The organism is Flavobacterium bizetiae (assembly GCF_902804475.1).
Classification (GTDB): domain Bacteria; phylum Bacteroidota; class Bacteroidia; order Flavobacteriales; family Flavobacteriaceae; genus Flavobacterium; species Flavobacterium bizetiae.
Genome location: NZ_CADCSU010000036.1, coordinates 1 through 45,670, shown reverse-complemented (window position 1 = coordinate 45,670; position 45,670 = coordinate 1). Strand labels below are relative to the sequence as shown.

Sequence of the window (45,670 nt, the reverse complement as noted above, 5' to 3'; positions counted from 1 at the left end):
TTCTTAAAATTTATAAAAAAAATAACGATAATCAGGAATAAGATAAAATTCAATATTTTTCCAAAAACGTACCAGTGAATTGAATTTATCTTATTACAAGACTATCGTTTCAGGTAATTACGTAAAAATGGAAATTTTAGTTTTGAAATATAAGGCAAAAAATTAAAAAATTCCGCACCAATTCCATGTTTTTTCAGATAACGATTTGAAATACTATTGATTATGATAAAGTTGTAAGAAAATTTTAACTCGTTTTTCTTTTTAAAATTGATTCAAAAATGAAAGGACCTTTCTGATTTTTTAGAAACGTTTAGAAAATTCAATAAAAAAAAGCTGTATTTTTCTCGTTCAGGAAAACACAGCTTTTTCTATTTTATAAAGGTTTTTATTTTACAACAGTAGCTTCCAGTTCGACTTTTAAAGTTTCAAAAAGACTTTTCACTTCGAGTAGAGTAGTAGCTTGTTGAACATTATGTTTGGTTACCCAATCCTGAATAAGATTAAAATGAGGCCAAAGTTCATCCGTAGCCGTAGTGTAGATATTCAACCGAACAATTCCTTTGCATTCATAACCGGCCTCAGTAATGACTTGTTCCAGATTTTTTAAAGCCAGTTTTATTTGTGATTCCATGTTTTCGTTACTCGAAATTCCGTCAGCGCTTATAGCCGTTTGTCCCGAAACATATAATGTTCCTTCCGGATTTTTTACTTCAACCGCTTGTGCGTAACTGCGCTGATTTTGCCATTCCCACGGATTAATAATTCTTTTTTCCATTTGTTTTCCTTTTTTAGTTTGCGCCCATAAAGGCATTGCAGTGAATAATAGTAATACTAAAAGGTTTGCTGTTTTTTTCATTATTACAGTTTAAAATTGATACTGCAAAATTGTAGATAACAGCCGGAATAAAGAGGTGACATTTTTAACGATTTTACTGTGAGAAATGTCACAGCGGGAAGCAAATCACGAAACAAATCAGGACGATAATCTGCTTAACGTTTCGCGCGAAACACCTAAATACGAAGCAATAAGACTTTTAGGAACACGCTGCATCAGCGAAGGATATTGTTTTAATAATTGATCGTAACGCTCCTTTGAGTTAGAAGTTTGCCAGGAAATAATACGGCGTTGCGATCCCAGAAAACCAAAAGTAGCTTTCTCCAGAAAAAAGCGTTCCATTTTCTGTAAACCGCTACATAGTTTTTTATAATCTTCAAGAGTACAGCAAAGTACCTCAGTATCTTCAAGACATTCTAATGACATTGTAGCTTTAGTTTCAGTAAAAAAAGCATAATAATCACTTTCCCACCAATCCTCCATAGCAAAAGAAACCACATGCTGTTTTTCTTTATTATCCGTATATACCAATTTTAAAAGTCCTGAAATTACAAAATACGAATACTTTACAGGATCGCCTTCCTGAATAAGAAATTGGTGTTTTTTAAACTTTTTGGTGGTAAAATGGCCGTATACAAAAGCAAATTCCTCATCGGTAAGAGGAGTTATTTTTTCGATATGTGCTCTAAGTTGGGTTTGCATAGTAGCGGCCAAAGTTATAGAAAATTTAATAATAGATTGAAGTTTTAAGTAGTAACATCAATTTTGCGATGTCTCGTAGAAGATAGGAAATTAAAATTTAAATAGTAATTAACGATTTGATAAAATTAATAACAATTTATTAAACTTTTGTTTATTAGTGTGTTGATAAATAATGTTTTATAAGGCTGTTTTAGGAACATTATTAACGAATTAATATTTATATTTGAGAATGAGTTTGAGTATAATAATTTAAAATATTTACAAATGGATAAAGCTATAAAACTAAAAGTTCGTAAGGAGTTAGATAGTCAACAGCAGTTGAATATTATTAAATTAAAGGGAAGTTTAATTTCGAAAGGATACACAGAAATTATACATATCCTGGATCAGGATGATGAGTTTCATATTAATTCTTTTGCCACTCCTTCAGAAACTACTAATGAAGTTCAGGAATTTATCAAAGCATTTATCTACAAAGAAAATCTGGCCGATACCATAACCATTTTTAGATAATTTGAAAATTTTGCAGGGTAAAATAATCCCCATATTTTACCTCGCTACCTTCAGTTATATTTCAAACCAATTTCTTGATTTCATCATTTGATGCAAATTGTGATAATGTCTGTCGATAAAGCATTCTCATAATTTATTTTTCTGCAATACTTGATTCTTAGTAGTATATTGGCCGCATTTCTCCAAAATAAAATTCTTCAAAACCTTGTTTTTTAGCTGTTTATATTATTGATGACGTTTTTGTTAATTCGTTGTTAAAAATGTAATTTTGTTGCATTATACTTCTTTTTATAAAGATAATCATATCTTTACGTCAGATTTTGGTCTGTTTTCTTTCGAAAAATCAAAGAAAATAGTTAAAAGGGAATCAGGTGCAAATCCTGAGCAGACCCGCTACTGTAAGTTCTATATACGTCTTTAAACATTACTAATGCCATTGTTCGCTGTCGCGGATGAGAAGGCTGTTTTAAAGATAGAACAAGTCAGGAGACCTGCCACAATCACATAGTTTAAGACTTTCGTGGAATAAAGTTGAACAACAAGAATTGACCTGTTATTGTATAGCGGGATTCTCTTTTTTTGCTTTTTGATTGCTACATCTGCGAAGTTTATTTAATTAAATCAGTGATGTACAATACAAAAAAAATACTCTTTTTTCTTTTCTTATTTATTGCCCCTTATTGGCTTCATTCGCAGGTTTCTAATGACAGTTTGCGCGTTTTAAAAGAAGTCATTTTAAAAGGCAAACCTTATCAGGAAGTAATTCCGGTACAAAGTCTTTCAGGCAAATTACTGGAGAATTTAGCGAGCCATAATGTGGCGGATGCCCTGAGATATTTTGCAGGAATTCAAATTAAGGATTACGGTGGTCTCGGCGGACTTAAAACGGTCGATGTACGTAATATGGGTACGCATCATGTTGGTGTTTTTTATGATGGTATTCAATTAGGAAACGCACAAAACGGTGTGACAGATCTGGGGAAATATTCCTTAGACGATATGGAATCCCTAACCTTATATAATGGTCAAAAAAGCGAAATTTTTCAATCGGCAAAAGACTTTTCTGCCGCATCGACCATTTATTTAAGAACGAAACGTCCTGTTTTTGTGGGTGATAAAAAGACAAATTTACTGGTTCGGTTTAAAACCATGTCAATCAATTATTTTGATCCTTCTTTTAGATGGGAACAAAAGCTGAGCGATAAAGTGAGCATGAACGTAAGCTCTGAATATATAAAGTCTAACGGCCAGTATAAATTTAGATACAAAAGAAATAATCTTGACGGAACCGTTGCCTACGATACCACTGCCACGAGACACAATAGCGATATCGAAGCATTACGATTTGAAACCGGTCTTTACGGAAAACTCCACAATGGTTCATGGGATGCTAAAGTGTATTATTATGATTCTGATAGGGGAGCGCCGGGAGCGATTGTAGAGAATAAATTTTCAGACGGTTTCAGACAATACGACAAGAATTTTTTTGCTCAAGGAACTTTAATTAAAGATTTTACGAAAAGATATAAGTTTCAGGCCAAAGCAAAATACGCGTATGATTATACACATTACGTAGCCAGAGATACGACCAATATATTAGGCGAAACAGTAACCGAAGGCGCACAATCTGACGATAGTTATTACCAACAGGAATATTATTTTTCAGCCGTAAACATGTACAGTATATTATCAAACTGGGATGTTTCGTTGTCTACAGATTTTCAATACAATAGATTAAACGCAACCCGAAAAGGAATACAAACCCAGTTTTCTTTTCCGGAACGTTATACAGCACTATTTTCTTTGGCAAGTTCCTACAGACTTGGCCGATTTAAAGCCTTAGGAAGCGTTGTCGGTACTTATGTTCAGGAAGAAGTGCGTTACAATGCAAAAGCTCCGGATAAAAAAGAATTTACTCCGGCATTATTTCTGGGTTACACACCCTTTGCAGCATACGATTTTAATATAAGAGCATTTGCAAAACGTATTTTTAGAATGCCCACTTTTAATGATTTGTATTATACTATGGTTGGTTCCAGTACTTTGAGACCCGAATATATGAATCAGTACGATGTTGGTTTTACGTATAATTTGCCTGTAAATAAAGGGTTTTTCGATAAGATATCTTTTCAGGTTGATGGATATTATACCAATACTAAAGACAAAATTGTAGCAGCGCCAACAGGAAACTTATTTCGCTGGATGATGACGAACATGGGGCAGGTAAAAGGTAAAGGAATAGAATCTGTTGTAAATCTGGGAATGCATATTGGCAAGGTAAATTTAAGTACGAATCTAACCTATACTTTTTCTGAAAGCAGGGATTTTACCAAATTTAATGGTCTTGAATTATCTTCTTATGGAGACCAAATACCTTATACACCGTGGCACAGCGGATCCGGAATACTAAATGCCGAATACGAAACCTGGAATTTCAACTACAGTTTTGTATATGTAGGAAAACGATACAACGGGAATGTCAATAATATAAAAGTCAACGAAGTTCAGCCTTGGTATACGCACGATTTGGCGGTACAAAAATCATTTGCATTTCAGCATTATAAAATGAAAGGCGCAATAGAACTTAATAATGTTTTCGATCAGCAATACGAGGTAATTTATAATTATCCGATGCCGGGTCGCACAATGAAATTTATAATAAGTATCGAGCTATGAAAAAGATCACAACAAAGTTAGTCCTCGGTTTATTGATAAGCCTCGCTTTTGTCTCTTGTAGAGAAGACGAAACCATTTTTCCCTCTTCTTCTAAAAGTGTTGCCGCACCAAGAAGCGACGGAAATATTGAAGGTTTTTATCTTCTTAATGAAGGTAATATGGGAATGAATAGAGCGAGTATAGACATATTCAGTTATCGAACAGGAAATTATACCACCGATATTTATTCAGAACGAAATCCTACAGTAGTAAAGGAACTGGGAGACGTTGGAAATGATATTCAAATTTACGGCAACAAGGTTTATGCCGTTATTAATGTTTCCAATAAGGTAGAAGTAATTGATAAATGGACGGCAAAACGCATCAAAAAAATAGACATTCCCAATTGTCGTTATGTTGCTTTTTATAAAGACAAAGCTTATGTGAGCTCTTATGCAGGCCCCGTTGCGATTGACCCCAATGCCGAAATAGGTTTTGTTGCAGAAATTGATACAACATCATTAGAAATAAAACGAAAAGTAAACGTAGGATACCAACCCGAACAAATGGTCGTGCATAACGGGAAATTATACGTAGCCAATTCAGGAGGTTACAGAGTGCCTAATTATGACAGAACCGTGTCTGTAATTGATCTTGAAACGTTTACCGAAATAAAAAAGATAGACGTAGGCATCAATCTGTACAGTATAGAAATAGACAGCAGAGGAGATATTTATGTGAGTTCAAGAGGAGATTATTACAATACGCCCTCAAATCTTTTTGTAATTGATACCAAAACCGATGAGAAAAAAATGCAGCTCAATATGCCGGTTTTAGGAATGTGTCTCGTTGATGATTTACTCTATTACTACAGTGTATCATGGAGTTATCTCACAAATAGTAACAAAGTGACCTACGGAATAATGGACACCAGAACGAAGAAAGTAATCAGTGACAAGATTATTACAGACGGCACAGACAAACAAATAATGATTCCGTACGGACTTCAGGTAAATCCTGAAACCAAGGAAATCTATATTACGGATGCCCAGAATTACGTGGTAACAGGCTACATCTATTGCTTTACGCCGGAAGGCAAATTAAAATGGAAAACTACAGGCGGAAATATTCCCGCACATATTGCTTTTATAACTAAAAATTAAAATGAAAAAAATGTATCACAACTTTTTAAAACATTTTCGATTCGCGGTGCTTTTATTAGTAGCACTAACACTTACCAATTGTTCTGATAGTGGTTCGAATGACGATGATAACGGAGAAACTATTGTAGAAAACGAATACACAATACAACGTTCTAAAATAATAGCCGTTACAGCAAAGAATGGCTTGAGTGCAGATGCGAAATTTACATGGAGCGTAACAAAAGGACCATCTGAAAATTATGCGTTTTCGGATGTTACAGCCAAAGAAACTTTATTTGCCGCTACAGATGTTGGTGTTTATGAACTTACACTTCTAATCAACGACCAGGGAATTGTACAAACGCAAAAAGTAAAAGTAAATGTAACCAAAGAAACAAAGGAATACAAAACTTTTATAGACAAAGTATTTGAATTTAGACCTGCACCGGGACAATTTATAAATGATTTACCCGCAGCCAATGACGGAGAAACTGCCGAAAGAATTTTGGCCAGAGCCAATACATACCTTGCCAAGAAAAACGGAGATCTTATTTCGCTTGGTGCGTTTGGCGGTTATATCGTTTTTGGATTTGATCATACCGTGGTGAATATAAAAGGGAAACGGGATTTTAGAGTTTTAGGTAATGCTTTCTGGGCAGATGCCAACCCAAATCCAGATGCTACCATGCGCGGCGGAAGCAGTGAGGCAGGAGTTATCATGGTTTCTTACGACAAAAATAAAAACGGACTTCCGGATGATGAATGGTACGAAATAGAAGGCGCCGGACACAAAATGGAAAAAACGATTCATAATTACGAAATTACCTATTACAGACCTGATCCTAATAAAGCACCCGTTCCCGGAGGAGGTACAGGAGGTGTTCTTTTTACAGACATAGAATACATCTACTGGAAAGACAATCAGGGCAAAGACGGTTATTTGGTACAAAATAATGCCTATAATCACTCCTTAGATTATTGGCCGAAATGGCTTAAAGATCAGCCAAGCCTGACTTTTAAAGGAACAAGATTACCGGACAATGCCGTTGACGAAAGCGGAACCGGAAGTTATTATGTTCAGTATGCATTTTTGTACGGATATGCAGATAACGCACCCAACAACGACGACGATTCGGCTATAGATATTGACTGGGCAATTGATAAAAACGGAAACAAAATTCACCTTCCGGGAGTAGATTTTGTAAAAGTATACAATGGTCTAAGTCAGCAGGCAGGATGGCTGGGCGAAACTTCTACCGAAATAATGGGAGCAACAGATCTGCATCTTTTGAGAGAAAATATTCCGACCAGGAAGTAGAATTATAGAATGTTAAATTAAATATTAATACCAAAACCATGAAAAAAAAACTTACCCATTTATTATTAATTGCCATTGCAGCCGTCTTTACAGGATGCAGCAGCAACAATGATGATGATAAACCTGAACAAAAAGCAATTGCAATTACACTTCAGGAAAAATATGAAGCAGCAACATTTAGTGTTTTAAACATACCGGCTTCTGCCGAAATTGCAAGCCCTGTTTACGAATGGGTTTTATCAAAAAATCCTGTTAACCAGACTAAAGATTCTATCGTAGGAAATACAAAAGACTTACGTTTTGTTGCCATTTATCCTGGTGCTTATGAACTTACCTTAAATGTTTCATCGGGAGACAAAAAAGGCAGCAAAAAAACAATCGTAAACGTAACAAACGAAACTAAAAATTACAATCCGTACATCACGAGTATTTTCGATTTTGATCCTGCTCCTGGTATGTTTGCCAATGATCTATACAAAGACGGCTTTAAAAAAGAAGATATGTTACGCACTGCTTTGGGCAGAATCAATGAAACCAACGTAGGTTACCAATTAGATTTGGGAGGTTTTGGAGGTTCTATTATTGTAGGTTTCGATCATACCGTTGTAAATGTTGCAGGACAAAGTGATTTTAGAATTTACGGAGGAGATTTAACAGACAAAGCGAATCCGCCGGCACCCGGAATTGTATATGTTGCTTATGATAAAAATGGCAACGGAAAACCAGACGAAGACGAATGGTACGAAATTGCAGGAAGCCAGCATACGAAAGCAAACACAACAAAGAATTTTAAAATTACTTACCATAAAAAAGCTGCCGGAGCTCCTGTTGTAGTAGGCGGACCAAATGATATGTTTTCTGATCGTGAGCACGTCTTATGCGAAAATAACTCACCTGAGTCATACTACTTGCCAAGATCTAAAAGCAAAAAAGAATATTATCCTTTATGGGCTACTCAAACCGCAGTTACGTACGAAGGAACAAGACTTAATGTAGATTTTGTTACGGCGCGTCCGGGGCAAACTACACTATGGAATTTTACAGCGCCACAATGGGGATATGCAAATGCAGTGAATCCGGATATTGATATTGACTGGGCAGTAGATAAAAACGGAAACAAAGCCAATCTTCCGGGAATTAATTTTATAAAAGTAGTGAACTGTGTTAGCGAACCAATGGGACTTTGCCATCAGCAATCTTCTATGGCTACCAAATTTGCAGGAGCAGGAGATCTTCATTTATTAAAAAAATACAATCTAAAAAAAGTAAAATAATAAGAATATGAAAAAGTATTTAAAACATAGTTTGTTTCTGGTAGCTATTGGCGCTTTTTATTGCTGTAGTAATGACGATTCAAAACAAGATAATCCAGAAACGCAACCTGTTAAAGAAGCTTCTCTTTCATTAAAATTAGCTTCAGATTTTACCGTGAGCCGATACAATGCAGTAACCGTAGAACCACAAGTATTAATCGAAAACGCCGATGCTGAACTTGCAAAATACAAATGGACAGTAAAAGTAACCGGAACTGGCGGAGCTGTAAAAGATTCTGTTATTGGAGATACCAAAAACTTACAGTTTATAACAGCAAAAGCAGCTAATTATACAGTAGATCTTACGGTAACATTGGGCAAATTGGTAAAACAAGCTTCTACAAAAGTTACAGTTTCAGAAACGGGAAAAACCTATACTTCAAAAGCATTATCGCTAATCGATTACATACCTGCTCCAAGTTATAATCTGGATAATTATGGTTTTACTACCAAAGCTGAAGTTTTGGAACAAGTTAAATCAGATCTTATCGAAGGAAATGCAGTTCCGTTAGGGACTTTCGGCGGATCTATTACCACAGCATTTGACCATACAGTAATAAATGCTTATGGAAAACGTGATTTTAAGATTCAAATGAATGAAGACAGCGGTAACTCAAAAGTTTCTCCTGTAAGTGTTTATGTTGCTTACGATGCAAACAAAAACGGTATTGCAGACGATAACGAATGGTATGAAATTGCTGGTAGTGAATATAATAAATCGACTACTGTAAAGAATTATGAAATTACATACAACAAACCAAATGCTGGCAAAGCTGCTGTAACAGGTACAAAAGACTGGCAGTTTGATAAAGAATATCTTAAATGGACCGACAATAAAACGGCAGCAGGTTTTATCACAAGAACAAAAAAATGGAGACGCTATAATTATTACCCACAATGGATGGGAGAATCTTACACATTAAAAGGAACAAAAATCTATCTGCCTGTAAAAGATGTAAGCGATGGAGAAGGAACAACCTATAACGTAGGAACTTTTGAGTGGGGTTACGGAGGTATCAAAGACCCATCAATAGACATTAGCTGGGCTGTAGACAGCAACGGAAAAAAAGTTCATTTACCTGGAATCGATTTTGTAAAAGTATACGTTTCGACATATGCAGAAGCCGGCGCAACAGACTTGGTAACGAATTTCTTTACACATGTAGAAGATTTGAATTTCCCAAAAGCAATCAAGTAAAAACCACATTTTCCTGAAAGTTATTAAAGACGAATATTAACCCTAAATTTTATAAATTATGAAAAAAGTACTTTATTTTTTGACAGTTGGTCTTTTCTTAGGACTTTCATCCTGTAACAATGATGACGCCCCTTTAAGCAACGAAAGCGCAAGTGCAGTAGCAAAGAACGTCAGTGGTACCACAAAAAAAACAGTTACCGATCCGGCAATCGGAACCACATCAACGCTTAATTTAACCAGTTCATTATTAACCAGCGGAATCACTACAACTGGTGGTAAATACTGGGAAAACACGTATGTAGCTAACACGAATTTAAATGTTGATATTTTTACGTTTTCGCATACAGGAACCTCTTCAGGTTATAATTATTGGGATGGTTTTATCGTTTCTAATGTAAATGACATTACAAATTATGGTTCAGGTTCAGCTCCTGGAGGTTCTGACGGATGGGTGCCTCATCAATGGGGAACTATGGCCGGAAGCGGTTTTGGTTCTTCGTCTACAATTGCGGCAGGAACTCCGGGAACAACGGGTGATCCTTATATCGTAGCTTATTGGTCAAGTTATTTAGATCCTAAAAATCCACAAGGAACTACTTTTAGCGAAAGCGGTTTTTCTAACTGGATTAAAATTGGAAACACAGGATTATACAAAGTGGAAGGTTTAAAAATAAACATGCATCCATGGCCATATTACGGTTGTTTGTACGGAGATGGATTTGCAAGAGCTTTTGCTTCAGGAGATTCTTTTAAATTATTAATTTATGGAGTTGCTGAAGACGGAACCGTTACGAATCCTATTGTACATACATTAGCCAACCATAACGGGTCTTCATTAGTGATGCCTACAGGATGGGTAAACGTAAATACAAGTAATCTTCAGAGTTTAGGAGAAGTAAAATACCTTGTTTTCCAAATGACTTCGACAGATTCAGATTTAGTTTACGGAATGAACACAGCAGCTTATTTTTGCTTAGACAAACTTTCTGTAAAACGTGTAGATTAAGTATACTAATCTCATTATATATAAAAGCTGCAAGGTTTCTTGCAGCTTTTTTTTATGAATATTTTTTTCCCAATAAATATTCTTCTTATAAAGCTTCCAGAAAAGCAATATACTCTTTCGCGTTTTCTTCTATACTTTCGGTCGAAGGATTATTTTCGGCATTATAAAAAGCAAATAAAGGACGATAATTGGCTTTTACGTAATTAAACGTAACCTCAAACGGAGTTGCAAGTTGTTCGAGAGTATATTTATATCTTCCCGCTTCGCTATAATCTTCTTTAGTAATACCCGCAGAAATCGCAAGCGCAATTTTTTTATTGGCTACTTTATAACCGCTTGTACTGCCATAAGCCCATCCGTAAGTAAAAACTTCATCAAGCCATTTCTTTAACAATGGCGGACAATTGAACCAGTAAAACGGAAACTGAAATACAATCCTATCATGCGCTTCTATGAGTTGTTGTTCCTTTTCTACATCAATCTTTTCGTCAGGATACAAACTGTATAAATTGTGCAAAGTATATTGATTGGGATATTTTTTTAATTCTTCGATCCATCTTTTATTAATTAAAGAATTTTCAAGCGTCGGATGAATTATAATGACCAGAGTTTTCATTGTATAAATATTAAAAATTACAACTGCAAAGATCAAACTCCTTCAGCGATACAACAATAAGGGACGAATTAATCATATAGTGATTAATTAATCACCATGAAATTTTGATACAAAAACGGCATTTCTCAGTACTTTTGTATTTCTAAAAGAAATGAGTATGTATCAGCGAAAAATACCAATAGATTATAATTGCGGACTTAATGTAGCGATGGAAGTAGTAGGTTCTAAATGGAAATTTTGTTTACTGGATGAAATTTCGAAAGGAGCAAAACGACCTAAAGATCTGGTAAATGTTGTAACAGGAATTACCAAACGAGTATTGCAAAATCAATTGAAAGAACTGGAATTTCACGGACTTTTAGGTAAAACAATCTATAATGAAATCCCTCTAAAAGTAGAATATTTTCTTACTGAATCAGGAGAATCTCTCATGCCTTTAATCGTTGCTCTTGATAAATGGGGATTAGCATTTGCGCCTCAGTTACAAAATATATTAGAAAATCAAATTCTGGAAACAGAAGAATTATAATGCGCAAAGCAAAACTTTAGAATTTATGTAATCCTGAAAATTCTTATATTTAATCTTTGAAAAAATAAAGATGTTTTCTAATCTTATAAAACAATAATTTTGAGTACAACAGAATTCTTCACCCGATTGGTAATAGCCTTATTCGCAGGATTAATTATAGGTTTTGAACGCCAATGGCATCATAAAGAAACGGGACTAAAAACCAATATGCTGGTAGCAACAGGAGCAGCTGCTTTTGTCCTATTATCGATAAAAGTGGCAGCAACCGCACCCAATATCGATGTTACCCGTATTACCGCTCAGGTCGTTATGGGAGTGGGGTTTCTGGGAGCCGGAGTTATTTTTAGAGAAGGCGCAAATGTACACGGATTAAATTCTGCCGCTACAATCTGGTGCAGCGCCGCCATTGGTTGTATTGCCGCCTCAGGATATTTTGCCGAAGCCTTGATTTGTACTTTTCTGGTAACGATTGTAAATACAGTTTTAGAGCCGATAGAAAAGTGGATGAGGAATAGGAAGTAGGAGGAGAGAAGATAGAATATAGAGAATAGAATATAGAGGAAAGAGGAAAGAACCAAGAATAAATAGCGCTCAGCTTTAGCTGAATGTAATTAATTTAAGGACATCTTAAATATTGTATTGAATAAATCTTTCGCAAAAGGGCAAAGATTTGTCATTTCGACGCAGGAGAAATCTCCGTAAGGAACTCCGCAACGCAAATCCAATCTTTGTCGAGCTTCTCGCGGAGATTTCTCCTGCGTCGAAATGACAATATTGAGTTTAAACTTTGCGTCTTAGCGCCTTTGCGAGATTAATTTTATCTTTTAAAAAGCCTCGCCAATTCTAAAATAAAGTCCCCAATCGCCTTTACCCACAGCAGCATCCAATCCTATATTAAATTTTTCAGACTTAAAAGCTCGGTATCGATACCCAACACCAGCTCCTGGATATAATCCCCAATCGAAACTTTTGGTATCAGAACCATAAATAGTAGCCACTCCCGCAAAACCCACTAATCCCATTCTTTTATTAAAATTGTATCGGTATTCACCCTGAAGAGCCATAAGTCCGTCGCCACGGTATTTGCCTTCAGAATATCCTCTAATGTCTTCATTACCAATCGTAACTTGCTGTTCGAAAGCAATATTTCCTAAACCGAACTTTCCTGCAAATCGGGCTGCTAATACATCGGTTCCGTTTTGCATTGGGAAATAAGTATTGTATTCAGAAAGAATTTTATTCGCAGTAACATCATTTCCAAACCATTCCGGATAGTTAAGCCAACGTAATTTTATTTTACTTCCTTTCGTCGGATAATAAACAGCGTCACGCGTATCGTACATCATATTCAATTGTAAGCCATTAGTGTGCGTAACAGATGTTGGCTCAACATTATCCTGATAATTTGTATTGTAATGCGCGTAAGCATAACCAATACCAGCGTATAAGTATTGTATCACTTTACGCTGAAGACTAAAATTGACCATAGTCGTTTTGGTACTGTAATCATAAAAACCCGGTACATCAATATCATCCGCATAAAACTGCGCATTCTGATCGCCCGTTGCAAAAAATAATTGCCCGCGCCAGGTATCTTCTTTAAAATACCATTTGTTAAATGACGCTATAAAATACGATTTATTAGTACTGTAAACAGCAGAAATTCCAGATAAAGACTTGGGCGAAATAGTATCAGCCTTGTTTACCTTGTACATCATCATAGGGATTGCACCAAACATAAATTCAAGAGTCCGATTATAATTGAGATAAGGCATCACATTAAAATCAACATTTTTATCAGCCTTAGATTTTGCGATACTATCCTTAGATTTTATTTGGCTACAAATGCCTGAAGACCACAAGAAAATGATGATGAAAGGTAGAATTTTCTGCATTTTAAATTTACTTTTAAATTAGTTCTTATAAACCGTTTATGTATTCTAAAGCGCATGAAATGAAATGGTTATAAAATGCCTGAGAACATTTTTTTGCCTTCATATAAAACTTAAAGATAAAAATTTTTTTCTAAAGTTTTAAGAAAGAGGACTTTATGGACTAAAAAACAGAAAACAATTAGATTCTCTACCGCCTAATTTAAAATATTTTTAAAAATAAATCAAAACTCTACTAATTACATAGAATTTATATTATATATTTGCAGAGTAGAAAAAATCTACATGAACTTATCCAGAAAGACTGAGGGAGTAGGCCCGGTGATGTCTTAGCAACCTGTTGCCAAATAAGGTGCTAAATCCTTCCGTCAAGGCGGACAGATAAGAAGATTTCATTAGTAAATCTGCATAAGATCATTAAGTATTAAATCATTTATTTTTTAGAATGAAAACTGAACAAATATTATCCGACTGTCCAGAACAATGTAGCTTATTTTCAAAAAGAGAAAATCCTTTTTCGATTTTCCGAATGCAATACAAGTAACTTTTCTCAAAAATCCCTTTCCCTTTTTATCCATAAACGACAGATCATTTTTATAATGGTCTCGGAATTTCTATGTCCAATTTTTTAAAAACAAACCCAATGAAAAAAATAGTAGTATTTCTAGCCCTGTGTCTTGCCGCAACAACAACTCAGGCACAAGAGGCAAATGTGCAGTTAAAAGGAACAGTTGTCGATACTGTTGCGCAATATGTATACCTGCAAAAGTTTCATAACAAGATGTTTACCACTATAGATTCTGTAAAAGTTACAGATGGTAAATTTAGTTTTAAAACAAAAGTAAAATTGCCGGAACTCTACGGATTAAGCGTAAATACAGCAAATTCGCCATTGTATATATTCCTTGAAAAATCTCCTATTACTGTAAAATTAAGCCCTGTTAAGTATTACAGCACATCAGTTGTAGAAGGTTCTGCATCTCAGGATTTGTTTAATCTTTATAGAAAATCGAACGATATTGATATAAGTAAATTTATAACAGAGCATCCTGGTTCTCTGGTTTCTGCATACGTATTGTATAGAAATTGGTCGTATAGATTAAGCCCGGAACAAATAACACAAAACATTGCCCTTTTAGATAAGAGTCAGCAAAATTCCACTTACGTGAAAGAACTACAGGAACTTGTAAAAGTACTTAACGGATTACAGGTAGGGAAAAAAGCACCAGATTTCGTGTCTACAGATCCCGAAGGAAAATCGGTTCGTTTTTCAGAAAATTTAAAAGGATACACTTTAGTTGATTTTTGGGCGTCATGGTGTGGACCTTGTAGAAAAGAAAATCCAAATATCGTAGCCGCTTACAAAGAATATCACGATAAAGGATTTAATATTATTGGTATTTCTTTAGATAAAAAGAAAGAAAACTGGATAAAAGGAATTCAGGACGATCACTTAGACTGGTTACACGTTTCTGATTTATTATTCTGGAATAGCGCTATAGCAAAATTATACGGAGTGAGAGCAATTCCGGGCAATTATCTGGTAGACTCTAAAGGTATTATTGTCGCAAAAAATCTTCACGGCGAAGAACTGCAGGCTACACTTAAATCAGTTATAAAATAAAGAACTACAGGGCTTTCGAGCTTTTAAAATCAAGACTGTAAAGAACTTTTTGGAAAGTTCAATTTTCAAGTTGATCTGCGCATTTTTGTCATTTCGACGAAGGAGAAATCTTCGCGAGAAGCTCGACAAAGATTGTCGATTATGATCGCGGAGTTACTTGCGGAGATTTCTCCTTCGTCGAAATGACATTGATTGTGGCTATTTTAAGTAAAACCAAAGTTCTTCACAGTCTAGGTTTTAAAACTTTGCAGGTTTTATTATTATTAAAAAACGTCTAAGCCCCTTGGAAATGTAGTTTTATTGAAATTTTATTAGAACATTTCTATCCGTTTTAGCATTAAACATTACCAGCAGAATAACGATTAAAAACGCTATAAAACAGCGAAATAAAAGTTTATTCTCAACAATAAAATTATGATATTAAAAAAATCAATAGAAAGATTAGTCTCAGAAAATGAGCAAAATGAAGGAGCAGGATTAAAACGTTCGTTAGGGCCACTAAACCTTGTTGCATTAGGAATTGGCGCCATTGTAGGGGCAGGAATATTTTCGCTTACAGGAATTGTGGCTGCCGAAAATGCAGGACCAGCCGTTATTTTATCTTTTATTCTGGCAGCCGTAGCCTGTGCTTTTTGCGCATTATGCTACGCCGAATATGCCTCGATGATTCCCGTTGCAGGTTCCGCTTATACCTATACGTACGCAACAATGGGCGAATTCATGGCCTGGATTATTGGTTGGGATCTGGTTCTTGAATATGCATTGGCCTCTGCAACCGTGGCGGTAAGCTGGTCGAGTTATGCGACAAAATTGTTAGCGCAGCTTCATATCAATCTGCCTCCGGAATTAACCAGTTCACCATTCGATCCAATAAAACTAGCCGACGGATCGACTTTAAGTGGCGGAATCGTCAATCTTCCTGCCATTGTAATTGTGGCACTGCTTTCGTTGGTTTTGGCAAAAGGAACTAAAGAATCAGCAACGATGAACAATTTACTGGTATTGCTAAAACTAAGTGTAATTGTGTTGTTTATTGTTTTAGGTTGGTCTTTTATTCAACAAGAAAATTATCATCCTTTTATACCTGAAAATACAGGAGAATTTGGTCATTTTGGCTGGTCAGGAATTGTGAGAGGTGCCGCTGTGGTATTCTTTGGTTTTATTGGTTTTGATGCCGTTTCTACAGCCGCGCAGGAATCCAAAAATCCACAAAAAGATATGCCAATCGGTATTATAGGTTCGCTTTTGGTGGCGACTGTTTTGTACGTTGCGTTTTCTTATGTTATGACAGGAATGGTTTCGTATAAAACCTTTATTGGCGATGCAAGTCCGGCGGCAACTGCTTTTGCAGTTACAGGATTTCATTTCTTAAACAGCGCTTTAATCATTGCAATTTTAGCCGGTTATACCTCTGTGATTCTCGTAATGCTTATGGGACAATCAAGAGTTTTTTACAGCATGTCTAAAGACGGACTTTTACCATCTTTCTTTAGCGATATACACAGCAAATTCAAAACACCCTGGAAAAGCAACCTTTTCTTCATGGTATTTGTGAGCCTGTTGGCCGGATTTGTACCCATTTCAGATTTAGGACATATGGTAAGCATAGGAACCCTATTTGCCTTTTCATTAGTATCATTAGGTATTATCATTCTAAGAAAAATAAGTCCCGATGCAAAACGAGGATTCAGAGTTCCGCTTGTACCTTTTGTACCCATTTTAGGTATCGGCGTATGTGTTTTCCTGATGACAGGACTTCCTCTCGAAAGTTGGGAACGCTTATTTATCTGGATGGCAATTGGGATTGTTTTTTATTTTTTATACGGAAAACGACACAGTAAATTGAGAAAAGAGCAGGAACATTTAGATCAGTAATCTAAAAGTTCAACAAGAAATCAAAGTTTCAAAAAAGAAGTTAATTTTAAAAATGATATGGAAATGAGTGTTATTGAGAAGAAAACGAAACCAAGTCAATTAGAACATTATTTTTCTAAATTTAGAGGAAATACAATAGGAGTCAATCATACTTTCGAATCGGCTTATGGCCAGCAAAAACTGCTCTATGCAGATTGGGTAGCCAGCGGAAGATTATATTTGCCAATTGAAGATATCATGCTCAATAAAATCGGGCCAATGATTGCCAATACACATTCCTTTTCGAGCGAAACAGGTAAAACGTCAACTTACGCGTACAATCATGCCAGACAATTGATTAAGAAACATGTAAACGCCAATGAATCCGATGTTTTGGTGACAACCGGAACCGGAATGACAGCCGCTTTATCAAAATTACAGCGTTTTATAGGTTTGCGTAATGCACATAACAGACTAAATACAGAGCCGGACAATGCTGACAAACCTGTCGTTTTTATCACCCACATGGAGCATCATTCGAATCAGGTTTCCTGGTACGAAACCAATGCCGATGTTGTGGTGGTACCTCCGGATGAAAATAATCTGACCGACCCAAAAATATTGGATCAATTGCTTCAAAAGTACGCCAACAGAACTTTAAAAATTGGTTCGTTTACTGCCGCCTCAAATGTTACGGGAATCATTACACCTTATCACGAACTCGCTAAAATAATGCATCAGCACAACGGATTCTGTTTTGTCGATTTTGCCGCTGCGGCGCCTTATGTACACATCGATATGCACCCAAGAGATCCCGAAGAACAATTAGATGCAATCTTCTTTTCTCCTCATAAATTCCTGGGCGGACCAGGAACCTGCGGTGTTTTGGTTTTTAATGAAAAGCTGTATAAAAGCGATGTTCCTGATAATCCCGGCGGAGGAAATGTAAAAATTACCAATCCGTGGGGAGTTTACCATTATAGTGATTCAATCGAAGTCAAAGAAGATGGCGGAACTCCCGGTTTTCTGCAAGTCATGAGAGCCGCTTTAGCATTAAAACTAAAAGATCAAATGGCCATCGAAAACATAAAAAAGAGAGAAAAAGAACTGCTTGATCTCTGTTACGCCGAGTTTGAAAAAATTCCCGGTTTATCTATTCTTGGCGATAAAAAAACAGACCGAATAGGCTGTGTTTCTTTTTTAATAGAAGACATTCATTATAATTTAATTGTCCGACTTTTAAACGATCGTTTTGGCGTTCAGGTTCGTGGCGGATGGTCTTGCGCAAGCACATACGCCCATTATTTATTTGATATCAATGAAGCACAATCCAACAAGATAACCGAAGATCTTCTTCAGAGAAACCAAACCAATAAACCGGGTTGGGTGCGTTTGTCTTTGCATCCCATAATGACCAACAACGAGGTTTTATTTATTTCTGATGCCATCCAGCAAATTGTTTTGCACCATAAAGAATGGCAAAAAGACTATCAGCACAATAGCGCTACCAACGAATATGAAAGCCTTGTAAAAGAAGAAAGCATAGAAAACGATGTAAAAGAATGGTTCTGGTTAGAATAAAAAGGTTTTTGGAGCAGATAATTTTTTAGGAGCTAATCCCGCTATTCGTTCCAATCTTTTGTGGCGAACCCCGCCACAAAAGGATTTCCTCTTCTATCGGGGCTAGGAGACTCTTTTCCATAATAATGTTTTCGTCTAGTTTGTCATCCTGAGAAACGAAGGATCAGACTAGAAGATCGATAATCACACTGAGTTCAGTTTGCACGCGGATGACACGGATTCGCTTCGCGAAAACACGGATATTCGCGGATTTTTTTTACTCATTGCAGCTATCCGCAATCTTGTCATCCTGAGGAACGAAGGATCACACTCGTAACTCGACAAAGATTGGTTACAAGTCATTTCTAGCGCGATAGCAAACAGACGAGACAAAATAAAATAAATTCATTTTTACTAATAAAAGCTCCAGGGGAGCGTAATATTTATAGCTAAGCAGAAAGTAGTTTTCAATAGCTCCAGCGGAGCGACACATAATAACAATGTATCTTAAAATACGTTGCGATAAAATTGTAAACAATTAATCCAAAACAATTTTTAAATCAGATATATACATCAAAAAACAATCAAAATGAATAACATAACAGGATTTCATCATTTTGCTATCAAAGCACAGGATTTTGAAAGAACCGTGCAATTTTATAAAACTCTTAATTTTGAGGAAGTTCACGATTGGAGTCTGCCCGAATTTAATCTGGAAAAGTGCGTAATGCTCAAAAACAAAGCATTTGATTCTTATATAGAAATATGCGACAATAATGCCGATTTTCCTACTCAGGGACGCAAAAGAAAACAAGGCGATCCATATGTCGAAAATTCGCTTTTGCACATTTGTTTTACCGTTATTGATGCCCAAAAAGCGTATGATGAAGCCATTAAAAATGGCGCAAAACCATTATCAGCAAAAGAAACTTTAGAACTTAAAAATAAAAGAAAATCCGTAACTGTAAGTAATAGTCTGGTATATAGTCCGAACGGAGAAGTAATTGAATTTCTGGAAGCTGTGGTATTTTAAAACACGAATTTCACGAATTAGCACAGATTGCTTTGCGGAATAATTTCACAAATAATGTTAGGTATTCTTGTGTTTAAATATAAAAGAGAACACGAATTTCACGAATTAACACAGATTGCTTTGTGTGATGATTTTACAAGCATTAAGATTAGTGTCAATTCGTGAAATCCGTGTTCAATTATAAAAACTTACTGTTTGATAAATTTAAAGTTCTGAACCTTATTTCCAGAAGTCGAAACTTTCACTACATAAACTCCTTTTGCAAGATGTTGTACAGGTATTTCTGAACTGATCATATCTTCGGCAACGGTAGTCGTTTTCCAAATTTCTTTCCCCACTAAATCGTAAACTGAAATAGCAACAGGACCATTAATCGAGTGATCAAACTTTATCTGGAAAGTATTCGTTGCTGGATTAGGAAAAACATAGTTTGTCGAAGCATTTCCCCAGTTGTAATTTGGCGTACTTAAAACCGGCCCCTGATAAATTGCATACAAAGCGGCATCGGCTTGAGGAAGCTGAACGCTTAATGTGCCTTGCGTTGAACTTATCGTACCAGAATACAATTCTTTTACACTATAACTTCCGGAACCTAAACCAAGTCGGCTTAAACTAACATTGTTTGTGGTAGCCGTATTACTGTAATTAAATACAGCAACATAAGTGACATTATTGTAGGTGGCCGAGAAAACATTCGCTGCATTATAACCCGTGTTTCCGTCAGCAGGAACAAAATGCATATCCGCACGCGCCACATTCAGTACATCATTGTTTTGTAAAAGAAGCTGCGATCTCGCTTTCCATGCGCCAGCAGTCGAAAAATCGTCTCCGCTTGTAATTGTACCCGTTACCACGCTGCTTAGTAATCTCGCACGATTTTCGCCAATCGAAGCATTACCAAAAACCACATGATCAGCATCTAAATAATCATAAATCTTATTTTGCCACCAGCCATAGGTCGTACTGTTTAAAGTATAATCAGTTTCACCGATACTCGTATACGCATCGCACGCAATACGACGAACATGTACAAACGGACCCGTTGCTAAATTTGGCGATATTGCTGCCTGAACAAGCATTTTTCCGGCAATTTCATCAACTAAAAATTTCATTCCTTCCTGATACGCTTCCATACCCGTATGCAGCTGATTGTTGGCAAAACCGTCAGCTTCAATACTCGCATGAGTCAAAAAGTCGATTTTGATCATTTCAAATCCTGCTGCTTTAAAGCGATTCATAAAATATCGAATCCTCGCCTTAGTTCCTGGGCTTGTAGGATCCATCGCATAAGCGCCATCCAACTCAAGCGGATTTCCGTTTACCATTGTCCAACATTGATTGTAAGTATACGAACTTCCTTCTACAGGACGATTGTACTTGCCCCAATCGACAAACGGAGCCCAATAAATACCGGCTTTAAAACCTTTGTTTTTTGCATAAGTAACAAACTGCGCCAGTTCAGCATCCGACATATTATCCCAATACGAATCAAGATCAATAAATAAGGTGTTATCCTCAGTTTTGAAGGCAGGACAATCATCATGGAAAAAATCTACCACGGCTTTTGCCTTCGTAAGATTAATATTCGATTGTATAGCGCCCCAACTGTTCCAACCCATAGGTTTTGGAGCCGTCCAGTCAAAAATATATTTGGGTTGTAATGCTGCATTGGCTTGTCCAAATTCTTCCAGACCCGTGCGCCAGTCGTCATTAGCATTCAATAATACTTTTGGCGAAGCACAACTCGTTTGGCCAACATTTACCCAACCATGTCCTCGTTGATCTCTTGTAATATCATTTTTTGTCCATCCTGCAATTACCGAAACATAAGCAGATGATGCACCGCCGCCACTTACGGCAATACCGGTTTTCCATTTGGTATGTTCAACCGATCCGATAACCAAACCTTTTCGATTGGTATTATTATAAATATTTGTTACTTCCGAAGCAGTAAACTCGGCAGAAGTAAGCGGATAAGCATTATAACGAATCCATGCATCATTGTCATAAGGAACAAATAAAGCTCTGGTATCTCCGCTGCCAAAATTAGGCGTTACCTGATAACTGGTTAATGGCGACATTTTATAAGAGTTAGAGCCGTTTCCGGTAAGTACAACTTGTACCGCAACGTAGTTTTTATTGTTGTAAGCATAAAAAACTTGTTGCATTCCTAAAGTATAATTACCACTTAAAGTAAAGATATGCTTGGTTCCGCTGCCAATATTATCCGTAAATGCTTCTGATGTATACGTTGCCGTAGCATAATTAACGCTCAAATATTGTTGATCGCTATAAGCATAAGCTGATGCATTGGTAATTACCGTAGCGCCATTAAATTTTACGTTATAGGTTTTGGTGCCTAAATTATAAACAATGCTATTGTTTGCACCAAATGAAATCGTTTGTGTAGAAGAAGTACCAATTGGACTTAAAACAAACTTGTCTAAGTTAGGCGCCCAGGAACTGGTATTGTCCCAAAGCAGGGTAGTAGTACCGCTGTTCAGATATACACTTACGTTTTTTGAAGCTGCTGTGCTCCATCCGCCGCTTGGTTCGCACGGAATAGCAATTGTCGTTGCAGAACCTGCCGTTAATCTAATCGTTCTTGGATCGCCCGTGCAGTAAAACAATTTCAGATTGTACCAGCCTGTTGTGGCTACATTCACATTTACAGAAACACTACTGTTGCCACCTAAATTGCCTACTATTTTCCCGGAGCAGGAATCGCAATTTTGTATGTCGGCATTATTGGTACGCGTACCATTTTCGAACTCATACGTTTGAGCTGAACTTACTATTGCCACAAAAAAAAGCAGCATCGTCAAGACCTTTTTGACCGATAATTTTCGTTTTGTAATTTTTTCTTGCATAATAATATATTAAAATTAGTTAAAATGCAGTACTATACTATACTGTGCTACAATGATAGCAAAAATATTAATATAATGTTAAAAAATAATCGATTTAATTATTTTGAATGGTCTAATTTGAGGTTTAGATATTCTAAGTACTATTATTTTGGTTAAAGAAGAATTGTGTTTTTCGCATTCGGCATTGGCTAATGCTTCAGAAAAATATACCGTTAGGACTAAGGAACAGGAGATGAAATTTTGGGCAGAATGTTTTTTGAAAAACGAAATCAGGGTTGAAACTTTAACTTTCGCAGTAAAAAATCTTAGCGTAAATAATCGTAAATTTAAGTTTCGGTAGCCAAAAAATACGGTTGAGCATTAAAAAATGATTCTACAGTATTATTTTCAGAATGCGAAAGGTTTATTTGAGCACTTTTACCGGAATAATTGCTTAATAAATATCTCATGAATGTACCTCCAACAATTATAGCAGCAACAAATTTTTCGGCTATAGCCAATAATGCGGTTGCGTATGCTGCCGGACTTGCAAAAAGTGCCAATGCCAGACTTATTCTCTTCAACTCTTTTCAGTTAAGTATTCATAGTGCCAATTCTCATATTAGTGCAGAATCGATGCAAAAACAATTAGATATGGCTTCTGAAAAGCTAACTACGCTGGGAAAAGATATTGCCAATAGCTTTAATATCGAAGTAAGCTGCTTTTGCAGTTATTCATTTTTAGAAGAAGAACTTTCGTCGTTAATCGCGCTTAATAATGCCGAATTGGTTGTTATGGGAATGGCAGAACGCTCTTTCGAACAAGAATTAATGGGGAATTCTACTACATCTGTCATCAAGAATTTAAAGACAGCCGTATTAGCAGTTCCTTTAAAAGCACGCTTTCAAAACGTAAAAAAAATACTGTATGCCTGCGACACTTTAAGCTTTTCTTCTATAAAAAGATTCAGCTGGTTAAGAAGCATTGTAGGCAACCTTGGAGCAGAGGTAGAATTCTTTAGTGTTGATGCAAAATTAGACGATCTTAAGCATGAACAAGAGAGGTTATTATTGAGTTCGACACTCGAAGAAGAGTTCCAACAAGTAAAATATCTCTATAAAACTGTTAAATCGAATGCGGTGATAAATGAGATTAAGAAGGAAATTAACATTTATGATGCTGATATTTTAGTAATGGTGCCACAAAAGTATGGTTTTTGGGATTCTTTAGTACATAAAAGCAAAACTCGTATTATGGCAGCAGGTTTAGACATACCGCTATTGTCTTTTCCAAATTTCTGACGTTATTTTGCAGTCTGATTTTTATCCAAAAAAAAACAGCAAAAGAAAAGATTCAAAATAACAAAAACAAATAAAAATGAAGGCAACAATTACAGCTATAGGAGGATTTGTACCAAACTCCATATTAAGTAATGAGATGATTTCAAGAATGGTTGACACAACTGAAGACTGGATAGTAAAAAGAACAGGAATAAAAGAGAGAAGATTAGCTAAAGATGAAAATCTGGCAACATCGGATCTTGCAAGTGCCGCAATCGAGAATTTATTAGATACTTACGAAATAGACCGTTTGGAAATTGATGGTTTAGTTTTGGCAACTGCAACGCCGGATCATCTTTTAACTCCTACAGCAAGTAAAGTATGTGAACTTAGCGGATTTACCAATGCATTTGGTTTCGATTTAAACGGTGCCTGCAGTGGTTTTCTATACGCACTAGAAATGGCAACGACCATGATCGAAAGCGGACGTTATAAAAAAGTGGTTGTGGTTGGAGCAGATACAATGAGTTCTATTGTAGATTATGAAGATCGTAATACCTGTATTCTTTTTGGAGACGGGGCAGGAGCAGTACTTTTAGAAAGAACAGATTTAGAATACGGAATGATGAAAAGTATTCTTCGTACAGACGGTAGCGGTACATCATCACTTTTAGTGCCTGCAGGAGGCTCAAAAACGCCTGCAACAATGCAAAGCATTATACACAGAGAACACTTTATCAAACAAGAAGGTTCTTTTGTATTTAAAAAAGCAGTAGAATCAATGTCTAGTGTTTCTCAGGATGCGATTGCAAGCAATGATTTAACAGTAGAAGATATTGATTGGGTAGTGCCGCATCAGGCTAATCTTAGAATCATAAAATCAGTAAGCGAGCATTTGAATATTGGTATCGAAAAAGTAAAAGTAAATATCGATAAATACGGTAATACAACATCAGCAACTATTCCGTTATGTCTTTGGGACTTTAAAGATGATTTTAAAGAAGGTCAAAACATATTGATTACCACTTTTGGAGCTGGTTTTTCATGGGGCGCAACCTGTATAAAATGGGGCGTAATGAGAGCGCTGAGAGCGGTAGAATCATCAACAAACGGAAAAATTCTAAAACATGATCTAATGTATCAATAAGATACTCAGATCGCAATGTTTTTTTTAATGCATATATTGTCAGTATATTAGCTTATGGATGCAAGTGTGCAAAGTAAAACCAGAGGGAAGAATTTTTTCTATAAGTATTATAGGATTATTGTAATACCGGTTGTTTTTTTTCTCTATTTATCGTCTTATTATTTTTTAAATCCCTATCAGGATTTTGAACAAAATACGTTACTGGTTTTAGACTGGACAGTTGATATCTTTATCATTTTGGTATATTGCGCCGTACTCACAGAATTAAGTCTGTTTGTAGGCCGAAGTCTTAATTACTGGATTAGCTGGGAGCAGAAGCCTATTTTTAGGGCATTTGCGCAATTTATTTGCCTCATTGCGGGAAATATTCTTTTAAATATTTCTTTTTCGCGTTTATGGCAATTTTTTTACTCCTGGACACCATTAAAAGAAAGCGAATTGGTACAAATATGGCAGTCAAATTTAATGGCTGCTATATTGTCTCTTTTCATCAGTTTCATTCACACCAGTATCTTTCTGCTGAACCGCTGGCGCGTTACTTCTGAAGAAGCCGCCGAACTCAAAATAAAAGCTTCTGAATTGCAGGAAGCCGTAACCAGATCTGAGTTAGAATCTTTAAAACTACAGCTCGATCCTCATTTTATCTTTAATAATTTCAGTACACTTACAGAGTTAATTCATGAAGACCAGCAATCTGCGGCGTCATTTCTGGAAAATATTACACGTGTGTATCGCTATATGATTTCTAATCTCGATAAAGATACGATCACGGTAAGGGAAGAAATAGAATTTTTAAATGCTTATTTTTATCTTTTAAAAAAGCGTCTGGGTGAAAAAGTTGAGTTAAAACTGCAGGTAGATATGAGCTGTTTAGACCGTCATTTGCCGCCTTTAACCTTGCAATTATTAGTCGAAAATGCTGTTAAGCACAACAGTGCAACAATAGCAAATCCGCTGGTTATTGCTATTTATTCTGATGTTGGAGATCTTGTGGTGCGCAATAATTTGCAGCCAACATCCGGAAAGAACTTTATTTCGACCGGAGTCGGAAATAAAAATATAGAATTCAGGTATAAAATTTTGTTCGATCGAATGCCTGTTTTTTCAGAGTCTAATGGTTTTTATTGTGTGCGTTTGCCTTTAATTTAATGCTATGAAAATTTTAATTATAGAAGATGAAAGTATCAATGCCAACCGTCTTAAAAGATTGTTGGAAGAACTGGAACCCGATTGCGAAATACTGGACGTAATCGATACGGTTCAGGGCTCCGTAAAATGGCTGAATTCGAATGATATGCCCGATTTAATCACGATGGATATTCGTTTGGCAGACGGTATTAGTTTTTCTATTTTTGAAGAAGTTAAAATTACCTGTCCTATCATATTTACAACAGCTTATGATGAATATGCCGTTCGCGCGTTTAAGGTAAACAGCATCGATTATTTGATGAAACCTATCGAAAAAACAGAACTAGAGCAAGCTTTAACGAAATTTAAATCGGTATCGAAAGTTCAGAATAACACCGAAGATATTGCCGTTATTTTGAAAGGATTCATGAATAAACCTTCTTTTAGATTACGATTCCTTGTTACCTTTCGTGATGGTTATAAAAGCGTTGATGTAGCCGATATTGATTTTGTGTATTCAGAATTTAAAACCTCGCATCTTTTTCTTCAAAACGGGACTACAATTCCGATCCCGCAAACTATGGAAGAACTCGAAGAAGAACTTGATCCCGACCTTTTTTTCCGCGCCAACCGACAGTTTTTTATTCGTGCCGAAAGCATCAAATCGATTGCCAATTATTTTAATGCCAAACTCAAAATTCAGCTCAAGGCAGATCCTGAACGCGAAGTAATCATTAGCAGGGAAAAAGCGCCTTTTTTCAAGCAATGGATGGATCGCTAAAATAATTTTAACTTCATTTTAGGCAGTATAATCTACTATTCGGTTCGTTTAATCACCGTTTGGGTAATACTTTCCTGTATTTAGGGTTACTCTCTTTTTAATTTTGTTGTTTATTATTCAAAATCAAATGCTCTTTTTGATTTGAGTTGCATCAAAATTATCGTTAATGAAATACTCCCTAAAAACATTTTTAAAATTTAAAGAATACCTGCAAATTATAGCACTTTGGATAGCTGCGTTTTTGTTCTATGTCTTCATGACATACAGCATGATCGATGAAGCTTTCTTTGATGCTCATAAAATTTGTGCAAAGGATTTTTTACTTTCAGAGATAATGGGAGCCTTGACTGTCGGAGTTTTTATGGGAACGATTCTGTTTCTGTTGCAGGAATTTGTATACCCCAGATTCTTTCATAATTACGGCATATTACTGACTACATTACTTCGAAGCCTTTTGTTTATAATAGTCTGTTTCCTCGGACTTTTGATCGTGCTCGAACTTAACAAAGTACATTTTATAAACATTAATAATTTGTTTACACTTCAGGTCAATGCAAAATGGCTGATTTGCTTTACGACCTATTGCCTAATCGTACACATTTTTATCACACTTTTGCAGGCTTTTAGCCGAAGATTGGGCAATAACTATTTTAAGAATATTTTACGCGGCAATTATATGATTCCGGTCGTAGAATACAGGGTTTTTATGTTTTTGGATATGTGTTCTTCGGCGACAGTGGCAGAAGAAGTAGGGCATTACAATTACAGTCTTTTGTTGCAGGAATGCTTTACGGATTTATCTGAAATTTTAATTGAATATGATGCCGAAGTCTACCAATATGTGGGCGATGAAGCAGTACTGACCTGGAAAGTAAAAGAAGGTTTTAAAAGACATCAATGTATTGAATTATATGATGCTTTTTCCGTTAGATTGCTTGAAAAGAAAAAGATGTACCAGCAAAAGTTTGGATTAGTGCCAAGATTCAAAGCTTCGATCAACGAAGGTCTTGTAACCGTTGCCGAAATTGGACAAATCAAAACCGAGATTGCATATCATGGCGATGTTCTTAGCACCGCAGCCCGCGTTCGTGATTTATGCAACGATTATAAAACAAACCTTCTTATTACCCAGTCCTTTTTCGAACAATTAACTTCTTTTGATCAGGATAATTTTACAGCGATCGAAACCACTATTTTGCGCGGTAAAAAAAGACCCGTGACTATTTACAAATCTTTCGATTAAATCTTTATTACAGCACTGTCAGCCTACTATTTTTCTCGGTTGACCTATTTTTCGTTTCAGCATCAAAAAAATACGGTTGGGTAAACTTACCTTAATTTATGAGGTCTTTGGGTTGTTATTTTGTCGTCAAATCCTATGTATTCATTAAAAGTGAAATAAAATGACAAAACAAATTTTCCAAAATAATAAAACACTCAGCAAAATGGTAGTTTTATTGATTATCATTAGCTTTTCTTCATGTGGCAAAAGCGGGCAGGAAGGTTTAGCACCTCCAAAACCTGAAGTCGATTTTTTTGAGGCTAAATCGATCACCGGCGAAGTAGAAAAAAAATATCCCGGTATTATAGAAGGTACCGTAAATGTTGACATAAAAGCGCAGGTTTCAGGTTATCTTGAAGCGATTTATGTAAAAGAAGGTGATTATGTTACCAAAGGACAATCACTATTTAAAATTAAAGGAGATGTTTACGCAGAGCAGGTAAACAATAGCCGTGCTGCTTATAAAAGCGCTTTGGCAAACCTTGCCAATGCCAAACTCGAAATCGAAAAAATAAAGCCGCTTGTCGAAGCCAAAGTATATTCAGACATGCAGCTAAAAACGGCACAGGCAAATTATGATGCTGCAACAGCTCAGGTGGCGCAGGCAAAAGCAGCATTGGGATCTTCACAACTTAACGCAGATTTTTCTTTGATCAAAGCACCTGTAAGCGGTTACATCAGCAGAATCCCGAATCGTGTGGGGAATCTGGTTACACCAACAGATGTGGTGCCGCTAACGATTCTTTCTGAGATCAATACTGTTTTTGTGTACTTCTCTTTGAGCGAGGCCGATTACCTGGCTTTTGCTAAAGATTCAAAATCAAACCAAACCGTTAGTTTAATCCTGGCGGATGACAGCGTATACGAACATCAGGGAAAACTGGAAGTAGCGAGTGGTAATATAGACCGTACAACAGGAACTATTGCATTAAAAGCAGTTTTCTCAAATCCTAAAAAGCAGTTGCGTTCGGGAGGTTCTGCCCGTGTGGTGCTTAATAGTAGTTTAAGTTCAGTAATTACAGTTCCGATGGCAAGCGTAAAAGACATACAGGATAAATTCTTTGTTTATGTTTTAAAAGCAGGCAATAAAGTGGCGATGGTTCCTATCGAAATTGCCGGCAGCGCAGGTACAGATTATTTCGTAAAAAGCGGCGTAAAGTCAGGTGATAAGATTGCATTAAACAATATCGATCTGCTTTATGATGGTAGCGAAGTAGTGCCAAAAACTGCGGCAAAATCGCCAGTTAAAAATTAATTTTTTGGTTTTAATATAAATAACATTTCCATGTTAAAAAAAATAATAGACAGGCCTGTATTGGCTACAGTTATCTCCATTGTATTGGTGATATTAGGTATCATAGGTCTTACAAGATTATCGGTAACCAGATTCCCTGATATTTCGCCACCAACCGTAATGGTAAGTGGTTCTTATCCCGGAGGAAATAGTGAGACCGTTATACGTTCTGTGGTAACGCCACTTGAAGAACAAATCAACGGGGTAGAGAACATGCAGTACATTAAATCTACTGCGAGTAATGACGGATCTTTTTCGATAAGCGTAATTTTCAAACAAGGTGTTGATCCTGATCAGGCTGCTGTAAACGTGCAAAACAGAGTACAGCAGGCAACGCCAAAATTACCTCAGGAAGTTATCAGAATGGGACTTACGACTTCGAAACAGCAAAATAGTATGATCGTTATTTTTAACCTTTATACAGATGATAATGCGAAGTACGACGAATTGTTCCTTCAAAATTATGCCAACATTAATCTGGTACCGCAAATAAAGCGTGTTCCGGGTGTTGGGCAAGTGCAGATTTTTGGACAAAAAGATTATTCGATGCGTGTTTGGCTTGATCCCCGAAAAATGGCCAATGCAGGTTTAGTACCTTCAGATGTTACACGTGCCATTGCAGATCAAAGTTTAGAGTCGGCTCCGGGAAAACTGGGAGAAGAATCAAAAGCGGCATTAGAATACGTTATTCGATATAAGGGAAAGAAAAACAAACCTGAGCAATATGAAAACATTGTCGTAAAAACTGATGGCAATAATATCTTAAGGCTTAAAGATGTAGCAAGAGTAGAATTTGGTTCGATTTCGTATAGTGGAGACAACAAATCAAACTCTAAAAATGCCGTAACAATGGCAATTTTACAAACATCAGGTTCGAATGCGAATGATATCGAAATCGGAATCAATAAAGAAGTAGAAAGATTATCGAAATCCTTTCCTCCGGGCATCAAGTATGTCAATGTAATGAGTACCAAAGAAAGACTGGATGAAGCGACAGGACAGGTAAAATCGACTTTATTAGAAGCTTTTGTGCTGGTGTTTATCGTTGTTTTTATATTTCTTCAGGACATTCGTTCTACAATTATTCCGGCCATTGCGGTTCCGGTAGCGATTGTAGGTACTTTTTTCTTCCTGTTGGTATTTGGTTTTACCATCAATATTTTGACGCTTTTTGCTTTGGTTCTCGCCATTGGTATTGTCGTCGATGATGCGATTGTGGTCGTCGAAGCCGTTCACAGTAAAATGGAAGAAGATTCAAGCCTTTCGGCTAAAGAAGCAACGCATAGTGCTATGGCAGAGATTACAGGAGCAGTTGTTTCGATCACGCTTGTAATGTCGGCAGTATTTATTCCAATTGGTTTCATGACCGGATCATCAGGGATTTTCTACAAGCAGTTTGCTTATACTTTGGCCATTGCGATTATCATATCGGCAGTAAATGCATTAACGCTTACTCCGGCATTATGTGCACTTCTTTTAAAGAATAGCCATAGTGGTAAACACGAAGGAGACGATCATAATAACGGATTCAAAGAACGTTTTTTCATCGGGTTTAATTCAGGTTTCAACAACTTAACCGGTAAGTATATCAAGGGAGTTCGTTTTCTTATTGGCAGAAAATGGCTTGCCGGAGGATTAGTTTTAGGAATAAGCGCCATCGCGGTAATGATGATGATGAGTACTCCAAAAAGTTTTGTTCCAATGGAAGATGACGGATTCATGCTTTATAGTTTGTCAATGCCGCCAGGAACAGCGTTAGATCGTACTACAGAAGTCGTACAGAAAATGGAAAAAGAACTTGAAACTATTGAAGCGATTGATGTTAATACAAGTATTACAGGTTTCAACATTTTAAGTAATAGTGCCAGTACAGCTTACGGATTAGGATTTATAAAATTAAAACCTAAAAAAGAAAGAGGTGCCGTTAAGGATATCGATGAAATTCTGAACATGGTTAATGCCAAATTATCTGTCATAAAAGAAGGTCAGATTATGGTATTAAGAATGCCGCCGGTAGAAGGATTTGGAGTAACCAGTGGTGCCGAGATCGTGCTACAGGACAGAACAGCACGTGATCCTGCTACATTAAAAGCTATGGCTGATAAAGTAATTGGGCAAATTATGCAACAACCCGGAGTACAATATGCGTATACTACTTTTAGAGCAGATTATCCGCAGCTTGAATTAGAAGTTGATGAAGAAAAAGCAAGCCAAATGGGCGTGAACATTCGTGAAATGTTAGGCAACATTCAGACTTATTTCGCCGGAGATCAATCGGCCGATTTTTCAAGATTTGGGAAATTTTACAGAGTGAATGTCAAAGCTGATGGGATTTTCAGAACAGATCAGGATGCATTCAACGAAATATTTGTTCGAAATGCCAAAATGGAAATGGTACCGGTAAAATCACTCGTAAAACTACGTAAAGTGTATGGCCCGGAATCAGTAAACCGTTACAATTTATACAATTCGGTAAATATTACGGCAGTTGCATTACCTGGATTTAGTAACGGACAAATTATGGGGAATCTTGAAACGGTTCTGGATAAATTACCGTCTGATTACAGTTACGAATGGACAGGATTAAGTCTTGAAGAAAAAGCGGGAGGAAACCAAACCATAGCCATTTTTGGATTGTGTCTGTTGTTTGTATTCTTTTTACTGGCAGCACAATACGAAAGTTATTTATTGCCTCTTGCCGTATTATTATCGATCCCAACAGGAATTTTGGGCGCCTTTGCAGGAGTTAAAGCAGTAGGACTTGATAACAATATTTATGTTCAGGTGGGATTGATCATGCTTGTGGGGCTTTTGGCTAAAAATGCGATTCTTATTGTAGAATTTGCGCTTCAGAGACGTTATGCAGGTTTATCTATTGCCGAGGCTGCGATAGAAGGAGCAAGATCGAGATTAAGACCAATTATCATGACATCGCTGGCTTTTATTGTGGGGATGATTCCGTTGATGTTTGCCTCTGGAGGAACAGCAGTAGGAAACAGATCGATAAGTGTAAGTGCCGCTATCGGAATGTTTAGCGGAGTAGTTTTAGGAGTTTTTGTAATTCCGTTACTTTTTATCCTCTTTCAGTATTTACAGGAAAAAGTGTCAGGTAAAAAGATCGTAATTCAAACTATAAAAGAAGAATAATGAAAGTATTATATAATATCGGAATTAGTTTATTTACAGGTATGGTTTTAACATCATGCGTTGTAGGAAAGAAATATTCCCGAGCAGATTTAAACGCGCCTGAGAAATATCGTGAAGACATAACATTAACCGGAGATACCATTTTGCATCCCTGGAAAAGTTATTACAAAGATCCGATGCTGGTGAGTTTGATCGAAAAAGCCCTCGTTAAAAACAACGAGGTGCTTATCGCGATGAAAAGCATGGAACAGCTTGATCTTACATACAAACAGGCAAAATTATCATTATTGCCAACCCTTGATTTTGATGCAGGAGCAAGCCGTAGCTATCAGTCTAAAAATTCCTTAAATGGTTCTTTAAGCGCACAATTTACCAGCAAAGATTATCTGGACGATTATAGCGCCAATCTTAGATTATCATGGGAAGCCGATATCTGGGGAAAAGCAGCTATGCAAAAGAGAGACGCTAAGGCAGGTTATTTTGCACAGAAAGAAAATCTTTCGGCCTTAAAAACGAGAATTATTGTGCAGGTGGCTCAGTCGTATTACAACCTTTTAGGATTAGACGAGCAGCTTAAAATTGCACAAAAAAATATTGATTTGAGCAATAGTACTTTGAGTATGATGCAGATGCAGTACAAATCAGGATTGATTAGTTCGTTAGCGCTTTATCAGACAGAAGCTCAGAAAAAAACAGCAGAATTGTTGGTTCCTTTAGCAGAGGCAAATATAGCGGTTCAGGAAAATGCATTGCAAATTTTATGCGGTGAATATCCTGATAGCATTACACGTTCAGGAAATCTTGACGTAGCAGAATTGAATGTTACCTTATCTTCAGGAGTTCCGGTATCGCTTTTAAGCCGAAGACCGGATGTAAAAGCTGCTGAATATGCCGTTATGTCTGCCAATGCTAAAACCGGACTTGCAAAAGCCACCATGTATCCAACGTTGAGTCTGAGTCCTTCAATTGGGATTAATTCGTTTGAATTTGATACCTGGTTTAATTTTCCAGGTTCAGTTACCAAAACCATTGCAGCTAATTTGGTACAGCCCATATTTAAAAAACGTCAGTTAAGAACAGCGTATGAAATTGCCGTTCTGGAACAGGAGAAAGCAGTTGTTCAGTTCAAACAATCTTTTATTGTCGCTGTTGGAGAAGTTTCTGATGCCATGTCAAAACTAAAAAATGCTGATAAACGAATGGAACTTGCTACAGAAAAGTCGGTTTCTTTAGATAAAGCAACGCATGATGCCAATTTGTTGTACAAAAGCGGAATGGCGACTTATCTTGAGGTTATTGTAGCGCAAAATAGTGCTTTGCAAAATGATCTTGATGTTGTTGCCATAAAATTAGAAAAACTAAACGCAGCAATCAACTTATATCGCGCATTAGGCGGAGGAGCAGAGTAGTTCTTACTCAAAATAAAAAATCATCATCTGTACAAGTTTATTGTATAGGTGATGATTTTTTTATGTTATAATAGCAATTGTAAAATCTTAATTTACAATATCGTCTAAAGCCTGAAATATATTCAAAGGATATTCTGCAATTCGGTTACACAAATACAAATACCATTCTTTGCCATAAACAAAATACAGTTTTGTTGGATATCCCTGTTCTTTTAAAGCAATAAGTTGTTGGTTCTGAATTCCGTATAAACTTTCAAATTCATATAAATCCTTGCTTGTTTTATAATGATTTACTAAGGCAACTACTTCTTTCTGAATAAGATCATGATGCGTAGCAATTGCACAAATGTGATTTCTGGATAATAATTGATCTACATAATACAAATAACGTTCATCAAGTTCAGCTCCTCTTGCAATCGAAACGTCTTTAGGAGTTTCAAAAGCGCCCTTAACCATTCTGATCCTTCCGTTTTGTTGTATTAAATCTTCAAAATCATCTTTCGATCTGTGCAAATAAGCCTGAAGTGTTATCGAGGTATTGCTGAAAGTTTGAGAAGCCAATTTGTACATATCAATAACCGCATCTGTTATTTCGATATTTTCTGCACTAATGGTTACTTCGATATTCTTTTGTTCGGCTTCCTGACATATTAAACTTAAATTATTAAAACACAAATCTTTTGAAATTGATAATCCGATATGCGAAAGATCAAGAGAAACTGTCGAATTTAATTGCTGCGTTTTAATTTCCTGAGCAATCCTGATAAACTCATTCGTGGCATTAATTGCTTCTTGTTCCGTAAGTGTATTTTCGCCCATAAACTCCATAGAACATTTAAAAGCCTGTTTGTTTTGTTCTTTTACTTTGGTAATGGTTTCTTCGAGTGTTTCACCACCAATAAAGCGATCGGCTGCTTTTTTTATGGTTTTAAACAATACTTCGTTTGATAAAATATATTCTTTTGCATGTTCATTCAAGGCTGCTTTTCGTAAAGCATTGGCTCCCATTAAAAGTAAATCTTTTTCCATTTTTATTTAATAATTTGTTTTTGATAATTAATTAAAGTGATGCAATCCGAACTCGTCTGATAAAGTATTGCTGTCTTAAAAATGTCACTTTTGTTTTTTCTGAATTTCTCTACTTTACGTGCCTGAGCGAAATAAATAAGTATGTTTTTTGCACTATTATTACATAATGCGATATAGTAGATTTTGAGCAATCAATTTTGCTTTGTACGCGTTAAAGAACCAACGCCAGCACTAAAATTCGGAATATAAATGTATCATTTATATTGAGATATAAAAACAGGAAATTGATTTTATTGAGATAATTTTTGTTGGAAGATCATCTCTGGATTTTTAAGATATATTCTAAACCGTAATATTAGTTTGAAAATGAATAGTAAAAGATAAAACTGATTGTAAATTCTAACTGTAGACCAACTCTAAAACTTTTGGAGCGGTAAAAAAAAAATGAGTTTACTTTTCTCCAAAACGTCTAGTATTGATTTGTAACTATCACAAAACCAATAAGTAAAATGATTCGTATGTAAGTGAACGAAAGATAAAATGTTGAAATGATGGAAGATAAATATCAAAAAATAATTGATGACGAAAATAAAAGACTAAACGAGAGAATAGCCAAGATAGAACGTGATCATAAGCGTGTTATACGTAGAATTTATATTTCGGCTATTATAATTATTGTGGTCACTATTTATTTTTGCCTGATCGCATAATGATGAATGCTGAAATAGTGAATGCCATACTATAGTATAATTTAAAATTACAATAGTATGGCATTCAAAAAATGATTAAACCTTAAAGCGGAGTTGAATTTTGAAATACTCGGTTTTTATTCTTTATATAAAATAATGGTCGCTTTATAACCCGTACCAACATTCCATTGGCTTGCCTGAATAACAGCTCCTTTATCATCATAAACCTGAAATTCAGCGGTATTTGGCGAAGCAGAACCTTCATTTAAAGCTTCAAAATCAATTTTGTTAATTCCTTTTACCAGGTTTATTTTAAACCCCTGAAATTCACCATCCAGAAGTACTTCTGTTTCGATAACTTTATCATTCAAAAGCACCCTGATTTTATCGCCATCGACAAAAGCAGCATCACGATAACGAACTGTAGAAGTAGATGAATTGGTTACAAAACCTCCTAAATATTCATTTCTTCTGTAAAAAATACCTTCTACATTTGCTTCTGGCTTGTACAAAATATTATTTTTATAAAGATCTTCCGGATTTATTTTTAAAACGGTCGATTCTTTTAACGGAGGCGGATCGTTTGGGGGAGTCTCTGTTGGCGGCAATGGTTCTTTTATTTCAGAGTTTTTAGCCGGAATTGGTTTGTATTTATCTTTTATTTCTTTTTGCGAATATCCTTGTAAAGAGAGACCTAATATAGAGAATAGAAATACTATTTTTTTCATAAATTTTAAATATTTAATATATAAATGGCAATGATGTCTTAAAAAAATAAAACCAGTTAATTGCTACTTATAGAACATTCAATTATTGTATTTATTGCGTTTACAGCCATTTTATTTCTTAAAAAAAGCTTTCTCATTCTATTTCATTACACAGAAAAAGATATTGATACCAACATCTTTTCAAACCATAATTATTTACTTTTTTTAAGCGCATCTATCAATTCATCCATATTGACTACGGCATAAGTAGAAGAATAATCAGAAACCGCATAAGGCAATATCAGGCTATTGTTGTGTATGATCGCGCCACAAGAATAGACAACATTCGGTACATAACCTTCTCGCTCGTCTTCAAGCGGAGAAAGCAAGGGTTCAGAAAGTCTTCCTATTTCTATAGACGGATCTTCAAGATCTAATAATGAGGCACCAATACAATAACGTCGCATTGTACCAACGCCATGCGTTATAACAAGCCATCCATCAGGTGTCCAGAGTGGCGAACCGCAATTTCCTATTTGTGTAAACTCCCAAGGATAACGTGGTTCCTGAAGTAAGATAGGAACATTCCATTGTGTAACCCTGTCAGAATACATGATGTAATTGTTTACACCGTCTATTCGCGAAAGCATGGCATATTTGCCTTTTATTTTTCTTGGAAACAAAGCCAGGTTTTTATTCTGAGCTCCGGCGCCATGCAAAGGCATAACCCTAAAGGTGTAAAAATCCTCTGTGGAAATAAGTTTAGGCAATATCGCATGACCATTATAAGCGGTATAAGTGGCCATAACGCGGCTTGAACCATCATCATCTTCAAAACGTACAAAACGTGCATCCTCGATACCACGGCTTTCGGACTCAGATATCGGAAATATAACGCGTTCTGTAAGATCAGAATCGTGTTTGAATTGCAAATCATAAAACGAATCGGCAAGCCAAAGTATTTCTTCAAGCGCTGTTCTTCTTTCCTGACGAATCGAAGGGTCGCTTAAAGCAGTATTTACCATACTTTTTAGTACGGCAAACTCGAACTCGTTGGGCAAATCCTGCATAATTTGAGCAATATATCTGTCCTGCGTATGCATTTCGGACAACTTTAATAAAAAGCGCTCTTTATTGAATAAGGTTTTATGTTCGATTTCGGCTTTATCAATGTTATGACCAATTTTCATGACCTGAAGATTGTTGTCTTTATCGAGAATTCCGCGTCTGAAAACTATAGATGAAATATGGCCTTCGCCTGTTGCGCGAAAAGAAATAATCACACGTTTTTCGCCAGCTTCAAGACCAGACTGATCAAAATCTTCTATGATCGAAGGATTAAAAATCGCAGCAGATTCTATGGCGTATTCCATTGTACAATAAGAGCCTATAAGCATTTTTCGATCCAGAGTCATGGCCTCGTAATCTATTTGCATGGCTTCGATGATAGGTTTTATTTTTTCGCAGTGTCTAAAAAAGATAGCCGAAATATTTCGGTGGCGTCTTGCAAATTCACGAAGTGTCTGTTCTAAAGTTTCCAGCACTTGCTTTTCGTTCAGCATCATTATGCGTGCGACCATTTGTTTGGTCCGCTCTTCGCCATTCATAAAATATCTTGCAACAACTCTTTTAGAATCCGGGGTGAATTTTATGTCTTTACGGATGACTGATACTCGCATAGTAAATTTGTTTTTTTGATGTTAGAAAAATTTCTTCGGCTGCATTATTATAATTTATTTAAAGAAAATGAAGCTATATACCTGTCAGAAAACAGCATTAATAGTTAAAAGAATGATCTATTTCTAAACAAGTTAGTGATTTTGTGAACGAAATAAAACTTTTTTTTAAAACTTTTATTGTTGGTTTCCCGATAAATAGGTTTATTTTATTGTAAAGATAAATTAAGAAGAGCGCTGAATGTTAGATAAATACAATCTTCAAAAAGCTTTGATACTTTTATAAGCTTTTTAATTGTCTTTATAATTATGATTAAATTTTGTTGGGTTTACTTACATATTTGTTGTTTATAACAAAAAATCGCCAGGGCAGGAGCGCATCTTCCTGCGCATAAGCAACACCAACTCGTGGTACGGCGGCAATTTGGTCAGGAGTATAACGAATATTATGATCTTCTATCCAGATTTCTTCGCCTGATAATTCTTTTTCGTTAAACGTCCGGTCGATTCCCAAAGCTTTGGCAGCAGATCCCGGACCTGAAGATATCGCAGCTTTTGAGGCCGCAATCTTACGTCTGGTTTCCATGATGTCCAATCCTGTAAGAGGTTCAATGGCGCGTATTAATACTGCGTGTGGTTCACCTTCTACAGAACTTACAATATTAAAAAGATAGTGAATTCCGTAGCATAAGTATACATACGAAATGCCTCCTTGCTGATAAAGAGTTTCGGTTCTGTTCGTCCGGCGTCCGCCATAGGCATGTGATGCTTTATCCTGAACACCAAAATAAGCTTCGGTTTCTACGATAATACCAGCAGTTACCACACCATCAATTTGGGTAAAAAGAACTTTACCAAGAAGATCTTTGGCTAGAAAAATAACATCCGGATTGAGATAATACGAAAAGGGTAATTTCAACTTTATTGGTATTGTATTAATAATTATGACTTGCTATGACTGATTTTTTTTATTTCAATAGTAGTCTTTTCATTATTTCTTGATGAGGTTGACTTTAGCTCCGGTTTTTTTTCTGAAGTTCTGGCGCTCGAAATATTGTTTTTGTGATTTGAAGTTGTCATCATACATTATTTAAATCATTAATAGACACAAATGTAGCAACTTCAAAAGCAACATTATTATAGAATTTATAGCGCACAATTGCATTATTATCAGTTTGTTTAAAAGTAAAACGCCATCGATAATTGTATTTTTTAGATTTTTTAAATTAATGATAAAATTACTGGTTTATAGCCATCCTTTTGAAATCTTATAATCATTAGGCAGATAAGTAAGATATTGCACCATTCTCGGACTTTTGCCTTTGTTTGGAGTGGCGCAATGTGGCAATCGGTTATCCCAGATGATAAAATCTCCGGCATTACCTAAAATAGGTTCAGCCTGTAAGGTTTCAATCGCTTTATCTCTTGGGTTTTCATCTGGTTCAAGATGATCTAGCCAATGATTTATTTTATTATGAAATCCCGCTACACAATGAAAGGCACCATCATTTGCACCACAATCCGTAAGATAAAGAAGTCCCTGAAGTCCAAATGTTATAGGTTGTCTGAGGCTGGTATCCCAATGAAGCGCACTTCCTAAAAAAGTAAATTCGTCAGTTTCAGGAGGGTTAAAGCTTACTTTGTCAATGGTTTTGTAGATATCTTTTGTATTGTAAAGCTGTTCGTATGCTTTTTTTATTTTAGGCGAAAGCCTGTTTTTATTTAAAGTTTCATGATCCGAAAAATTAAGCATTAATCCTTTTTGATCTTCATGCCTTTTGTACCAACTTTCTTTTATATCAGGATCCATTGCTAAAAAAAACCAAATAGCTTGTTGAGTTGCTTCGCAATCTTCTTTCGAAACGGCATCCTTTATGACTATATAACCGTTTTTATTCCAAAATTCAAGATCTTCTTCTGAAAGTACATTAGCTGTAAAAACATCTGAATCAGTATTTTGATTTCTTTTTTTGACAGAAATCCAGTTTTTAAAAGTTTCGAAATCAGGTTTTTCAAAGTATAAAAACTGCAAAGTTTCTTCCATACCAATACCCAATTCGTATAAGGTTTTAATTTCTTTATTCCAGCTTTCTATTTCCTCTGTAGTAGGTGCTTGAGTAGGATTTACGGTACGTGTCCAAAGGTTTTGAAGAGTAGTCCAGGGCATAATTTTTGTGGTTTTTATAGTTTTTTAATAAGGCCAGTAGACATGCAAAGGTTTACTCATCCAGGGGTATTTTATAATTGAAAAAGCAAAAGGGGATTTATGTAATAAGATATCGTAAGCTTTTTTGTCTACTGTAAGTTCCCATCTATCCACTAACTCTACAAGTATTCCGTCGCGAATGAGCCAATTTCCTCTAAAACCATCTATAGAAGTGCTGCCGATGTCCTGCCAATAAGAAATGGCGGTATTTATTAAGCCATTGATAAGATGCTCTTCTTCGTCAGTAATCTCAATTCTATCAGGAACACTGTCGCTAACAGACAAACCACAAAGCACTTTATTTAAGGGTAAATAAATTTCTTCTGTTTCGGTAAATCCTGTAACAACATAATGTAAGTACTGTACAGCTTTTTTTTGATTTTCTACATTAGTAAAATTTCTATCCTCTACAAGATGAAGTCTTTCGAATAGCATGGGGATGTAATTGTTTAAAATAACAATTCCTGCATTTCTGACCGGAATCCCTTCTTTAAGTGGCGTTGCAGGTCTTTTTATCGGTTGATTTTCAGAAGATATTCCCATTTTAGTGGTATTAGTTATAGATAGAAAAGAAACATAAAATTAGAAATCTTTTATTAATAATAGACTAAGTAGTTTTACCTGATATGGTTTTTTATAAGAGAAAGTTAAAAAATAAATAGCATACATTTGTTGTGCTTCATCATTCATAAAGTAAAATATTTTAAAATGTACGATATAATTTTCAAACATCTTGAAGAAAAAGTCAAATTATCCCCAGAAGAAAAGGAGCTGATAAAAACTTTCTTTAAACCTAAAAAACTAAAGAAAAAACAATTTGTAGTGGTTGAAGGTCACGTTTGTAACTATCTGACATTTGTTTCGAAAGGACTTTTAAAAGCTTATAATGTCGATGATAAAGGCAATGAACATATCAATCAGTTTTCGCCGGAAGGTTGGTGGACATCAGACATGAGCAGTTTTTTTAGCGGAGGAATTTCTTTTTATAGTATTGATGCCATGGAAGATTCAGAAGTATTGCTAATTACCAGAGAAGATTTCGAAAATTTAACGATAGAAGTTCCGGTAATGGATCGGTATTTTCGATTGCTTTTTCAGAATAGTTTAATTACAAAAGAAAGAAGATTAATTAGTTCGCATACTCACACGGCAGAAGAAAAATACAGACATATAGTAGAGAACAATCCTGATTTAATTAAACGGGTTCCTCAAAATCTATTGGCATCTTATCTTGGTCTTTCTCCTGAAACACTAAGCCGTCTTAAAAGAAATATCATTTTCGATCAGAAATAATTGATTTAGATCAAGTGAATTTCTTGCCTCAGGTCATCTTCCTGAGCAGGGTTTGTAAAGTAATTTTGAAAAAAATAAATTACTTATGAATTCTAAAAACTCACCGATACAGGAAACAACCGGAAACATCGCTTTAGTAGTAGGAGCAACCGGTATTGCAGGAAGTAATCTTGCTGAAAAACTTCTGGAAAAAGGATGGACTGTTTATGGACTTTCCCGAAATCCAAAAAACGATATTAAAGGTTTAAAACCCATTGCCGCAGATTTATTAAATAATGAATCATTAGAAACTGCTTTAATTGATGTTTTACCTACGCACGTATTTTTTACAACCTGGATGCGAAATGATACCGAAGAAGAAAACATCAGAGTAAATAGTGCTTTGGTTCGAAATTTATTAAACGTTTTATCTCCTAAAAAGTCTGTGCAGCACGTTTCGTTGGTTACAGGTTTAAAGCATTATTTAGGACCGTTTGATGCTTATGCTACAACGGGAACTTTGCCAGAAACGCCTTTAAGAGAAGAACAACCTCGTTTAAACCTGCCTAATTTTTATTACGCTCAGGAAGATGAAGTTTATGAAGCCGCCGCCAGAGATGGTTTTAGCTGGAACATACACAGACCACATACGCTAATTGGTAAAATGATTGGGAATGCGATGAACATGGGAACGACATTGGCTGTTTATGCCAGTATTTGCAAAAGCGAAGGAATTCCGATTATTTGGCCGGGATCAGAAGCACAATGGAATGGGATATCTGATGTTACAGATGCAAAAGTTCTGGCAGATCAGATTATTTGGGCAGCAACAAATCCTGCAGCTCATAACGAAGCTTTTAATGTCACGAATGGAGATGTTTTTAGATGGAAGTGGCTTTGGCCAAAAATAGCAGAATGGTTTCAAATAGAATTTGAAGGATATAAGGGAACTATAAAACCTCTTGAAACAGCATTAAATACAAAAGAAACTATTTGGAAAACAATTTCAAAAGAACATCAATTAATAGAAGAAGATTTAAGTCAACTCGCTTCTGCATGGCATACAGATCTTGATTTAGGAAGACCTCTGGAAGTAATGACAGACATGTCACGAAGCCGAAAACTTGGTTTCTCAACCTATAAAGATACCAAAGATTCGTTTTTTGAATTGTTCGGGCAATTACGAAACGATAAAATAATACCTTGAATTTTTAATTAGATAATTAGATAATTAGATAATTTTAGCGAGAGTTATTGCTATTTGATATTCTGATTTATAAATGAAAGGAGGGTTTTTTAAAGACCGTTCTTTTTGTTTTTTATGATTATAATGGTATTTTCTGGAGGTGCAATTTTAATAGCAATTTTAAGCTTTATTTAGGTTTTTTAGTGTTTTTTCTTTCAAAAAAAGGAGTAACTTGCGAACAATTAAATGCAATTAAAAAAGCAATGACGATTTCAAATTTTTATTTAACAAATAATGACTTGATGAGCCTTATGGGCACGTTATTGTATTTGCATGACGATACTTTCTTAAAAAGTTCCAAAGAGTTTATTAATTAAGCCCTGTCATAACTCTGGACAGGGATACTTTCATCCACGATGCTCATTTATTTAATCTTCAATTTTTATTGGGATTAAGATATCATTGAATTCAACACTACATAAGAGCTATAAGAGATTTAATGAAGAGTTATTATCTTACCTATGAAATTGGAGCAACAAGAAAGTTATGTCACAATCACAAAATATCGTTTTAACAACAGGAATATACGATTTAATTAAAGATCACGTAAGAAGAAAAAAAGTAACAACAGAAGAAGAAGTGTTATTGCTTAATGAACTTAAAAAAGCCACACAGGTATTAAGAAGAGATTTACCGGAAGATATTGTTTCTGTAAACAGAAGAGTAACTTATAAAGATTGTGCAACCAATGTAGAAAAAACGGTTGTGTTTGTAGGGCCTGAGAAAAACAAAGTAAGTAAAAACAGAATTTCTATTCTTTCAGACGAAGGTATAGCAATGGTAGGATATAAAGAAGGAAATGTTGTAGAATGGCCTGCTAAAAAAGGAAATCTAAAACTTGAAATCTTAAAAGTAGAAGAAGTAGCGTAACGCACTTTTTTAAATGTAAAACATCCCATAAAGAAATTTCTTTATGGGATGTTTTTATTATAATGAATTACAGCAATTATTAATTTTCGCAGAAAGCGCCAATTTGCTTTAAATGTCTTTCGGTTTGGTATTTATTAAAGTTATTCCATGTAGGCGGAACACTTGTTTTTTGCCCGTACATCGCATCCAGACAAATATTGTTGTCTTTGTACATTTCATGTAAAACGGCCAGAATTTTAAAGAAAAACTCATCTAATAATACGATAGCATCAAACTCTGATTTTAGAGTTTCGTAATTAGCATCAGAAGGATTCAATAATTGTAATAAAGCTAAAACTTCGTTCTTTTCTTCGGTATTAATTTCTGTAGCATAACCCATTTTTAAAGTTTTAAAAACAAGATTATTCCATGCTTTGCTGTCGTGACCCCATTGAACATCAGGAAGATTTAATGAATGCTCGCAAATTAAAATAATAGCAAAAAGAACATCATTTAAATATTCTGCCGGAAACTCATCAAAACTTCTGAATTCGAAACCGCTTTGATACATTTTTTCCTGATTAAAATCAAGACCAACCTCAGAAAGCATTTCGTATTCCATATCAGCTTCGATCTGATCTCTCCACCAAATGTTTTCTTCTTTCTCAAATTTTAGTAATTTTCTAAAATTGTCTACGTTATAAGTCAAAATTTTGCCCTTTGGCATTGCTTTATTATACGTTCCTACGCCTATATAACGAGACATCGCATTTCGCATAGAACCCAGAGTAAATTTCTTATCAAGACTGTAAGTATCACTTATCACGCCCATAATATCAGGACTGCCAAGAGTAGCAATAAAGAAAGGCTCAAACCATTGCAATAAATAAATGGCATTGGCATGTGTTCTTTCGAATTCGTTATAATCAACAATTCGGCTGTCCTCAGTCAATGACGGTAAAGTAATGTGAAAATGGTACGTTCCGTTATTAAACAAAACCAGATTTTCCTGATTGGTCATGAACATATTAAGTCCGTTATTGTAATCCGGAAAGTTTAATTTTCCGTTCAATACAGACGATTCATTGATTTTATCAAGGAACAATTTTTTAGTAGCTTTCAGTTCTTTGCAAGACTCCGCTATGGTTCTGTTTTCGAAATATTTGGTTACAAATTCGATCGAATCGCCATCAAAATGTACAGAACCCATTGTTTTGTTTCTTTGGGTAATCATACTCTGAATGTTGTACGGCTGATCTTCAAGGAAAAGTTCCATGATCGATTTTCCTAAATATTCAGGATTTTCGGTAGGTTGTGCGCTTACTTCGCCAGTTTCGGTATCAATTAATGGTTTTACCGGCGATATTGTTTTGTGCTGATAATTGATATCGAGTTTTTCCAGTGAATGACTGTTCATCATTCGGCTCACAGTATAGTTTTCGTTGGCATCAAAAGCTTTCTTTAAAATAGGAGCTAAGCTTTCAGGCTTGTAACATTTTCTATAATCGATACTGTATTTCTCAAAACCAATTTTTTCTTGTATAAATTCACCAGAAACTATTAGGGATTCTTCAAATTGCATGTAGGTTTCGTTTTCCAATCCTATTCCCCAATAATATTTTTTTGTCTGATTGTCTTTCATTTATACTTACTTTCTTTTTTTAAGGTTATTTTAAATTTTCAAGTCATTTTTTATCAGGAAATATAAATTCAGTCCGTTTCGATCAGAGACAAGAAACCTATAACGGATTAAGCATATTGTTGCCTCCATTATAAAAGTTTTCGTTTACTTTTAAAAATATAGGAATTTATATTTTAGAATTGCTGCAATTTTATCGACTGAAACATCAATTAAGAAGTAAATTTTTATAATAAGGCTATAAATTTA

Annotated in this window: 36 protein-coding genes and 2 riboswitches; of the genes, 24 read left to right on the top strand and 12 right to left on the bottom strand. The window is 35.6% G+C overall.

Going from position 1 to position 45,670, the window contains the following annotated elements; genetic code table 11:
• Positions 1-385 precede the first annotated feature (385 nt).
• Together FLACOL7796_RS02880 and FLACOL7796_RS02875 are read right to left on the bottom strand one after the other, a co-directional pair.
• Positions 386-775, bottom strand: a complete 390-nt coding sequence (locus tag FLACOL7796_RS02880) for a RidA family protein (protein ID WP_173969329.1) — start codon at positions 773-775, stop codon at positions 386-388.
• A gap of 198 nt (positions 776-973) precedes the next feature.
• Complete coding sequence (locus tag FLACOL7796_RS02875; protein ID WP_173969328.1) at positions 974-1,537, bottom strand: Crp/Fnr family transcriptional regulator; 564 nt, start codon at positions 1,535-1,537, stop codon at positions 974-976.
• Positions 1,538-1,801: 264 nt separating this feature from the next.
• On the opposite strand from FLACOL7796_RS02875, the gene FLACOL7796_RS02870 reads away from it, so the two are divergent.
• The 7 genes from FLACOL7796_RS02870 to FLACOL7796_RS02840 all read left to right on the top strand — a co-directional run bounded on the left by FLACOL7796_RS02870 (position 1,802) and on the right by FLACOL7796_RS02840 (position 10,682).
• Positions 1,802-2,050, top strand: a complete 249-nt coding sequence (locus FLACOL7796_RS02870; RefSeq protein ID WP_065449787.1) for a hypothetical protein — start codon at positions 1,802-1,804, stop codon at positions 2,048-2,050.
• A gap of 304 nt (positions 2,051-2,354) precedes the next feature.
• A riboswitch (cobalamin riboswitch) is annotated at positions 2,355-2,563 on the top strand.
• A 114-nt stretch (positions 2,564-2,677) separates the two neighbouring features.
• Positions 2,678-4,726 carry a TonB-dependent receptor gene (locus tag FLACOL7796_RS02865; protein ID WP_173969327.1) on the top strand — a complete coding sequence of 683 codons (2,049 nt, stop codon included), beginning with the start codon at positions 2,678-2,680 and terminating at the stop codon, positions 4,724-4,726.
• Positions 4,723-5,868, top strand: coding sequence for a DUF5074 domain-containing protein (locus FLACOL7796_RS02860; protein WP_173969326.1), 1,146 nt, complete (start codon positions 4,723-4,725; stop codon positions 5,866-5,868). The genes FLACOL7796_RS02865 and FLACOL7796_RS02860 overlap by 4 nt, the downstream gene beginning before the upstream one ends.
• A 10-nt stretch (positions 5,869-5,878) precedes the next feature.
• Positions 5,879-7,165 carry a cell surface protein gene (locus tag FLACOL7796_RS02855; protein WP_173969325.1) on the top strand — a complete coding sequence of 429 codons (1,287 nt, stop codon included), beginning with the start codon at positions 5,879-5,881 and terminating at the stop codon, positions 7,163-7,165.
• Between the two features lie 38 nt (positions 7,166-7,203).
• Positions 7,204-8,439 (top strand): hypothetical protein, encoded by a 1,236-nt coding sequence (locus tag FLACOL7796_RS02850; RefSeq protein WP_173969324.1) that lies wholly within the window; start codon positions 7,204-7,206, stop codon positions 8,437-8,439.
• 7 nt (positions 8,440-8,446) lie between these two features.
• Complete coding sequence (locus FLACOL7796_RS02845) at positions 8,447-9,676, top strand: hypothetical protein (protein ID WP_173969323.1); 1,230 nt, start codon at positions 8,447-8,449, stop codon at positions 9,674-9,676.
• 58 nt (positions 9,677-9,734) lie between these two features.
• The gene (locus tag FLACOL7796_RS02840; protein ID WP_173969322.1) at positions 9,735-10,682 is read left to right on the top strand and encodes a DUF4465 domain-containing protein; all 948 of its coding nucleotides are present in this window, start codon (positions 9,735-9,737) and stop codon (positions 10,680-10,682) included.
• Positions 10,683-10,767: 85 nt separating this feature from the next.
• On the opposite strand, the gene FLACOL7796_RS02835 is transcribed toward FLACOL7796_RS02840, so the two are convergent.
• Positions 10,768-11,298: an NAD(P)H-dependent oxidoreductase gene (locus FLACOL7796_RS02835; protein WP_173969321.1), complete on the bottom strand. Its 531-nt coding sequence runs from the start codon at positions 11,296-11,298 to the stop codon at positions 10,768-10,770.
• A gap of 157 nt (positions 11,299-11,455) precedes the next feature.
• On the opposite strand from FLACOL7796_RS02835, the gene FLACOL7796_RS02830 reads away from it, so the two are divergent.
• Both FLACOL7796_RS02830 and FLACOL7796_RS02825 read left to right on the top strand, forming a co-directional pair.
• Positions 11,456-11,827 (top strand): winged helix-turn-helix transcriptional regulator, encoded by a 372-nt coding sequence (locus FLACOL7796_RS02830; RefSeq protein WP_173969320.1) that lies wholly within the window; start codon positions 11,456-11,458, stop codon positions 11,825-11,827.
• Between the two features lie 99 nt (positions 11,828-11,926).
• Positions 11,927-12,349, top strand: coding sequence for an MgtC/SapB family protein (locus tag FLACOL7796_RS02825; RefSeq protein ID WP_173969319.1), 423 nt, complete (start codon positions 11,927-11,929; stop codon positions 12,347-12,349).
• 302 nt (positions 12,350-12,651) lie between these two features.
• Here FLACOL7796_RS02825 and FLACOL7796_RS02820 read toward each other — a convergent pair whose 3' ends face one another.
• Positions 12,652-13,722 carry a BamA/TamA family outer membrane protein gene (locus tag FLACOL7796_RS02820; RefSeq protein ID WP_173969318.1) on the bottom strand — a complete coding sequence of 357 codons (1,071 nt, stop codon included), beginning with the start codon at positions 13,720-13,722 and terminating at the stop codon, positions 12,652-12,654.
• A 285-nt stretch (positions 13,723-14,007) separates the two neighbouring features.
• Positions 14,008-14,107, top strand: a riboswitch (SAM riboswitch).
• 255 nt (positions 14,108-14,362) lie between these two features.
• Here FLACOL7796_RS02820 and FLACOL7796_RS02815 point away from each other — a divergent pair.
• From FLACOL7796_RS02815 to FLACOL7796_RS02800, 4 genes are all read left to right on the top strand, one after another.
• On the top strand, positions 14,363-15,343 hold the full coding sequence (locus FLACOL7796_RS02815; RefSeq protein WP_173969317.1) for a TlpA disulfide reductase family protein: 981 nt from the start codon (positions 14,363-14,365) through the stop codon (positions 15,341-15,343).
• A 414-nt stretch (positions 15,344-15,757) separates the two neighbouring features.
• Positions 15,758-17,218, top strand: coding sequence for an amino acid permease (locus FLACOL7796_RS02810; RefSeq protein WP_173969316.1), 1,461 nt, complete (start codon positions 15,758-15,760; stop codon positions 17,216-17,218).
• Between the two features lie 63 nt (positions 17,219-17,281).
• Positions 17,282-18,778 carry an aminotransferase class V-fold PLP-dependent enzyme gene (locus FLACOL7796_RS02805; protein ID WP_173969315.1) on the top strand — a complete coding sequence of 499 codons (1,497 nt, stop codon included), beginning with the start codon at positions 17,282-17,284 and terminating at the stop codon, positions 18,776-18,778.
• Between the two features lie 568 nt (positions 18,779-19,346).
• Positions 19,347-19,790 carry a VOC family protein gene (locus FLACOL7796_RS02800; protein WP_173969314.1) on the top strand — a complete coding sequence of 148 codons (444 nt, stop codon included), beginning with the start codon at positions 19,347-19,349 and terminating at the stop codon, positions 19,788-19,790.
• 188 nt (positions 19,791-19,978) lie between these two features.
• On the opposite strand, the gene FLACOL7796_RS02795 is transcribed toward FLACOL7796_RS02800, so the two are convergent.
• Entirely contained in the window at positions 19,979-22,609 is a 2,631-nt protein-coding gene (locus FLACOL7796_RS02795; RefSeq protein ID WP_232067273.1) for a T9SS type A sorting domain-containing protein, read from the bottom strand.
• A gap of 498 nt (positions 22,610-23,107) precedes the next feature.
• On the opposite strand from FLACOL7796_RS02795, the gene FLACOL7796_RS02790 reads away from it, so the two are divergent.
• The 8 genes from FLACOL7796_RS02790 (at position 23,108) to FLACOL7796_RS02755 (ending at position 34,108) form a co-directional block, all read left to right on the top strand.
• The gene (locus FLACOL7796_RS02790; RefSeq protein WP_173969312.1) at positions 23,108-23,941 is read left to right on the top strand and encodes a universal stress protein; all 834 of its coding nucleotides are present in this window, start codon (positions 23,108-23,110) and stop codon (positions 23,939-23,941) included.
• 76 nt (positions 23,942-24,017) lie between these two features.
• The gene (locus tag FLACOL7796_RS02785; RefSeq protein WP_173969311.1) at positions 24,018-25,067 is read left to right on the top strand and encodes a beta-ketoacyl-ACP synthase III; all 1,050 of its coding nucleotides are present in this window, start codon (positions 24,018-24,020) and stop codon (positions 25,065-25,067) included.
• A gap of 54 nt (positions 25,068-25,121) precedes the next feature.
• Complete coding sequence (locus FLACOL7796_RS02780) at positions 25,122-26,216, top strand: sensor histidine kinase (RefSeq protein ID WP_173969310.1); 1,095 nt, start codon at positions 25,122-25,124, stop codon at positions 26,214-26,216.
• Positions 26,217-26,220: 4 nt separating this feature from the next.
• Positions 26,221-26,976, top strand: coding sequence for a LytR/AlgR family response regulator transcription factor (locus tag FLACOL7796_RS02775; RefSeq protein ID WP_173969309.1), 756 nt, complete (start codon positions 26,221-26,223; stop codon positions 26,974-26,976).
• Between the two features lie 166 nt (positions 26,977-27,142).
• On the top strand, positions 27,143-28,219 hold the full coding sequence (locus FLACOL7796_RS02770) for an adenylate/guanylate cyclase domain-containing protein (RefSeq protein ID WP_173969308.1): 1,077 nt from the start codon (positions 27,143-27,145) through the stop codon (positions 28,217-28,219).
• A gap of 160 nt (positions 28,220-28,379) precedes the next feature.
• Complete coding sequence (locus FLACOL7796_RS02765; RefSeq protein WP_173969307.1) at positions 28,380-29,513, top strand: efflux RND transporter periplasmic adaptor subunit; 1,134 nt, start codon at positions 28,380-28,382, stop codon at positions 29,511-29,513.
• Between the two features lie 30 nt (positions 29,514-29,543).
• Positions 29,544-32,699 (top strand): efflux RND transporter permease subunit, encoded by a 3,156-nt coding sequence (locus FLACOL7796_RS02760; protein WP_173969306.1) that lies wholly within the window; start codon positions 29,544-29,546, stop codon positions 32,697-32,699.
• On the top strand, positions 32,699-34,108 hold the full coding sequence (locus tag FLACOL7796_RS02755) for an efflux transporter outer membrane subunit (RefSeq protein WP_173969305.1): 1,410 nt from the start codon (positions 32,699-32,701) through the stop codon (positions 34,106-34,108). Before FLACOL7796_RS02760 ends, FLACOL7796_RS02755 begins: the two co-directional genes overlap by 1 nt.
• Before the next feature lie 87 nt (positions 34,109-34,195).
• Here the strand turns inward: FLACOL7796_RS02755 and FLACOL7796_RS02750 are convergent, their stop codons facing one another.
• The 6 genes from FLACOL7796_RS02750 to FLACOL7796_RS02725 all read right to left on the bottom strand — a co-directional run bounded on the left by FLACOL7796_RS02750 (position 34,196) and on the right by FLACOL7796_RS02725 (position 40,958).
• Positions 34,196-35,137 carry a proline dehydrogenase family protein gene (locus FLACOL7796_RS02750; protein WP_173969304.1) on the bottom strand — a complete coding sequence of 314 codons (942 nt, stop codon included), beginning with the start codon at positions 35,135-35,137 and terminating at the stop codon, positions 34,196-34,198.
• 826 nt (positions 35,138-35,963) lie between these two features.
• The gene (locus FLACOL7796_RS02745) at positions 35,964-36,554 is read right to left on the bottom strand and encodes a hypothetical protein (RefSeq protein WP_173969303.1); all 591 of its coding nucleotides are present in this window, start codon (positions 36,552-36,554) and stop codon (positions 35,964-35,966) included.
• 191 nt (positions 36,555-36,745) lie between these two features.
• Positions 36,746-38,212 carry a glycoside hydrolase family 130 protein gene (locus tag FLACOL7796_RS02740; protein WP_173969302.1) on the bottom strand — a complete coding sequence of 489 codons (1,467 nt, stop codon included), beginning with the start codon at positions 38,210-38,212 and terminating at the stop codon, positions 36,746-36,748.
• Positions 38,213-38,522: 310 nt separating this feature from the next.
• A complete protein-coding gene (locus FLACOL7796_RS02735) occupies positions 38,523-39,128 on the bottom strand; it encodes a DNA-3-methyladenine glycosylase (protein WP_173969301.1) in 606 nt (201 codons plus the stop codon).
• Between the two features lie 327 nt (positions 39,129-39,455).
• Entirely contained in the window at positions 39,456-40,376 is a 921-nt protein-coding gene (locus tag FLACOL7796_RS02730; RefSeq protein WP_173969300.1) for a phytanoyl-CoA dioxygenase family protein, read from the bottom strand.
• Positions 40,377-40,400: 24 nt separating this feature from the next.
• Positions 40,401-40,958, bottom strand: a complete 558-nt coding sequence (locus FLACOL7796_RS02725) for a contractile injection system tape measure protein (protein WP_173969299.1) — start codon at positions 40,956-40,958, stop codon at positions 40,401-40,403.
• A gap of 165 nt (positions 40,959-41,123) precedes the next feature.
• Between FLACOL7796_RS02725 and FLACOL7796_RS02720 the strand changes: the two genes are divergently transcribed.
• The 3 genes from FLACOL7796_RS02720 to FLACOL7796_RS02710 all read left to right on the top strand — a co-directional run bounded on the left by FLACOL7796_RS02720 (position 41,124) and on the right by FLACOL7796_RS02710 (position 43,803).
• A complete protein-coding gene (locus tag FLACOL7796_RS02720) occupies positions 41,124-41,708 on the top strand; it encodes a Crp/Fnr family transcriptional regulator (RefSeq protein ID WP_173969298.1) in 585 nt (194 codons plus the stop codon).
• 85 nt (positions 41,709-41,793) lie between these two features.
• On the top strand, positions 41,794-42,894 hold the full coding sequence (locus FLACOL7796_RS02715) for an SDR family oxidoreductase (protein WP_173969297.1): 1,101 nt from the start codon (positions 41,794-41,796) through the stop codon (positions 42,892-42,894).
• A 525-nt stretch (positions 42,895-43,419) separates the two neighbouring features.
• On the top strand, positions 43,420-43,803 hold the full coding sequence (locus FLACOL7796_RS02710) for a GreA/GreB family elongation factor (RefSeq protein WP_173969296.1): 384 nt from the start codon (positions 43,420-43,422) through the stop codon (positions 43,801-43,803).
• A 79-nt stretch (positions 43,804-43,882) separates the two neighbouring features.
• Here the strand turns inward: FLACOL7796_RS02710 and FLACOL7796_RS02705 are convergent, their stop codons facing one another.
• Positions 43,883-45,424, bottom strand: a complete 1,542-nt coding sequence (locus FLACOL7796_RS02705) for a hypothetical protein (RefSeq protein ID WP_173969295.1) — start codon at positions 45,422-45,424, stop codon at positions 43,883-43,885.
• Positions 45,425-45,670: the final 246 nt, after the last annotated feature.

Excerpts from the sequence above, each read along its gene's own strand:
- FLACOL7796_RS02880 (WP_173969329.1), bottom strand. The coding sequence starts at position 775 with ATGGAAAAAAGAATTATTAATCCGTGGGAATGGCAAAATCAGCGCAGT.
- FLACOL7796_RS02875 (WP_173969328.1), bottom strand. The coding sequence starts at position 1,537 with ATGCAAACCCAACTTAGAGCACATATCGAAAAAATAACTCCTCTTACC.
- FLACOL7796_RS02870 (WP_065449787.1), top strand. The coding sequence starts at position 1,802 with ATGGATAAAGCTATAAAACTAAAAGTTCGTAAGGAGTTAGATAGTCAA.
- FLACOL7796_RS02865 (WP_173969327.1), top strand. The coding sequence starts at position 2,678 with ATGTACAATACAAAAAAAATACTCTTTTTTCTTTTCTTATTTATTGCC.
- FLACOL7796_RS02860 (WP_173969326.1), top strand. The coding sequence starts at position 4,723 with ATGAAAAAGATCACAACAAAGTTAGTCCTCGGTTTATTGATAAGCCTC.
- FLACOL7796_RS02855 (WP_173969325.1), top strand. The coding sequence starts at position 5,879 with ATGTATCACAACTTTTTAAAACATTTTCGATTCGCGGTGCTTTTATTA.
- FLACOL7796_RS02850 (WP_173969324.1), top strand. The coding sequence starts at position 7,204 with ATGAAAAAAAAACTTACCCATTTATTATTAATTGCCATTGCAGCCGTC.
- FLACOL7796_RS02845 (WP_173969323.1), top strand. The coding sequence starts at position 8,447 with ATGAAAAAGTATTTAAAACATAGTTTGTTTCTGGTAGCTATTGGCGCT.
- FLACOL7796_RS02840 (WP_173969322.1), top strand. The coding sequence starts at position 9,735 with ATGAAAAAAGTACTTTATTTTTTGACAGTTGGTCTTTTCTTAGGACTT.
- FLACOL7796_RS02835 (WP_173969321.1), bottom strand. The coding sequence starts at position 11,298 with ATGAAAACTCTGGTCATTATAATTCATCCGACGCTTGAAAATTCTTTA.
- FLACOL7796_RS02830 (WP_173969320.1), top strand. The coding sequence starts at position 11,456 with ATGTATCAGCGAAAAATACCAATAGATTATAATTGCGGACTTAATGTA.
- FLACOL7796_RS02820 (WP_173969318.1), bottom strand. The coding sequence starts at position 13,722 with ATGCAGAAAATTCTACCTTTCATCATCATTTTCTTGTGGTCTTCAGGC.
- FLACOL7796_RS02815 (WP_173969317.1), top strand. The coding sequence starts at position 14,363 with ATGAAAAAAATAGTAGTATTTCTAGCCCTGTGTCTTGCCGCAACAACA.
- FLACOL7796_RS02810 (WP_173969316.1), top strand. The coding sequence starts at position 15,758 with ATGATATTAAAAAAATCAATAGAAAGATTAGTCTCAGAAAATGAGCAA.
- FLACOL7796_RS02805 (WP_173969315.1), top strand. The coding sequence starts at position 17,282 with ATGAGTGTTATTGAGAAGAAAACGAAACCAAGTCAATTAGAACATTAT.
- FLACOL7796_RS02800 (WP_173969314.1), top strand. The coding sequence starts at position 19,347 with ATGAATAACATAACAGGATTTCATCATTTTGCTATCAAAGCACAGGAT.
- FLACOL7796_RS02795 (WP_232067273.1), bottom strand. The coding sequence starts at position 22,609 with ATGCTGCTTTTTTTTGTGGCAATAGTAAGTTCAGCTCAAACGTATGAG.
- FLACOL7796_RS02790 (WP_173969312.1), top strand. The coding sequence starts at position 23,108 with ATGAATGTACCTCCAACAATTATAGCAGCAACAAATTTTTCGGCTATA.
- FLACOL7796_RS02785 (WP_173969311.1), top strand. The coding sequence starts at position 24,018 with ATGAAGGCAACAATTACAGCTATAGGAGGATTTGTACCAAACTCCATA.
- FLACOL7796_RS02780 (WP_173969310.1), top strand. The coding sequence starts at position 25,122 with ATGGATGCAAGTGTGCAAAGTAAAACCAGAGGGAAGAATTTTTTCTAT.
- FLACOL7796_RS02775 (WP_173969309.1), top strand. The coding sequence starts at position 26,221 with ATGAAAATTTTAATTATAGAAGATGAAAGTATCAATGCCAACCGTCTT.
- FLACOL7796_RS02770 (WP_173969308.1), top strand. The coding sequence starts at position 27,143 with ATGAAATACTCCCTAAAAACATTTTTAAAATTTAAAGAATACCTGCAA.
- FLACOL7796_RS02765 (WP_173969307.1), top strand. The coding sequence starts at position 28,380 with ATGACAAAACAAATTTTCCAAAATAATAAAACACTCAGCAAAATGGTA.
- FLACOL7796_RS02760 (WP_173969306.1), top strand. The coding sequence starts at position 29,544 with ATGTTAAAAAAAATAATAGACAGGCCTGTATTGGCTACAGTTATCTCC.
- FLACOL7796_RS02755 (WP_173969305.1), top strand. The coding sequence starts at position 32,699 with ATGAAAGTATTATATAATATCGGAATTAGTTTATTTACAGGTATGGTT.
- FLACOL7796_RS02750 (WP_173969304.1), bottom strand. The coding sequence starts at position 35,137 with ATGGAAAAAGATTTACTTTTAATGGGAGCCAATGCTTTACGAAAAGCA.
- FLACOL7796_RS02745 (WP_173969303.1), bottom strand. The coding sequence starts at position 36,554 with ATGAAAAAAATAGTATTTCTATTCTCTATATTAGGTCTCTCTTTACAA.
- FLACOL7796_RS02740 (WP_173969302.1), bottom strand. The coding sequence starts at position 38,212 with ATGCGAGTATCAGTCATCCGTAAAGACATAAAATTCACCCCGGATTCT.
- FLACOL7796_RS02730 (WP_173969300.1), bottom strand. The coding sequence starts at position 40,376 with ATGCCCTGGACTACTCTTCAAAACCTTTGGACACGTACCGTAAATCCT.
- FLACOL7796_RS02725 (WP_173969299.1), bottom strand. The coding sequence starts at position 40,958 with ATGGGAATATCTTCTGAAAATCAACCGATAAAAAGACCTGCAACGCCA.
- FLACOL7796_RS02720 (WP_173969298.1), top strand. The coding sequence starts at position 41,124 with ATGTACGATATAATTTTCAAACATCTTGAAGAAAAAGTCAAATTATCC.
- FLACOL7796_RS02715 (WP_173969297.1), top strand. The coding sequence starts at position 41,794 with ATGAATTCTAAAAACTCACCGATACAGGAAACAACCGGAAACATCGCT.
- FLACOL7796_RS02710 (WP_173969296.1), top strand. The coding sequence starts at position 43,420 with ATGTCACAATCACAAAATATCGTTTTAACAACAGGAATATACGATTTA.
- FLACOL7796_RS02705 (WP_173969295.1), bottom strand. The coding sequence starts at position 45,424 with ATGAAAGACAATCAGACAAAAAAATATTATTGGGGAATAGGATTGGAA.